The 57,671-nt window shown below is 72.8% G+C and carries 45 protein-coding genes and 2 pseudogenes (1 of these 47 running past the window's edge); 29 read left to right on the top strand and 18 right to left on the bottom strand.

Annotated features, from left to right (window positions below):
* The 4 genes and pseudogenes from IF61_RS0122640 to IF61_RS37600 form a co-directional block, all read left to right on the top strand.
* A protein-coding gene (locus IF61_RS0122640; RefSeq protein ID WP_030368338.1) for a glycerol-3-phosphate dehydrogenase/oxidase crosses the window boundary here: on the top strand, positions 1-202 show its end. 1,505 nt of this gene lie to the left of the window's left edge; the window shows 202 of its 1,707 coding nt (coding positions 1,506-1,707); the start codon falls outside the window, past its left edge; its stop codon occupies positions 200-202.
* A gap of 372 nt (positions 203-574) precedes the next feature.
* Entirely contained in the window at positions 575-2,500 is a 1,926-nt protein-coding gene (locus tag IF61_RS0122635; protein ID WP_030368337.1) for a serine/threonine-protein kinase, read from the top strand.
* Between the two features lie 137 nt (positions 2,501-2,637).
* Positions 2,638-3,309 (top strand): annotated as a pseudogene (locus tag IF61_RS37605) (hypothetical protein); the annotation flags it as partial.
* 1,278 nt (positions 3,310-4,587) lie between these two features.
* A complete protein-coding gene (locus IF61_RS37600; protein WP_078660415.1) occupies positions 4,588-6,018 on the top strand; it encodes a serine/threonine-protein kinase in 1,431 nt (476 codons plus the stop codon).
* Here IF61_RS37600 and IF61_RS0122625 read toward each other — a convergent pair.
* Entirely contained in the window at positions 6,000-7,613 is a 1,614-nt protein-coding gene (locus IF61_RS0122625; RefSeq protein WP_030368335.1) for a class I adenylate-forming enzyme family protein, read from the bottom strand. The two genes, IF61_RS37600 and IF61_RS0122625, sit on opposite strands and share 19 nt — an antisense overlap.
* Before the next feature lie 139 nt (positions 7,614-7,752).
* On the opposite strand from IF61_RS0122625, the gene IF61_RS0122620 reads away from it, so the two are divergent.
* From IF61_RS0122620 to IF61_RS0122605, 4 genes are all read left to right on the top strand, one after another.
* Positions 7,753-8,955, top strand: a complete 1,203-nt coding sequence (locus IF61_RS0122620) for an amidohydrolase family protein (protein ID WP_043190248.1) — start codon at positions 7,753-7,755, stop codon at positions 8,953-8,955.
* Between the two features lie 6 nt (positions 8,956-8,961).
* Positions 8,962-10,131: an acyl-CoA dehydrogenase gene (locus IF61_RS0122615; RefSeq protein ID WP_030368333.1), complete on the top strand. Its 1,170-nt coding sequence runs from the start codon at positions 8,962-8,964 to the stop codon at positions 10,129-10,131.
* Between the two features lie 2 nt (positions 10,132-10,133).
* Positions 10,134-11,192: an acyl-CoA dehydrogenase family protein gene (locus IF61_RS0122610; RefSeq protein ID WP_078660414.1), complete on the top strand. Its 1,059-nt coding sequence runs from the start codon at positions 10,134-10,136 to the stop codon at positions 11,190-11,192.
* Positions 11,193-11,605: 413 nt separating this feature from the next.
* Positions 11,606-12,076, top strand: a complete 471-nt coding sequence (locus IF61_RS0122605) for an ATP-binding protein (RefSeq protein ID WP_030368331.1) — start codon at positions 11,606-11,608, stop codon at positions 12,074-12,076.
* Positions 12,077-12,320: 244 nt separating this feature from the next.
* On the opposite strand, the gene IF61_RS0122600 is transcribed toward IF61_RS0122605, so the two are convergent.
* Entirely contained in the window at positions 12,321-13,247 is a 927-nt protein-coding gene (locus tag IF61_RS0122600) for a cyclase family protein (protein WP_030368330.1), read from the bottom strand.
* 102 nt (positions 13,248-13,349) lie between these two features.
* Here IF61_RS0122600 and IF61_RS0122595 point away from each other — a divergent pair, with 102 nt between their 5' ends.
* The 4 genes from IF61_RS0122595 to IF61_RS0122580 all read left to right on the top strand — a co-directional run bounded on the left by IF61_RS0122595 (position 13,350) and on the right by IF61_RS0122580 (position 18,100).
* Entirely contained in the window at positions 13,350-14,261 is a 912-nt protein-coding gene (locus IF61_RS0122595; RefSeq protein ID WP_030368329.1) for an SDR family oxidoreductase, read from the top strand.
* Between the two features lie 13 nt (positions 14,262-14,274).
* The gene (locus IF61_RS0122590; protein ID WP_030368328.1) at positions 14,275-15,438 is read left to right on the top strand and encodes an acyl-CoA dehydrogenase family protein; all 1,164 of its coding nucleotides are present in this window, start codon (positions 14,275-14,277) and stop codon (positions 15,436-15,438) included.
* A 41-nt stretch (positions 15,439-15,479) separates the two neighbouring features.
* Positions 15,480-16,958, top strand: a complete 1,479-nt coding sequence (locus tag IF61_RS0122585) for an aldehyde dehydrogenase family protein (protein WP_030368327.1) — start codon at positions 15,480-15,482, stop codon at positions 16,956-16,958.
* A gap of 71 nt (positions 16,959-17,029) precedes the next feature.
* The gene (locus IF61_RS0122580) at positions 17,030-18,100 is read left to right on the top strand and encodes a Zn-dependent alcohol dehydrogenase (protein ID WP_030368326.1); all 1,071 of its coding nucleotides are present in this window, start codon (positions 17,030-17,032) and stop codon (positions 18,098-18,100) included.
* A gap of 26 nt (positions 18,101-18,126) precedes the next feature.
* On the opposite strand, the gene IF61_RS0122575 is transcribed toward IF61_RS0122580, so the two are convergent.
* The gene (locus IF61_RS0122575; RefSeq protein WP_043190333.1) at positions 18,127-19,137 is read right to left on the bottom strand and encodes a GlxA family transcriptional regulator; all 1,011 of its coding nucleotides are present in this window, start codon (positions 19,135-19,137) and stop codon (positions 18,127-18,129) included.
* A gap of 266 nt (positions 19,138-19,403) precedes the next feature.
* Here IF61_RS0122575 and IF61_RS0122570 point away from each other — a divergent pair, with 266 nt between their 5' ends.
* Together IF61_RS0122570 and IF61_RS0122565 are read left to right on the top strand one after the other, a co-directional pair.
* Positions 19,404-20,747 carry an MFS transporter gene (locus tag IF61_RS0122570; protein WP_030368324.1) on the top strand — a complete coding sequence of 448 codons (1,344 nt, stop codon included), beginning with the start codon at positions 19,404-19,406 and terminating at the stop codon, positions 20,745-20,747.
* A 360-nt stretch (positions 20,748-21,107) separates the two neighbouring features.
* On the top strand, positions 21,108-22,025 hold the full coding sequence (locus tag IF61_RS0122565; RefSeq protein WP_030368323.1) for a hypothetical protein: 918 nt from the start codon (positions 21,108-21,110) through the stop codon (positions 22,023-22,025).
* Positions 22,026-22,095: 70 nt separating this feature from the next.
* Here IF61_RS0122565 and IF61_RS0122560 read toward each other — a convergent pair whose 3' ends face one another.
* From IF61_RS0122560 to IF61_RS0122550, 3 genes are all read right to left on the bottom strand, one after another.
* A complete protein-coding gene (locus IF61_RS0122560; RefSeq protein ID WP_397945818.1) occupies positions 22,096-22,764 on the bottom strand; it encodes a flavin reductase family protein in 669 nt (222 codons plus the stop codon).
* Between the two features lie 72 nt (positions 22,765-22,836).
* On the bottom strand, positions 22,837-23,727 hold the full coding sequence (locus IF61_RS0122555) for an enoyl-CoA hydratase/isomerase family protein (protein ID WP_052392938.1): 891 nt from the start codon (positions 23,725-23,727) through the stop codon (positions 22,837-22,839).
* Positions 23,728-23,764: 37 nt separating this feature from the next.
* Entirely contained in the window at positions 23,765-25,990 is a 2,226-nt protein-coding gene (locus tag IF61_RS0122550) for an acetate--CoA ligase family protein (protein ID WP_030368320.1), read from the bottom strand.
* A gap of 159 nt (positions 25,991-26,149) precedes the next feature.
* On the opposite strand from IF61_RS0122550, the gene IF61_RS0122545 reads away from it, so the two are divergent.
* Positions 26,150-26,674, top strand: coding sequence for a Zn-ribbon domain-containing OB-fold protein (locus IF61_RS0122545; RefSeq protein WP_078660413.1), 525 nt, complete (start codon positions 26,150-26,152; stop codon positions 26,672-26,674).
* On the opposite strand, the gene IF61_RS0122540 is transcribed toward IF61_RS0122545, so the two are convergent.
* Complete coding sequence (locus IF61_RS0122540) at positions 26,617-27,312, bottom strand: pyridoxine/pyridoxamine 5'-phosphate oxidase (RefSeq protein ID WP_030368318.1); 696 nt, start codon at positions 27,310-27,312, stop codon at positions 26,617-26,619. The genes IF61_RS0122545 and IF61_RS0122540 overlap by 58 nt on opposite strands.
* Positions 27,313-27,359: 47 nt before the next feature.
* Positions 27,360-28,550 (bottom strand): thiolase C-terminal domain-containing protein, encoded by a 1,191-nt coding sequence (locus tag IF61_RS0122535; RefSeq protein ID WP_030368317.1) that lies wholly within the window; start codon positions 28,548-28,550, stop codon positions 27,360-27,362.
* Positions 28,551-28,638: 88 nt separating this feature from the next.
* Here IF61_RS0122535 and IF61_RS0122530 point away from each other — a divergent pair, with 88 nt between their 5' ends.
* On the top strand, positions 28,639-29,907 hold the full coding sequence (locus IF61_RS0122530) for an acyl-CoA dehydrogenase family protein (RefSeq protein WP_030368316.1): 1,269 nt from the start codon (positions 28,639-28,641) through the stop codon (positions 29,905-29,907).
* A gap of 29 nt (positions 29,908-29,936) precedes the next feature.
* On the top strand, positions 29,937-30,401 hold the full coding sequence (locus tag IF61_RS0122525; RefSeq protein WP_030368315.1) for a nitroreductase family deazaflavin-dependent oxidoreductase: 465 nt from the start codon (positions 29,937-29,939) through the stop codon (positions 30,399-30,401).
* A gap of 161 nt (positions 30,402-30,562) precedes the next feature.
* On the opposite strand, the gene IF61_RS0122520 is transcribed toward IF61_RS0122525, so the two are convergent.
* On the bottom strand, positions 30,563-31,210 hold the full coding sequence (locus IF61_RS0122520) for a TetR family transcriptional regulator (RefSeq protein ID WP_030368314.1): 648 nt from the start codon (positions 31,208-31,210) through the stop codon (positions 30,563-30,565).
* 489 nt (positions 31,211-31,699) lie between these two features.
* Here IF61_RS0122520 and afsK point away from each other — a divergent pair, with 489 nt between their 5' ends.
* Positions 31,700-34,219, top strand: a complete 2,520-nt coding sequence (afsK, locus tag IF61_RS0122515) for a protein serine/threonine kinase AfsK (protein WP_030368313.1) — start codon at positions 31,700-31,702, stop codon at positions 34,217-34,219.
* Between the two features lie 168 nt (positions 34,220-34,387).
* On the opposite strand, the pseudogene IF61_RS0122510 reads toward afsK, so the two are convergent.
* From IF61_RS0122510 to IF61_RS0122500, 3 genes and pseudogenes are all read right to left on the bottom strand, one after another.
* Positions 34,388-35,065: pseudogene (locus IF61_RS0122510) on the bottom strand (enoyl-CoA hydratase/isomerase family protein); the annotation flags it as partial.
* 165 nt (positions 35,066-35,230) lie between these two features.
* The gene (locus IF61_RS0122505) at positions 35,231-35,698 is read right to left on the bottom strand and encodes a Zn-ribbon domain-containing OB-fold protein (RefSeq protein WP_107043100.1); all 468 of its coding nucleotides are present in this window, start codon (positions 35,696-35,698) and stop codon (positions 35,231-35,233) included.
* Positions 35,699-35,702: 4 nt separating this feature from the next.
* On the bottom strand, positions 35,703-36,899 hold the full coding sequence (locus IF61_RS0122500; RefSeq protein ID WP_052392937.1) for a lipid-transfer protein: 1,197 nt from the start codon (positions 36,897-36,899) through the stop codon (positions 35,703-35,705).
* 276 nt (positions 36,900-37,175) lie between these two features.
* Between IF61_RS0122500 and IF61_RS0122495 the strand changes: the two genes are divergently transcribed.
* Both IF61_RS0122495 and IF61_RS0122490 read left to right on the top strand, forming a co-directional pair.
* Positions 37,176-38,858: an AMP-binding protein gene (locus IF61_RS0122495; RefSeq protein ID WP_030368309.1), complete on the top strand. Its 1,683-nt coding sequence runs from the start codon at positions 37,176-37,178 to the stop codon at positions 38,856-38,858.
* 115 nt (positions 38,859-38,973) lie between these two features.
* On the top strand, positions 38,974-39,405 hold the full coding sequence (locus IF61_RS0122490; RefSeq protein ID WP_030368308.1) for a pyridoxamine 5'-phosphate oxidase family protein: 432 nt from the start codon (positions 38,974-38,976) through the stop codon (positions 39,403-39,405).
* Between the two features lie 27 nt (positions 39,406-39,432).
* On the opposite strand, the gene IF61_RS0122485 is transcribed toward IF61_RS0122490, so the two are convergent.
* From IF61_RS0122485 to afsR, 3 genes are all read right to left on the bottom strand, one after another.
* Positions 39,433-39,765 carry a hypothetical protein gene (locus IF61_RS0122485; protein WP_157848650.1) on the bottom strand — a complete coding sequence of 111 codons (333 nt, stop codon included), beginning with the start codon at positions 39,763-39,765 and terminating at the stop codon, positions 39,433-39,435.
* A gap of 699 nt (positions 39,766-40,464) precedes the next feature.
* Complete coding sequence (locus IF61_RS0122480; protein ID WP_030368306.1) at positions 40,465-40,707, bottom strand: hypothetical protein; 243 nt, start codon at positions 40,705-40,707, stop codon at positions 40,465-40,467.
* A 488-nt stretch (positions 40,708-41,195) separates the two neighbouring features.
* Positions 41,196-44,126 (bottom strand): SARP-family global regulator AfsR, encoded by a 2,931-nt coding sequence (afsR, locus tag IF61_RS0122475; RefSeq protein WP_030368305.1) that lies wholly within the window; start codon positions 44,124-44,126, stop codon positions 41,196-41,198.
* A gap of 164 nt (positions 44,127-44,290) precedes the next feature.
* On the opposite strand from afsR, the gene IF61_RS0122470 reads away from it, so the two are divergent.
* The 6 genes from IF61_RS0122470 (at position 44,291) to IF61_RS0122445 (ending at position 52,278) form a co-directional block, all read left to right on the top strand.
* Positions 44,291-45,517: an amidohydrolase family protein gene (locus tag IF61_RS0122470; RefSeq protein ID WP_030368304.1), complete on the top strand. Its 1,227-nt coding sequence runs from the start codon at positions 44,291-44,293 to the stop codon at positions 45,515-45,517.
* Positions 45,504-46,487: a TIGR03619 family F420-dependent LLM class oxidoreductase gene (locus tag IF61_RS0122465; protein ID WP_052392936.1), complete on the top strand. Its 984-nt coding sequence runs from the start codon at positions 45,504-45,506 to the stop codon at positions 46,485-46,487. The genes IF61_RS0122470 and IF61_RS0122465 overlap by 14 nt, the downstream gene beginning before the upstream one ends.
* A gap of 35 nt (positions 46,488-46,522) precedes the next feature.
* Positions 46,523-47,272 carry a glucose 1-dehydrogenase gene (locus IF61_RS0122460; protein WP_030368302.1) on the top strand — a complete coding sequence of 250 codons (750 nt, stop codon included), beginning with the start codon at positions 46,523-46,525 and terminating at the stop codon, positions 47,270-47,272.
* A 211-nt stretch (positions 47,273-47,483) separates the two neighbouring features.
* The gene (locus IF61_RS0122455; RefSeq protein WP_030368301.1) at positions 47,484-48,611 is read left to right on the top strand and encodes an LLM class flavin-dependent oxidoreductase; all 1,128 of its coding nucleotides are present in this window, start codon (positions 47,484-47,486) and stop codon (positions 48,609-48,611) included.
* A 139-nt stretch (positions 48,612-48,750) separates the two neighbouring features.
* A complete protein-coding gene (locus IF61_RS0122450) occupies positions 48,751-50,520 on the top strand; it encodes an N-acyl-D-amino-acid deacylase family protein (RefSeq protein ID WP_030368300.1) in 1,770 nt (589 codons plus the stop codon).
* A 195-nt stretch (positions 50,521-50,715) separates the two neighbouring features.
* Complete coding sequence (locus tag IF61_RS0122445; protein ID WP_030368299.1) at positions 50,716-52,278, top strand: APC family permease; 1,563 nt, start codon at positions 50,716-50,718, stop codon at positions 52,276-52,278.
* Between the two features lie 181 nt (positions 52,279-52,459).
* Here IF61_RS0122445 and IF61_RS0122440 read toward each other — a convergent pair whose 3' ends face one another.
* On the bottom strand, positions 52,460-53,365 hold the full coding sequence (locus IF61_RS0122440; protein WP_030368298.1) for a sigma-70 family RNA polymerase sigma factor: 906 nt from the start codon (positions 53,363-53,365) through the stop codon (positions 52,460-52,462).
* A gap of 111 nt (positions 53,366-53,476) precedes the next feature.
* Between IF61_RS0122440 and IF61_RS0122435 the strand changes: the two genes are divergently transcribed.
* Positions 53,477-53,938 carry a carboxymuconolactone decarboxylase family protein gene (locus IF61_RS0122435; RefSeq protein ID WP_030368297.1) on the top strand — a complete coding sequence of 154 codons (462 nt, stop codon included), beginning with the start codon at positions 53,477-53,479 and terminating at the stop codon, positions 53,936-53,938.
* Here the strand turns inward: IF61_RS0122435 and IF61_RS0122430 are convergent.
* On the bottom strand, positions 53,935-54,600 hold the full coding sequence (locus IF61_RS0122430) for a YceI family protein (RefSeq protein ID WP_078660411.1): 666 nt from the start codon (positions 54,598-54,600) through the stop codon (positions 53,935-53,937). The two genes, IF61_RS0122435 and IF61_RS0122430, sit on opposite strands and share 4 nt — an antisense overlap.
* Before the next feature lie 69 nt (positions 54,601-54,669).
* Here IF61_RS0122430 and IF61_RS0122425 point away from each other — a divergent pair, with 69 nt between their 5' ends.
* Positions 54,670-55,545, top strand: coding sequence for a serine hydrolase domain-containing protein (locus tag IF61_RS0122425; protein WP_030368295.1), 876 nt, complete (start codon positions 54,670-54,672; stop codon positions 55,543-55,545).
* A gap of 209 nt (positions 55,546-55,754) precedes the next feature.
* Here IF61_RS0122425 and IF61_RS0122420 read toward each other — a convergent pair whose 3' ends face one another.
* A complete protein-coding gene (locus tag IF61_RS0122420) occupies positions 55,755-56,531 on the bottom strand; it encodes an SDR family oxidoreductase (RefSeq protein WP_030368294.1) in 777 nt (258 codons plus the stop codon).
* A gap of 97 nt (positions 56,532-56,628) precedes the next feature.
* On the opposite strand from IF61_RS0122420, the gene IF61_RS0122415 reads away from it, so the two are divergent.
* On the top strand, positions 56,629-57,522 hold the full coding sequence (locus tag IF61_RS0122415) for a sigma-70 family RNA polymerase sigma factor (RefSeq protein WP_030368293.1): 894 nt from the start codon (positions 56,629-56,631) through the stop codon (positions 57,520-57,522).
* Positions 57,523-57,671: the final 149 nt, after the last annotated feature.

Raw genomic sequence — 57,671 nt, 5'->3', positions numbered from 1 at the left:
GACGTTCGACCGCGGCACGCGCAGCGCCCGGGAAGCCGCCGAGCTGATGGCGCCGGTGCTGGGCTGGGACCGCTCCCAGGTCGAGAAGGAGGTCGAGCGCTACGAGAAGCGGGTGGAGGCGGAGCGCGAATCGCAGCTGCAGCCCGACGACCTGACGGCCGATGCGGCACGTCTGGGGGCGCCGGACGTCCAGCCCATCTGATGCCCTGTCGGCGGTTTTCGGCGGGTACGTAACCTCTGGGACGGCAGCGTCTGATGAGCATCATGTGACAGCTCCGACGCGCCGGGAACCGCCCTGTCCGAAACCGGGTCCTGTAAAGGCAACGGACCCGTGTGACACCCGGTGCCGGTGCCGCGCCGGGCGCCGCTCGGCCGCCGCGGCGCAGGTCGGCCAGGTCAGCGCGGCGGCGGTGCGGCAACGGCCGCCGTGTGCCGGGCGGAGGGCGCCGGGTGGCGGGTTGCCCGTATTGTCCACAAGCCCGTGGACCCTGGCCTTCCGCCGGTCTGTGGATGAGAGACAATGGTGGCTCTGCCAGGGTCGGTTGGTCGCAGAGCTGATTGCCAGAGGGGACGCATGTCGGAGGCGGAGCAGACGCAGGGCACGGCAGGGCGCCTCCTGGCCGGGCGGTACCGCCTCGGGGACGTCCTCGGCCGCGGCGGCATGGGTACGGTCTGGCGGGCGAGCGACGAGACCCTCGGCCGCACGGTGGCCGTCAAGGAACTGCGGTTCCCGGCCAACATTGACGAGGACGAGAAGCGACGCCTCATCACGCGCACGCTGCGCGAGGCGAAGGCCATCGCCCGGATCCGCAGCGCGGGCGCCGTCACCGTCTACGACGTGGTGCACGAGGACGACCGCCCGTGGATCGTCATGGAGCTCATCGAGGGCCGCTCGCTCGCCGACGTCATCCGTGAGGACGGGCCGCTGAAGTGGCGGCGCGGCGCCGAGGTCGGCCTCGCCGTCCTCGACGTGCTCGGCGCGGCGCACCGCCAGGGCATCCTGCACCGTGACGTGAAGCCGTCCAACGTGCTCATCGCGGACGACGGCCGCGTCGTCCTCACCGACTTCGGCATCGCCCAGGTCGAGGGCGACCCGTCCGTCACCTCCACCGGCATGCTCGTCGGCGCCCCTTCGTACATCTCCCCCGAGCGCGCCCGCGGACACAAGCCCGGCCCGCCGGCGGACCTGTGGTCCCTGGGCGGCCTGCTCTACGCGGCCGTCGAGGGCGTCCCCCCGTACGACAAGGGGTCGGCCATAGCGACCCTCACCGCCGTGATGACCGAGCCGCTCGGCCCGCCGAAGAACGCCGGCCCGCTGGCCGAGGTCATGTACGGGCTGCTCGCCAAGGACCCCGAGAAGCGGCTCGACGAGGCCGGCGCCCGCGCGCTGCTCACCGACGCGGTCAACGCCCCCGACGAGCGCCTGCCTCCCAAGCGGCAGCCCTCGTCCCGTGACCTGGACGCGACGCAGGCCATCGCCGTTCCGCCGATACCGGAAGCGGCCGTGCCCGCCGCTCCCGCCAGGCCCGCGTCCAAGCCCCCGGCTTCCCCGGTTTCCTCGGCGAACCGGCCGGGCGCGTCCGCGGGCCGGCCTTCGGACGTCCCGCCGGCGCACGGCTCGCCCTCCGGCGCGATGCCCGGCGTCCCGCCGCGTGCCGCGGAGGCCACGAAGTCCACCACCCGTCAGTTCTCCGGCGGCGCGGCCGGCGGACCGGGTGCCACGGGCGGCAGCCTGCTCGGCACCCGGCAGGGCGGCGGCGTGCGAAGGCCGATCCTGGAGACCGTGCCGCGCCGGACGCTCGTCGTGGCCGCGGTCGTCGTGGTGCTGGCCGTGCTCGGCACGGTGCTCGCCTTCGCGCTGAGCGGGGACGACAGCAGCGGCAAGGAAGGCAAGAAGCAGGGCAAGTCCGTGTCGGGTCACGGAGCCCCCGGCAAGGCGGGCGGGGAGCCCCAGGTGATCAAGTCCCAGTCCGCCGCAGCCGTCTCCGGCGGCAAGGACAAGGACGAGGACGAGGGCGAGGACAAGAACGCGGATGCTGCCGGATACCGGCACCTCCAGAACGACGAATACCACTTCGGGATCTCCATCCCGCAGGGCTGGAAGCAGACCGGCACCGCCGGCGAGCACTCGGGCGCCATCTACAGCGCCTCCGGCGGTTTCCCGCGCGTCCAGGTCGACTTCGGCGCCGAGCCGAAGGGCGACGCGGCCAAGGCGTGGCGTGACGCCGAAGCCGGCGACAAGGGCAGCATGCCCGGCTACAAGGGGCTCTCGATCCAGGAGATCAGCGGCTGGGCGGGTCACGACTACCCGACCGTCGCGGACTGGTCGTTCGAGCGCGACCAGAACGGCAAGCGCGTCCAGGTCCTCAACCGGGGCTTTAAGGTGGACGACGAGCACGGCTACGCCATCATGATCACGTGCGAGAAGGGCAAGTGGGGCGACGCCGACTGCCGGTCGCTGCGTGACACGGCCTTCAGGACGTTCTCGCCCGAGGACTGAACTTCGCGAGTGCCGGCCCGGCGGGCCTGAAGCTCGCGGGGCTGAACCTCTTTTCGGCGATACGGGCATCCGATCGGCGATACGGGCATCCGAAACCCGAGTGACCCAGGGGAGCGGATTTCACTCGACGGACGGGTGTGACGGGGCGGACGCCACCCGGTCGATCCACTGAGCGACGTACTGAGCCGTACGCGCCCGAAGGGGTGGGTTCGGCACGTATCGTGAGGTGCCATGGACGGTGCGCAGCCGCAATAGGCGGCCGATTGACCGCTGTTGGCGGTTGTCCGGGCATTCGGGCGAGGTGTGGATCGCGCGCTTGGGGAGGCGTCGTGGACGACTACGCGGGTCGGATCCTGGCCGGCCGGTATCGCCTTCCGTTACCGCCCTCCGACGTGTTCGAGCTCGTCGAGACCCGCGCCTTCGACACCTTGAGCGGGCAGGAAGTCCTCGTCCGGCAGATCCCGCTGCCGGAAGTCGTGGACGCGGAGGTGGTGGACGCCTCCGGCGGCTGCCCGGGCCAGGGCCCCGGCCCGGCCGCCCACGGTGCACGGCGTACGGGGAGGGGGCCCGCTGACGATCCCGCGGTGAGCCGTGCGCTGGCCGCGGCCACGTCCGCCGCGCAGGTGCCCGACCACCCCCGGCTCGACCAGGTCTTCCACGTCTTCGCCGAGGGCGGCAGCCTGTGGGTCGTCAGCGAGCTCGTCCCGGCCCGCCCGCTCGCCGCGCTCCTCGCCGAGCGGCCCCTCTCGCCCCACCGCGCCGCCGAGGTCGCCGCCGACGTCCTCACCGCTCTGCGCGCCCTGCACGCCCACGGCTGGACCCATCGCAACATCACCACCCGCACGGTCCTCATCTGCGACGACGGCCGCGCTGTCCTCACGGGCCTGGCCGCGGGCGCGGCCGAGGAGGCCTTGTGCGGCTACAACCCCGTTCCGGAGGGCATTGACCCGCCCACGGGTGCGAATGGCGGGATGGGCGCGATCGGCGGGGCGGGTGTGAACGGCGGGACCGGCCCGAATGCCGGGGGCGGAATGCCGTCGCCGCGGCGGGCGGCTCGTGGGGCGGCGGGGCGACCGGGGACGCCGGGACAGCCGGGCGGCCTGGCTCCGGGTGGGGCGGCGGGCGACGGCCGGACGCCGGGCGGTGCCCCTCGGGGAGCCGGTGGGGGACGGCCCGGCGCCGGCTCGGGTCTTGGCCCGGGCGCGGGCTTTGGCAGCGGCCCTGGCTCCGGGTTCGGCGGGGGCTTCGCGCCGCGTGGGAACGTGCCGGGCGGGAGTGCGCCAGGAGGAAGCGCGCCTGGGCGAAGTGCGCCTGGTGGCCCGGCCGCGCCGCGGGCCGGCGGGCAAGGAGCGGCCAGGCCGTCGCCGTCGCCGTCCCCGTACCGGGATCAAGGGACCGCGGGAGGCTTCCTTCCGCCGGGCGGCCCCCGGGCATCGGGGGAGCCCTGGCCGCCGCTCAACTCCCGGCTGTCGGCGGGTGAGCAAGGCGCGGGACGCCCGGGCAGGGGACAACCGGGCGGGCAGGGAGCCGGCCCCGGAGCCGGGCAGCCGGGCTCACAGGCCGGGCCCCGGCGGGTGCGCTCTTCGGCGATCGCCGCCTATCGTGCGGGCGCCGCCCGGGCCGCCGCCGCCCGCGCGGCCGGGGACGACGGTCCGCCCGCCACCCCCACCGGCTCGTCCACCTGGGGCGGTGGCAGCGCCGCCAGCGGCGCGGCCCCCACTCCCGCCCCTTGGGCCGGCCCCGACTCCCCCCACGGCACCTCCTCCGGCCGGAACCGGCCGCCGGGCCCGCCCGGAGCGCGCAGCGGCCCCGCCGGACCGGGGAACGCCGCCCGGCCGGACGTCCCCGAAGTGAAGCTCCCCGGATCCACCGCCTCCTGGCCCGTCTTTCCCGGGCTGACCGCACCCCCTCGCTCCGCCGCCCCCGGCCCGGCCCCGGCCCCGCCACCGGGCACCCGCCCCGGAGCGGACAGCGGAGCTGTCCATGGCGCCGGCAACGCAGCCCCGCCCCCACCCTCATCCCCACGCGCGTCGCAGAGCCCGGCGAAGAGCCCTCAAGGCAGCCCTGAAAGCAGCCTCTCCTCGACTGTGCCCGTCCCCGGCAGCGAATCCGCCGGTAAGCCACCCGCCGCCTGGGGAGCCGCGGGGCAGCAGCCCGCCGGAGCCCTCGCTGTCGAGCGCGCCCGCCAGGCCCGGATGGTCGTCGTCGGCGCCGTCACCGAGCGGTGGGCCCCGGAGCAGGCCTGGCCCGTACAGGAGAGCTGGCAGCTCGCGCCCCCCGTCGGCCCCGCAGCCGACCTCTGGGCCCTCGGTGCCCTGCTCTTCCGCGTCGTGCAGGGGCACGCCCCGTACCCGGAGGACAGCACGGCCGAACTGGTCCGGCTCGTGTGCGTGGAGCCCCCCGCCTTCGCTGAGGAGTGCGGCGCCCTGCGCCCCGTGGTCGAATCCCTGATGCGCAAGGACCCGGCCGAGCGCCCCGAGTTCGAGGAACTCCGCGGCTGGCTGCGCTCCCTGATCCGCTCCGCGCCGGAACCGGAGCCCGGCGGCCGCACCCTCACCGTGCCCGACACCGCCCCGGACACCCCCGCTGACCAGCACCGGCTCCCGGTCGTCCGCCGCAAGGGCGAGCTGGTGCGGCGCAGGCGCGGCCGCCCCATCACCGCCGTGGACACCGCGCCGGCAGCGCACGGCCGCCACAAGAAGACGGCCAGGGACACGGCTAAGGACAACGCCCCCGCCCCCCGCTCCGCCACGCCCCGCACCGGGCACCTGCAGGAGCAGCGCGGCCGCCCGGCCCGCTCGGCGTTCGGCCTCGGCCGGCTGCTGCTCGGCCTGGTCCTGCTGCTCCTCATCGGGGCCGCGCTGTACGCGATGCTGTTCATGCCGCGCGCCGAGGACAGCGCGGGCCAGGCCCGCGCGGACCGCAAGGGGTCGGCCGGTGCGCGCAGTGCCGCACCCCGGGACCCGGGCACCGCCGGCACACCGGGCGGGCCCGAGGCGGCGGGCGGGTCCGGCGCCTCGGGCGGGGCGACGGCGGAGGAGCGGATCACCGAGTCCGACGGCGCTGCCAAGGGCTTCACCCTGCGCAAGGACCCCAAGGGGTTCACCGTTGCGGTCGCCAAGGACTGGCAGCGCCGCGGGGAGAACGACCGCGGGCAGGTCGTCTACGCGGGCGGCGAGTACCAGCTCGTGGCGGTCCCCGGCCGGGACAAGGTCGCGGAGTTCGGCAGCGACCCGATGGCCTACCAGCAGAGCAAGGAGCCCGAGCTGGAGGCCTACCGCTCCTCCTCGTGGTCCGGCGCCAGTGGGCTGCGCCGTATCGACGTCGGCGGGACGGCGTCGGCAGAGGGCACGTTCAACTGGAACGACAGCAGCGGACGGCAGGTCTATGTGCGTAACTCCGCCACCATCGTGAACGGCCGCTACCACCTGCTGCAGGTGATCGGGCCGATGAACGAGCAGCGCTCGGTGGACCGCTTCTTCGAGCAGGCGGCGGCCACCTACAGGGCGGGCGGCTGAGCGGACCGGGCGAAGCGCTCGCGCAGCTCGTACTTGAGCACCTTGTGCAGGGTGTCGTCGCGGGGGAGCCGTCCGACCAGCTCCAGCTGCTCGGGGATCTTGTGTACGGACAGCCCGGCGTCCGCCAGGTGGGAGGCCACTTCCCCGAGCGTGAGCCGCGGTGCTCCGGGGACCTGCTGGACGACGGCGCAGACCCGCTCTCCGCGCACGGGGTCGGGCAGCCCGATCACGGCGGCGTCGTCGATGAGCGGATGGCTCCGCAGGAGCTGTTCGACCTCTTGCGCGGAGATGTTCTCGCCTTTGCGGATGATGACGTCCTTGGCGCGGCCGGTGATGACGAGGTGGCCGTCGGCGGTGAGGCGTCCCAGGTCGCCGGTGAGGAGGAAACCATCGGTGTCGAAGGCGCCGGCGGTCTGGGCGGGGTCGAGGTAGCCCCGGCAGACGGCCTCGCCGCGCAGCCGGATCGCGCCCTCGGCGCCGGGTGGTACCGGTGCCCCGTCGGTGTCGGTCACCCGGATCTCCATGCCCGCGGGCGGCCGGCCCTCAGTGCCGGCCAGGTGCTCCGCCGTGTCCTCCGGATCCCCCATCGTGATCATCGGGGCTTCGGTCATGCCGTAGCCGTGCACCAGTGGGCATCCCAGCTCGCGGGCGACGTCGTGGTGCAGTTCCGGTGGCCTGGGCGCGCCGCCGCCCGCCAGGAGCCGGAGGGTGGGGAGCAGCCTGCGTCCGGGCTGCCGGCGCTGTTCGGCGAGGAACATCGCGTAGAAGGCGGTCGAGCCGCCCGCGACGGTGACTCCGTTGCGGCGGTAGGCGCCGAGCGAGCCGGGCAGGGAAAAGTGCTCCACGAGGAGGGCGGGGAAGCCCCGCAGGAGCAGCATGACGGTGTAGTCGGGCCCGGCGACGTGCGCGTAGGGGAAGGCCATCGACCCGACGTCGTCCGGGGTGAGGCGCAGGGCGGCGGCCAGGTGGCTGCCGGCGGCGATGAGCCCGCGGTCGGTGTGCAGGGCGCCCTTCGGCGCGGCGGTGGTGCCGGAGGTCCAGTAGATCCAGCGGACGCCGGTGCCGTCGGCGGGCGGGGGCGGGAGGTCCGCGGGGTCCCCCTCGGGCAGGGCGTCGTAGGCGGTGAGGACGAGGGGCGGCGCGGGGAGCGCGAGGGCGAGCCGGTACGCCATGAGGCTGTGGTCGAAGCCCCGCCACACGCCGGGGACGGCGAAGAACCCGGCCTCGGTGGCCCGCAGGGCGTGGCCGGCCTCGCGGTCGCGGTAGTAGGGGATGAGCGGCGTCTGGACGGCGCCGAGGCGGGCCAGTGCGAAGGCCAGGACGACGGTCTCGATGCGGGTGGGCAGCTGCCAGGCCACCCGGCTGCCGGGGCGCACCCCGAGCCCGTACAGCCCGGCGGCGGTGCGCTCGGCGCGCTCCCGCAGCTCGCCGAACGTCACCGTGCGGTCTGCGGTCCCGGCCGGGTCGGGTCCGGCCCCGGGGTCCGGCTCGTCGGCCTGGATGAGGGCGGGGGCGCCGGGGGTCAGGTCCGCGCGGCGGTCGAGCAGTTCCCACAGAGTGCGGGAGGCGGACAGGTCGTCGGCGGTACCGGGCATGGCAGGACCTCCGGCATGAACTGACGAGGCGTCAGGTAGTGCGGCGAAGCGTAGGCCGTCACTCCTTGCCGGTCCAGGGGGTGCGGGCTAGCCTCAAAACTGACAGACCGTCAGTTCGGCTGCCGGACCCGGGAAGGCCTTGATGGAACTGCCCCGCATCGTCAGCGTCGACGACCACGTCATCGAACCCGTCCACCTCTTCGAACGCTGGCTGCCCGCCCGCTACCGCGACCGCGGCCCCCGCCCCCTGACCACCGGCATCGGCCGGCTGGAGTACACCGGAGGCAGGTACACCGTCGCCATGGACCCCGACGGGCCGCCCGCGGACTGGTGGATCTACGAGGACCTCGCTTCCCCCTACAAGCGCGTCATCGCCGCCGTCGGCTTCGACCGCGACGAGATGACCCTGGAAGGCATCACCCGCGCCGAGATGCGCCCCGGCTGCTGGGACCCGGCGGAGCGCCTGAAGGACATGGATCTCAACCACGTCGAGGCGTCGCTGTGCTTCCCGACCTTCCCCCGCTTCTGCGGGCAGACCTTCGCCGAGGCGCACGACAAGGAGGTCGCCCTCGCGTGCGTGCGCGCCTACAACGACTGGATGGTCGAGGAATGGTGCGGCGACAGCGGCGGGCGCCTCATACCCCTGTGCCTCATCCCGCTGTGGGACGTGGACCTCGCCGTCGCGGAGATCCACCGCAACGCCGCCCGCGGCGTACGGGCCGTGACCTTCAGCGAGCTCCCCACCTGCCTCGGCCTGCCCAGCATCCACACCGGCTACTGGGACCCCTTCTTCGCGGCCTGCCAGGACACCGGCACCGTCGTCAACATGCACATCGGCTCCTCCTCGCAGATGCCCGCCGCGTCCCCCGACGCCCCGCCCGCCGTCCAGGCGACCCTGTCCTTCAACAACGCCATGGCATCGATGGCCGACTTCCTCTTCAGCGGCGTCCTCGTCCGCCACCCCCGGCTCACCCTCGCTTACAGCGAAGGCCAGATGGGCTGGATCCCCTACGCCCTGGAGCGTGCCGACGACGTCTGGCGGGAGCACCGCGCCTGGGGCGGCGTGCGTGACCTCGTCCCCGAGCCGCCGTCCACCTACTACTACCGCCAGGTCTTCTGCTGCTTCTTCCGCGACAAGCACGGCATCGACGCACTCGACGCGGTCGGCCGCGACAACGCCACCTTCGAGACCGACTACCCCCACGTCGACTCGACCTTCCCCCGCACCAAGCAGGTCGCCCTGGAACACGTGCGGGGCTTGGACGACGAGACCGTCCGCAAACTGATGCGCGGCAACGCCATCCGGATGCTCGGCCTGGACCTCGACCCCATGGGCGGGTGAGCCGCAATGGACCTCACCCTCACCAAGGAAGAGGAGGACTTCCGCGACCGGCTCCGCGCCTGGCTGCACGACACCCTGCCCCGGCTTCCCCCCGAACCCCCCGCCGAGGACTGGCCCGCGCGCCGCGCCCACGACTGCGCCTGGCAGCGCGCCCTCCACGACGCCGGATACGCCGGCCTGCACTGGCCCGCCCACGCCGGCGGTCAAGGCGCCACCCCCACCGAGTACTTGATCTTCATCGAGGAGACCGAACGCGCCGGAGCACCCTACGTCGGCGCCAACTTCGTCGGCCTCCTCCACGCCGGCCCCACCATCGCCGCCGAAGGGACCGCCGCCCAGCGCGCCCGCTGGCTGCCGCCGATCCTGCGCGGCGACGAGATCTGGTGCCAGGGCTTCTCCGAACCCGACGCCGGCTCCGACCTGGCCTCGCTGCGCACCCGGGCCGTCCGCGACGGCGACTCCTACGTCGTTACCGGCAGCAAGATCTGGACCTCCCACGCCGAGGTCGCCGACTGGTGCGAACTCCTCGTCCGCACCGACCCCGCGGCACCCCGGCACCGCGGCATCTCCTGGCTCGCCCTGCCCATGAACGCCCCCGGCGTCACCGTGCGCCCGTTGCGCACCCTCGCCGGCACCACCGAGTTCGCCGAGGTGTTCCTCGACGAGGTGCGCGTGCCCGTCACTCACCGCGTCGGCCCGGAGAACGACGGCTGGCGCGTCACCATGGTCACCCTCTCCTATGAGCGCGGCACCGCCTTCGCAGGCGAGGTCGTCGCCTGCCGCCGCACCCTCGCCCGCCTCGCCCGCACCGCCCGCGCCAACGGCCGCTGGGACGACCCCGTCCTGCGCCGCCGCCTCGGCCGCCTCCACGCCGAGTTCACCGCCCTGTGGCGGCTCGTCCAGTGGAACACCAGCGAGGCCGCCCACGCCGCCCGCACCGGGGGCCACGGGAACCCGGGACCCGGGGCGTCCGTCTTCAAACTCCGCTACTCCCAGGCCCGCCAGAAGCTCTACGAAGCGGCCGCCGAGGTACTCGGACCGGAGTCCCTGGACACCCGCCACGAGTGGACGGCGCAGCGCCTCTCCTCGCTCTCCTACACGATCGCCGCAGGGACCTCCCAGATCCAGCGGAACATCATTGCCGAGCGCATCCTCGGCCTCCCCAGGGGGCGATGACCATGGACTTCCGCCTCACCGACGACCAGCGCGCCCTACGGGCCGGGATGCGGGGCCTCCTCGCCGCCCGGTACCCCCGCGAGCGGTTGCGCTCCCTGGCCGACTGCCCGGGCGGCCCGCCGGCACCGGACCGGGACCTCTGGCAGGCCCTCGGGGAAGCGGGTTTCTTCGCCCTGCGCCTCGCGGAGCAGGACGGCGGCGCGGGGCTGGGGCTCCCCGAGGCAGTGCTCCTCTTCGAGGAGGCCGGACGGGCCCTGTTGCCCGGGCCGCTGGTCGCCACCCAGCTCGCCGCCGGGCTCGTGCCGGGAGCGGCCGAGGGGGCCTGTCCCGTCACCGCCCTGGACCGGCCGGGAACGGCCGAGCACCTCGCCTCGGCGGAAGCCGTCCTGCTCCTCGACGGCCGGGCCGCCCGGGTCCTTCGCGCACGCCCCGGCGGCGCCCCGCGGGCCCTGCGGGCACGGCCCGCGCGGTCCGTGGACCCCACGACGCCCCTGCACCTCGTCCGGCAACTGCCCCGGCCGCCGGACGGGACCGCCGCCACCGTGCCTGCCGATGCTCCCCGGCTGTGCCGGGAAGCGGCGCTGCTGACCGCCGCCCAGCAGCTCGGGAGCGCCTTCCGGACGGTCGAACTGGCGGTCTCCCATGCCCGGCGCCGCTCCCAGTTCGGACGCCCGGTCGGTGCGTTCCAGGCCGTGCAGCACTTGTGTGCGGAGATGCTCGTCCGGGCCGAGCTCGCGCGCGCCGCGGTCTATGCCGCGTCGCTCGCGGCCGAACCGGAGGGAACCGCTGAAATCGCCGCCGCCAAACTGCTCGCTGACAGTGCAGCCGTACGCAACGCTCGTGACTGTCTGCAAGTGCACGGTGGCCTAGGGTTCACCTGGGAGGCAGACATTCATCTGCACCTGAAACGTGCCTGGCTGAGGGCCAGTCAATGGCAGTCGGCAGCCGATTCCGAGGAATTGCTTGCGAATACCCTTCTTCGCGAGGCTTCACACCTACCGGAGGGGCCTCACGCGAGTGATGCAACGGATGTTCTGGACGCAGAGAATGTCACGGCGTAATCGTCATGGATGAAATTCCGGGTATGTCATGCCGAACCGCTCACAGCATGTCGATATCAGGCTGTGTCCCGGACGTTATTCGTCACAGGCCGGAGTCGGGTCCCGGCTCGGGTACTCTCCCTTGGATGCGAGAGGTTCAGAAGCGCGGCGAGGCGTCTGTGGCCCATGTGGCGGCGCCGGGCGTGCACATGTCTGATGCTCGTCCCGGAACGGGTCGCAAAGACCCTCGGTGTTCGAGTCTCCTCAGCACGCGTCGCACAGTATGCAGCAGCCCTACTCCTTTGCGCCGGAATATGCCCGAAGCGCTTGTTGGGGTGACTGTGCGTCAACCATGCTGTCTCGGAAGGCGATCACGTTCCGTGGTCCCTCGGAGACGCGAGGCGTTGTGTCCGCCGGTACGGATGGTGTGAGCGGTGCAGGTGCTTCAGATGCAGATGGAGGTCCGGGCCGACCCCGCGGAAGTGGGACGGGCCCGCAAGTGGGCGAGGTCGCGACTGGCCGGTTCGGGGATAGGCGTCGATGAGCCGCTGGCCGAGACGCTGATCCTGCTGATCTCCGAGCTGGTCACCAACGCCGTCGTCCACACCGGCTGCCCGGCCGTGCTGCGCATGCTCTTCCCGGGTGCCGGCGCGGGAGTGCCCGGCGCAAGCGGGGGCACCGTCCGTGTCGAGGTCGCCGACATCAGTGCTCGCCCGCCCCGCCGCAGGTGCGCGGGCGGCGAGGACACCGGCGGGCGCGGCCTGGAGCTGGTCGACGGTCTCGCGGACCGCTGGGGCTGGCAGGCAGAAGGCAGCGGCAAGCGCATCTGGTGCGAGGTCGACCGCGGTGGCTCCACATGGGCCGGCGCTTTCGACGCGCCGCGCGCCGTCATAAATCGGGCTTAATCGACAACGTCCAGACCAGGTGTTGACGTGAAGTGTCCACGTGATCACCCTTGGACGCAGCGATTCGTTGCGAGGGGACGTCGAGAGGCCCGAGTTCACCGGGCTGCTCGGCGAGTACGGGTCGCGATCCGGCGCAAGAACAGGGCTCCAGCGCCGGAGCCGGCGGCGACGCGCGGTGCCTTGCTCGGGTGCGTATCTGCACGTCGCCGCCCGCCCACGTCTGCCTCGCCCGCGTATGCCTCGCTCACAGCACGGCGACCGGCGCTACGGGCGCGCCCACCGCCCCCTCGAAGGGCTCGGGTGTTGCCGTCAGCAGGAAGGCGTAGCGCCGCTCCTCCGCGCAGGCCGTGGAGAGCTCCTCCAGGTTCCAGTTCTGGCCCTGCATCATCCCCATCTCGACCAGGTGGAGCGCGTGCACCGGCAGCCAGAGCCCGTCGATCTCCGGCGGGAAGACCTCGAAGCAGAGCGTGTCATTGGCGACGGCCGCTACGTCGCGCACATGGAACCACTCGGGCGTCCGGACCGACAGCCCGGGCGACGCACTGCCGTACGCACGGCGGTCGCCCGCAAGGTAGCGCTGCATGTGCCCGGTGCGGACCACCACGACGTCCCCCGGTCCCACGGAGACCGCCCCCATGTCCTCCGCCGCCTCCAGATCCTCCGGGGTGACGGCATGCCCGGGGGCCATGCGGTCCACGCCCCGGGCGCGGGCCACGTCGAGCAGCACCCCGCGCGAGACGATGTGCCGGGCCTTCTCGATGCCGCTGAAGGATGCGTGCGCATGGGCGGTGATCGAGTCCGCCGGCCGGCCGTTGTAGATCCTGCCGCCGTGGGAGACGTGCGGCAGCGCATCCCAGTGGGTCCCCGCCTGGAGGCCCATGGTGACGGTGTCATCACTCGTGGCCACTGATCCCGGAGCGAACTCCTCCCGGTTGACCGAGGTCATGGTGTGCAAGGGGTTGATCCTGCCGGGGATCAGACCGGTCTGGATCCCGCGCTGCCGCAGGGGCACGGCCAGGGCCACCCTCCGGCCGGTGAGTACGGTCGCCGCCGCTTCGCGCACAACGGCGTCGGTGATGAGGTTCAGGGTGCCGATCTCATCCCTCTCGCCCCAGCGGCCCCAGTTGTTGACCCGCTTGGCGATCTCGTGGAACTCCGCCGGCAGTGGCATGGACGTCCTCCCCGGATCGGTCCCTGTGCGGGGCTTGTGCCTTCGCCTGCCCTGTCCAAAAATCTAACGGACCGTCAGATAGAGCGGGAAGGGGCGTGCGCCGTGGAGAGCTTCTTGGCGGGAAAGGTGATCGCCGTCACCGGGGCGGGGCGCGGCATCGGCCGCGCGGTCGCCCTCGCCTGTGCGGCCGAGGGCGCAAAGGTCGTGGTCAACGACTACGGCGTCGCCATCGACGGTGCCGCGCCCACGAGCGAGGTGGCCGCCGGCGTCGTCAAGGAGATCGAGGCGGCGGGCGGCGAGGCCGCCGCCGTCGCGGACGACGTGTCGGTCATGGCCGGCGGGCAGCGGATCGTCGACACGGCCCTCGCCCGCTACGGGCGGCTCGACGGCGCCGTGTGCGCCGCGGGCATCCTGCGCGAGCGGATGCTCTTCAACATGACGGAAGAAGAGTGGGACCCCGTCATCGCCACGCACCTCAAAGGCACCTTCACCGTCTTCCGCGCCGCCTCCGCCGTCATGCGCCGCCAGGGGCACGGCACCCTCATCGGCTTCACCAGCGGCAACCACCAGGGCAGCGTCGCCCAGGCCAACTACTCCGCCGCCAAGGGTGGCATCATCTCCCTCGTCCGCAGTGCTGCCCTCGGCCTGCACAAGTACGGGATCACCGCCAACTGCGTCGCCCCCGTGGCCCGTACCCGCATGTCCGCCAACGTGCCGGTGGACCTCAAGGAGATCGGCGACCCCGAGGACGTCGCGGCTCTCGTCGTCTACCTGCTCGGCGAACAGGCCCGCGACGAAGGCATCACCGGACAGGTCTACACCGTGGCCGGTCCCCGGATCGCCGTGTGGGCCCAGCCCCGCGAACTGCGCGCCGTCTGCACCGAAGGCCCCTGGACACCGGACAGGATCGCCGACCTGCTGCCCCGCACGATCGGCACCGATCCCATGCCGATGCTCGCCCACCTGGAGGCGATGGCCGAGGCTGCCGCCACCAAAGCCCGCCCCAACGCATGACGGGGAGCCACTCATGGACTTCTCCTTCGGGCCGGACGACGAAGCCCTCCGGCAGGAAGCGCGGGCCTGGCTCGCCGGCCACCTCGCCGTGGATCCGTCACCCACCGCAGGCCGCGCCTGGGAGCGGGAACTGGGCGCCGACGGCTGGATCGGCCTCGGCTGGGACTGCCCGTCCGGCACCTACGGCAATCGCACCGCACCCCTGACCGGGCAGGTCGTCTGGGCCGAGGAGTACTCCCGCGCCCGTGCCCCGGCCCGCCTCGGCCACATGGGCGAGCACCTCCTCGCCCCCACCCTCATCGCCCACGGAGACCCCGCCCAGCGCTCCCGCTTCCTCCCCGCCATCGCCCGCGGCGAGGAGATCTGGTGCCAGGGCTACAGCGAACCCGGCGCGGGGTCCGACCTCGCCGCCGTACGCACCGCCGCCGTCAGGGACCCCGGCAGCCGCACCTACCGCATCACCGGCCAGAAACTGTGGACCTCCTTCGCCCACGAAGCCGACTGGTGCTTCCTGCTCGCCCGCACCACCGAGGGCTCCCGCCGGCACCACGGCCTCTCCCTCGTGCTCGTGCCGATGGACCAGCCCGGCCGGATCGAGGTCCGGCCGATCCGGCAGCTCACCGGCGGCGCCGACTTCAACGAGGTCTTCTTCGACGGAGCCGAGGCCCGCACCGACCATGTGCTCGGCGGCGAGGGAAACGGCTGGCGGGTCGCCATGGACCTCCTCGGCCGGGAGCGGGGGCCGGCCACTCTCGCCCAGCAGATCGGCTTCGCCGAAGAACTCGCCCGCATCGTCCGCCTCGCCCTGGAGACCGGAGCCGCAGCGGAACCGGCGGTGCGCGACCGGCTCGTACGGCAGTGGGCAGAGCTGCGGACCATGCGCTGGACCGCCCTGCGGGCCCTGGGCGGCACGGACCTCCCCGGCGCACCCAGCGTCGCCAAACTGCTCTGGGGTAGCTGGCACCAGCGCCTCGGCGAACTGGCCGTGCAGGTACAGGGCCCGCCCGCCGCCGTCGGGCCGCACCGCTGGAGCGACGAACGCCCGTACGAACTCGACGCCCTGCAGCGCCTGTTCCTCTTCTCGCGGGCCGACACGATCTACGGCGGGTCGGCCGAGACGCAGCGCACCATCATCGCCGAGCGCGTGCTCGGCCTGCCGAAGGAGCCTCGTCCATGACCGCGGATGACATGACGGCGGACGACATGACCGCGGGGGACATGACGGCGTACGGCACGAAGAAGTACGGGAACTGGATCGGCGGGTCGTGGCGCACGCCGGAAAAGGGTCACTATCCAGTTGTCAATCCGGCGACCGAGCAGGTCGTCGGGGCGGCGCCGGAGGCGACCCCCGCCGAGGTCGCCGCCGCCGTGACCGCCGCGCAAGCCGCGCAGGACGGCTGGTCCCGTACGGACCCGCGCGAGCGCGCGGCCGTACTGGACCGGACAGCGGAACTGATCGGTGAACACGAAGCGGAGCTCCTGCCCCTGCTCCAGGCCGAGACGGGCGCGACGGCGCGCGTCACCTCGACCCTGCAACTGCCCGTGGCGGTGGACCGCTTCCGCCGCTACGCCCGGGGAGCGGTCGAGCCGGCGGTCCTCCCGCTCGCGCCGCACCCCGTCCAGGGCAGCCCGCTCGCACCCGGCGGCCTGATGGGCGCCGCCGCGGTCCGACGCCCCGTGGGCGTCGTCGCCTGCATCACCTCCTACAACTTTCCGCTCGTCAACCTCGTGGGCAAGCTCGCGCCCGCCCTGGCCATGGGAAACGCCGTCGTCGCCAAACCGGCGCCGCAGGACCCCCTGTGCTGCCTGTCGCTGGGCCCGATCCTCCGGGAGGCCGGCCTCCCGGACGGCGTCTTCAACATCGTCACGGGCTCGGGTCCGGGCACGGGGCAGGCGCTGGTGTCCCACCCCGGCATCGACATGATCAGCTTCACCGGATCCACCGCCGTCGGAAAACAGATCGCCGAAGCCGCGGGGAGGTCGATGAAGCGCACCCTTCTCGAGCTCGGCGGCAAGGGCGCGGCCATCGTCCTGGGGGATGCCGACCGTGACGTGCTCAAGTCGGCTATACGGGCGGTCGGTTCGGTCTGGTCCTTCCACAGCGGACAGATCTGCACGGCGCCGACCCGGGTGCTCGTACAGCGCGCGCTGTACGAGGAGGTCGTCGCCGGTCTTCAACGTTACGCGCGAACGCTGACCGTCGGGGACCCTGTGGATAACTCGACGGTGGTGGGCCCGCTGATCTCCGCCGCCCAGCGCGACCGGGTGGAGGCGTACATCGCGCGGGCCCGGTCGGAAGGCGCGCGCATCGTCGCCGGCGGCACCCGCCCGGACATCAAGCCCGGCTTCTACGTCGCCCCCACCCTGATCGCCGACGTCGACCCGCAAAGCGCCGTCGCCCGCGAGGAGTTGTTCGGTCCCGTCGTCGTCGCCCTCCCCTTCGAGGACGACGAGGACGCTGTACGCATTGCCAACAGCACGTCCTACGGCCTCCACGACTACGTGTTCAGCGCCGACGCCGCCCGCGCCTGGGCCGTCGCCGCCCGCCTCCGCAGCGGCAACGTCGGCATCAACACCGTGCAGCGGCACCCCGAGACGCCCTTCGGCGGCTTCAAGGAGAGCGGCGTCGGCCGGGACGGCGGTTCGTTCGGACTGCACGCCTACAGCGAACTCCAGTCGGTCGTCTGGGCCTCCTGAGCCCGCGAACCCATCCACAGACCCGGTCCGGCCCGCCCCTGTTCCTTCCGACTCGCGAGAGGACCCCAGCCGTGCGAGGCGTCATCTTCGACGGTAAACAGCCCCTGGTCGCCGACGATCTGGAGGTCCGGGAGCCCGGCCCCGACGAGGTCCTGGTCTCCGTTGCGGCCGCCGGGCTCTGCCACAGCGACCTCTCGGTCGTCGACGGCACGATCCCGTACCCCGTCCCCGTGGTCCTCGGGCACGAGGGCGCGGGCGTGGTCCAGGCGACCGGCCCCGGCGTCGCGCACGTCGCGCCCGGCGATCACGTGGCGCTGTCGACGCTCGCCGCCTGCGGTGTCTGCAGCGAGTGCGGCAGGGGCCGCCCGACGATGTGCCGCGAATCGATCGGCAAGCCCACCCGGCCCTTCACCCGGAGGGGTGAGCGGCTTTTCCACTTCGCCGCAAGCTCCGTCTTCGCCGAACGCACCGTCGTCAAAGCCGTCCAGGCGGTGAGGATTCCCGAGAGCATGCCGCTGACCTCGGCGGCGTTGATCGGCTGCAGCGTCCTGACCGGCGTCGGCGCCGTACTCAACCGTGCCCGCGTCCGCCCCGGCGAATCCGTCGTCGTCATCGGCGCCGGCGGCATCGGGCTCAACGTCCTGCAGGGCGCCCGCATCGCCGGGGCGTCGGTCGCCGTGGCCGTCGACACCGACCCGCGCAAGGAAGCGGCAGCCCGGCAGTTCGGCGCCACCCACTTCGTCGACGCCTCCACGTCCCCCGGCAGCCCGGCGGCCGTGCGCGAGATCCTCCCGGACGGCGCCGACCACGCCTTCGAATGCGTCGGCCACACCGGGCTCGTCCGGCAGGCGGTCGACCTCCTCGGCAGGCACGGGCAGGCGGTGCTGCTCGGCGTACCGCCCGCCGGGGCCGAGGCGTCCTTCCGCGTGGACTCCCTCTTCCTCGACAAAGCGATCCTGGGCTGCCGCTACGGCTCCTCGAGTCCCCAGTGCGACATCCCCCGCTATGCCGGGCTCTACCGGGAAGGACGCCTTCTCCTGGACGAACTCGTCACCAGGACCTACCCAGTCGAGGACTTCGCCCGCGCCGCGGACGACACCCTCCACGGACGCGTCTCCCGCGCCGTCCTCACGTTCCGCTGACCGGCCGCTGCCGAGGCCACCGCTGGTCAGCGTCGGGAGGCGACTGTCACCGCACGGAACGTGCGCCGGTAGGCAGTGGGGGACACGCCGAGCGCCGCCTGCAGGTGCTGCCGCATCGAGGCGGCCGTGCCGAACCCGGCGCTCCGCGCCACCTGGTCCACGGACAGGTCGCTGTCCTCCAGCAAGTGCCGCGCTCGCTCGACCCGCTGCTGGGTCAGCCACTGGCCCGGGCTGATGCCGACTTCCTCACGGAAGCGGCGCGTGAACGTCCGGACGCTCATGGCTTCCTGCTCCGCCATGTCGCGCAGCTGGATCGGCTGCTCCAGCCGCCCCAGGGCCCAGGCGCGCGCCCCCGTGGTCGTCGCGAGCTGAGGCTCGGGCACCGGCCGCTGGATGTACTGCGCCTGGCCGCCGTCGCGGTGCGGCGGGACGACGCTGCGCCGGGCAACCTCGTTCGCAACGGCGGTGCCGTGGTCGCGCCGCACGATGTGCAGGCAGAGATCGATGCCGGAGGCCACCCCGGCCGAGGTCAGCACGTCGCCGTCGTCCACGAAGAGCACGTCGGCGTCCACGCGCACGGAGGGGAACATCCGCTGGAAGCGCTGCGTGCTGGACCAGTGCGTGGTGGCGGGCCGCCCGTCGAGAAGGCCTGCGGCCGCGAGGACGTACGAGCCGGTGCAGATCGACACCATGCGCGTGCCGGGACGTATGCGGGCCAGCGCACCGGCCAGTTCGTCGCCGAGCCGCCCTTCGTCGTACGGCGGACCGAACTCGTACGAGGCGGGGACGACGATCGTGTCGGCCTCGGCCAGAGCCTCAGGGCCCAGGTCGACGTTGATGGAGAAGTCGGCGTCGGTGGGGACCGGCCCGGCGGCCAGCGCGCAGGTCACCACCTCGTACAGCGGATCTCCGGACGAGGTCGTGGCCTTGCCGAAGATCCGGTACGGGATGGAGAGCTCGAAGGGGATCACTCCGGCCAGGGCGAGGATGGCGACCCGGTGCGGAGGGGCGTCGGGATGCTGGTCGGAGCGGGTGATCCTGCTGGTCCGCGTGGTCTGCTGCGTCAATTCCCGTTCACCCCCGAAGCGTTCCGTTTGCCCGCCCACGACATTCCCCCCGTCTCTCCGGCGCGTGCAAGAGCCGTTTTCGTCACCTTACGGCCTGCCACTGACAAGCCCGCCCGGACCACGGGGCCCGCCGGGACCCGGGTACCTGTCGGCAGACAACCCGCGTGGCCCGATCCTTGCGGATGCTGTCCCTTCGGCCACTCGTCCGGTGGGAAGCCGCTCCCGATGCTGAGGGCGTGACCCAGACAACCGGACGTCCCACCCACCCGGAGAGCACCTCCGCAGGCCCCGGCCCCGCCGTCACGGGCCCCGGGCGGCGCCGCATCCACCGCGCGTGGTCGGTGGCCGCCGTCACCTTCGTGACGATCATCGGTGCGGCGGGGTTCGCCTCGTTGCCCGGCCTGCTGATCGAGCCGCTCCACGGGGAGTTCGGCTGGTCGCGCGGCACGATCGGGTTCGCCGTCTCCGTCAACCTCGCCCTGTACGGGCTCACGGCGCCGTTCGCCGCCGCCCTGATGGACCGCTTCGGCATCCGCAAGGTCGTCGCCTGTGCCCTGACCGTGATCGCGGCAGGAGCCGGGCTGACGGTCTTCATGACAGCCGCCTGGCAGCTCGTGCTGTGCTGGGGCGTGCTCGTCGGGCTCGGCAGCGGCTCGATGGCCCTGGCCTTCGCGGCGACCGTGACCAACCGGTGGTTCAGCGCCCGCCGCGGTCTCGTCACCGGCATCCTTACGGCGGCCGGAGCCTCCGGGCAGCTGGTCTTCCTCCCCCTGCTCTCCTGGATCGTCGAACACCACGACTGGCGACCGGCCGCCGTGACGGTGTCCGTCGCCGCCCTCGTCGTCGTCCCGTTCGTGTGGCTGCTGCTGCGCGACCACCCTGCGGACGTGGGCCTCGCCCCCTACGGCAGCGACACCCCCGTACCGAAGCCGGCCCCCATGCCCGGTGCCGCGCGGCGTGCGGTCAGGGCACTGCTCGACGCCGTCCGCACCGGCCCCTTCTGGCTCCTCGCGGGGACCTTCGCGATCTGCGGCGCGACCACGAACGGCCTGGTGAAGACCCACTTCGTGCCGGCCGCGCACGATCACGGCATGCCGATGACGGCGGCCGCGGGCCTGCTCGCCGTGATCGGCGTCCTCGACGTCGTCGGGACCATCGCCTCCGGCTGGTTCACCGACCGGTTCGAGGCGCGCAGGCTGCTCGCCGTCTACTACGGACTGCGCGGCATCTCCCTGATGTTCCTGCCGATGCTGCTGGCGCCCTCCGTGCACCCTCCGATGGTCTTCTTCATCGTCTTCTACGGGCTCGACTGGGTCGCCACCGTGCCGCCCACCATCGCCCTGTGCCGCGAGCACTACGGCGAGGACAGTGCGATCGTCTTCGGCTGGGTGCTCGCCTCCCACCAGGTCGGTGCCGCTGTGGTGGCGTTCCTCGGCGGGCTGGCCCGTGACGCCTTCGGTTCGTACGACGTCGTCTGGTACGCCTCGGGCGCGCTGTGCGCCGTGGCGGCGCTCATGGCCCTGGTCATCCGCAGGCGCCCACGGGCAGCGGCCGGGCTGCCGGCCGCAGCGGAGGTGTGATCCCGGCTGCGATCGGCACCGGAGGTCTTGCGCCGCCCTGCGCCCGGATGTGTTGTTTGTTCATGCCACGCCCTGATGCTTCCGGCACCCGGGTCCGGCCCGTCTGCATCAGGGCAAGTCGGAGCAAGGCGGATCATTCGGCCGGCGAAAGCAACCTCTCAGCCGCTGGGGGAATCCTTCTTGGAGAGAGGGGCAGCGATGACACAGCAGGCTGGGCCGGGCGCGGTACCGAAAGCGGCGCCGGCCGACGCGAAGGCGGAGTCCGGGGACGGGGCCGAAGCCGTGTCCCGGACCGGGGCGGGGACAGGGTCCGGCTCCGGCTCTGGATCCGAGGAGACGCCTCGGGCGCAGGGGCATGTGATGCACCCGGACGGCTTCGGCGCGGCGTTCTGCGCGTCGATGGCCGGGCTGTGCGCGGAGGTCGCGGTCGCGGGGACCCTCGGCGTCCTCGTGATGCTCTCGCGTGAGCACGAAGGCCTGCCCCACGGCCTCATGATGATCGCCGCCGTCGTGTTCGTCGTCGCTCTGCTCAGTGTCCTCGTCAGCGGCTTCGTCACGGCTGTGGCCGTCATGCCGGCCCTGGCGCTCGCCCGGCGCGTCACTCGGCGCCCCGGGCGCCGCGAGGGCCCGCTGTGGAACGCAGCTGCGGTGCCCGTCGTGTCGGCCGTTGCGGTGGCCGTGTTCGGCGGGGTGTCGGCGCTCGGCAGCCTCTCTCCCGCGTCCCCCGTGAAGTACCTCCTGTGGTGGGCTTCCCTCACGGCTGCCCTGCTGCCCGCCACCCTGATCGCCGGAGCCGCCGGCCGACGCGTACGCGAGGGGCGGGCCACGCGCATGGCGCGGAGGGTGTCGCGCGACGGAGCCCTCGCCTGGCTCGCCGTCGGTGCGGTGGGCGCTGCGGTCTACGGCACCGGCCTGGTCAGCGTCTACCAGCCGCCCCGGTTCGACACAGAGCAGCTGGCGGGCACCTGGACCGACGGCCGCGGCGGGACGGTCAGGCTGGCCGAGGACGGCGCGGCGGTGGCCGACGGGCTCGACAACTACGTGTGGGACGGCACCGGCAAGGACAGGCCGACGGACTGCGACGGCGCGGGCACATGGAAGCCGGTCAAGGGCGGCGGGAAGATCGAGGGCATGTCCCTGCGCATCGGCTCGTGCGAGCTCAAGCGCAACTGGAGCGTCAGCGGCACCGCCAAGGAGCCGCGGCTGTACCACGAGATCGGCAAGCCGGGCTCGGGCAAGCGGTACGTACTGACGAAGATCGTCAAGCACAAGAAGTAGCGAGGGAGCCAAGAAGCGGCGAGTAAGCCAAGAAGTGGCGAGGACGTAAGGAGCGGGCAGGAGGCGGGCGTCACGCGTCGAAGGCGGTGAACCTCCCGAACGTGCTCCTGTGAAAGATCAGCGGCCCGTTCTCGTCCGTGCTCTCGTCCCCGTCTCCTCCCTCGTCCTCCTCCGCGCCCAGGGCCTCGACGCGCCCCACGACGATGAGATGGTCCCCGCCGGTGTGCACGGCGTGGATCTCACAGTCGACCCATGCGGGCACGCCCGCGAGCAGGGGTGAGCCCGTCACGGGCGCAGGGCTGTGCCGCACGCCCGCGAACTTGTCGGCAGCCTCTGCGCCGCTGACCGCGAAGGCCCGGCAGAGTGCGCCCTGCCCGGCGCCCAGGATGTTGACGCAGAAGACTCCGGCACGTGCGATGCGCGGCCATGTCGTCGACGTACGGCCCACCATGAAGACCACGAGCGGCGGGTCGAGGGAGAGCGAGGCGAAGGACTGGCACGCGAAGCCGGCGGGGGGCTCGCCGCCGGCTCCGGGTGCGGTGATCACGGTGACGCCGCTGGCGAACCGGCCGAGGACGCGGCGCAGTTCCCGCGGCGCGGGCGGAGGCTGTTCGTCCGCTCGGACGGCCCGCAGTGCCGGGCGGGGCATCGGGTCGGGCGGCCGCGTCTCGGGTGCCGGTGGGCCGGCGGGCCGCAGATAGCGGACGGCGAGGGCGGCCATGCCTGCGTGTCCCATCATGGACCCATTGAAGTTGATGGAGCGTCAGCTTTGAAGGGTTTCGTGCGACGCCGCGCGAGGGCCTTCGGCGTTCTAGTGTCCGCGGTAGACGGGGCTGCGGTGTTCGAGGAAGCTGTTGACGCCCTCCTGCGCGTCCTCCGTCGTCATGTTGATCTCCTGGGCGGCGGCCTCGGCCGCGAACGCCGCCGTACGGTCACTGTCCAGCGAGGCGTTGACCAGTTGCTTGGTGAGGGCGAGTGCCCGCGTCGGGCCGGTGGCCAGGCGCTCGGCCCACGAGCTGGCCGTCGCGGCCAGCCCCGCCCCGGCCACGACACGGTTGACCAGCCCCATCCGCTCCGCCTCGGCGGCGGTGAGGGCGTCACCGAAGAACATCAGCTCCTTCGCCCGCTGCGGCCCCACCAGCCGCGGCAGGAGGTACGCGCCGCCGCCGTCGGGAACCAGGCCGCGGCGGACGAACACCTCCACGAAGGTGGCGGATTCGGCGGCCAGGACGAGATCGCAGGCCAGCGCGAGGTGGGCGCCCAGGCCGGCGGCGGTGCCGTTCACGGCGGCGATCACGGGTTTCTCGCAGTCCAGCACCGCGGCGATCAGCCGCTGCGCGCCCCGGCGGATCGTACGGGCCACGTCGCCGGGCAGCCGGCCCGAGGCGACGGAGGCTGCTGATACTCCAGGGACGGCCGGGTCCATTGCGCTCGAAGGGGTGGCACGCAGGTCAGCCCCGGCGCAGAACGCGGCGCCCGTGGCGGTGATGACGACGGCTCTGACGGACGGGTCGGCGGAGGCCCGGAGCAACTCGGAAATCAGGCATTCGCGCTGCTCAGGGGCGATGGCATTCATGACTTCGGGCCGGTTCAGCGTGATCCACGAGACCCCGTTGTCAGTGGTGTGGAGTATCACTGAGTCATCGGGACCGCTGTGTTCGAGCGGGTTGTCCCGCGGTTTGTCACGGGGGGAGAGGGACATGGGGGTTCTCCTGCTTCTACGCGCTGCCGCGCGCTGTTCAGTGGCAGAAGGCGAGCGCGTCCAGGGCCACGGCGCCCTGACCGCGCTCCAGCACCACCAGAGGGTTGATGTCGAGCTCGGCAAGTGCCCCGCCCAGCTCCAGGGACATGCGCTGGACGCGCAGGACGGTCTCCACGAGCGCGTCCACGTCGGCCGGGGGCGCCCCCCGGACGCCGTTGAGCAGGGCACGCCCGCGCAGTTCTCCGAGCATCGCGCGTGCGTGGTCCTCTCCGAAAGGCGGCACGGCGACGGTCGTGTCGTGCAGGACCTCCACCAGCGCCCCGCCCAGGCCGACGGTCACCGTCGGGCCGAACAGGCTGTCGGGGGAGATGCCGACGACCATCTCCACCCCGCGCCCCACGAGCTGGCAGACGAGGATGCCGTCCAGCGGCAGCCCCTCGTAGCGGGCGATGTCGGTGAGCTCGCGGTAGGCGTCGCGGACCTGGCTGGCCGAGGTCAGGCCGATCTTGACCAGGCCCAGTTCGGTCTTGTGGGCGAGCTGCGGGCCCGACGCCTTCATCACCACGGGATAGCCCACGAGCCCGGCGGCCCGCACGGCGGCGGCCGCGCTGGTCACCAGCTGCTCGCGCGGTACGCGTATGCCGTACGCGCGCAGCAGCTGCTTGGCCGCGTGCTCGCTGAGCTGTTCGCCCGGGCGCATGAGCTCCTGCGCCTTGCGGGCCGAGGGGGACGGGGTGCGGGGCGCGGTGTCGAAGGGGGAGTGGTACGCGTCGGTGAAGCGGTGGTGGGCGAGGTAGGCGCTTACGGCGGTGATGCAGTTGGAGAAGGTGCGGAAGGTGGCCACGCGCGAGGAACCGAGCAGGGTGGTGCGATAGGCGTCCTCGGTGCCGACCGGGGAGCCCCAGACGACGCAGACCAGCTTGTCCGTCCGCTCCGCCGCGGCGACGAGGTCCCGGACGAGCCGGTCGCTCATGGGAGGGAAGGGGCCGGGGACAGGGCAGATGAGGACGCCCACGGAGGGGTCGTCCAGCAGTGCGTCGATGATCTTGCGTCCGCGCTCGTCGCCGACGGGGTGGCCGCCGCAGTCGACGGGGTTGGCGACGCTCAGGTACTCCGGTATCCACTGGTGGAGCTCGTCCTGCTTCGCGGCGGAGAGGGCCGGGAGCGCGAGGCCGGCGGCCGTGGCCAGGTCGGCGAAGTGGGCGCCGGTGCCGCCCGAGATCGAATAGACGGCGACGCCGGGGGCCTTGGGCGGCCGGGCGCGGGCGAGCAGGGCCGCGGTGTCCTGCAGCTCGTCCAGGCTGTCGACGCGGATCACGCCGAACTGCCGCATGGCGGCGTCCACCACGTCGTCCGCGCCCGTCAGCTTGCCGGTGTGGGAGGCGGCGGTGCGGGCGCCGGCTTCGGTGCGGCCGACCTTGACGGCGACGACGGGCACCTTGTGCCGGGCGGCCCGGTCCGCGGCGAGCAGGAACGAGCGGCCGTCCTTGAGCCCTTCCACATACGCGGCGATCGCTCCGACCTCGGGCCGGGCGGCGAAGTAGGAGATGAAGTCCGCGCACTCCAGGTCGGCTTCGTTGCCGGTCGGTGCCCAGTGGGAGAGCCGGATGCCGAGCTCCTGGAGGGCGAAGACCGGGCGGCCCTGGTGGCCTGACTGGGTGATCAGCGCGATGGCGGGGCCGTCGAGGTCCTCGCGGAAGTGCTCGAAGGCGTTGAGGTTGGTGTTCGGTCCGAGGAGGCGGACGCCGGAGCGCCGGGCGGCGTCCGCGAGGACGGCCTGGGCGGCGGCGCCCGCCGGTCCGGTCTCGGCGAATCCGCCCGCGAAGGCCACGGCGAAGGCGGCCTTGGCGCCGTCGAGCTCCTCCAGGACGGGGAGCGGGTCGCCCACGAGGAGGACGGCGAGATCGACGCGTTCGGGCAGGTCGCGGACGGAGGGGTGGCAGGGGAGGCCGAAGACGGAGGTACGGGTGGGGTGTACGGGGTGCAAGCGTGCGCCGACGCGTTCGGACCAGGCGAGGAGCTGCCGTGTGATGCCGGTGTTGGGGCGGCCCTCGGCGTCCGAGGCGCCGACGACCGCGACGGTCTCGGGGCGGAAGAGCCGGTCCAGGTCGGGGATATCCGAGCGCAGCGGCCTGCCGCTGACGTCGACGTCCTCGGCGCCGTCGGCCTGGCCGTGGACGGCGGGGCCAGGACGCTCGCCGCAGGCCACCACGCGGGCCGGTCGGGAGGTGGTGGTGAGGGTGCCGTGAGTCGATCCAAGCATCGTGTCTCGTCCACTCCTGCTAAATGGCCGACAAGCTGACGTATAGTCAGGCTACAGATCTGACGTTCTGTCAGGAATGGCGCTGCGGGCAAACAAACGGAGGGCCGGGGCAGGGCTGATGCCCGGAAAGGGGCCCGGAAATGCAAGGGGGTTGAGGCATTGCATGCGAATCGGCCGCCTGCGCCGACCGTGCCGCGATTCGACGTTCCGGAAGCCGACGCCTTCACCCGTCCCTACTGGGAGGCGGCGGGCCGGGGCCGGCTGCTCGTGCGCCGGTGCCGCGCGGCCGGCTGCGGGCAGGCGCACCACTATCCCCGGGAGTTCTGCCCGCGCTGCTGGAGCGAGGACGTCGTCTGGGAGGCGGCGAGCGGCCGTGCCGTGCTCTACACCTGGTCAGTGGTCCATGTGAACGACCTGCCGCCCTTCGGCGGACGGCTGCCCTACACGGCGGCCGTGGTGGACCTCGCCGAAGGCCCGCGGATGATGACCGAAATAGTCGGCTGCGAGGAGGGCGAACTGCGCATCGGTATGCCGCTCACCGTCACCTTCCGGATACTGGAAGGGGCGCTGCCGGCAGGGCGGCCACCCCTTTCCGTGCCGGTCTTCACACTCGTCCCGGCCCCCGCTCAGGGCCAGAGCAGCTCGGTGGCCCAGCCGCTCTCCGCGGACGGGCTGCGGCGGTAGTTCAGGCGCACGTGGCGGCGCCGGGCGTCACCCTGGAAGAACTCGACCTCCTGCGCCTGCAGGACGTAGAGCGTCCAGCTGCCGACCGGAGCGTCCGGCTCGCGGCTGGCCCGCTCCCAGGCCGCGTCCGAAGCCCGCTCCAGCTCCTCGTACGAGGAGAGCACCTCGCTCTGCCTGCCCACGAGCGCTGCCGCCAGCGCGCCCGTGGACCGCTTCGCCAGGTCCGCCCGGCTTTCCTCGGCGCCCGCGGCCGTCACCGTGCCCTGGACGCGGACCTGACGGCCGACCGCCGGCCAGTAGAAGCCCAGCGCCGCCTCCGGCCGTGCGGCCAGCTCGCGGCCCTTGCGGCTCGTGCGGTGGGTGGCGAAGTGCCAGCCGTGTTCGTCGGCGTCGTGGAGCATCAGGGTCCGCACGGAGGGGCGGCCGGTGGCGTCCGCGGTGGCGAGCGTCATCGTGTGCGGCTCCGGGGACCCGGCGGCGGCCGCCTCGGACAGCCACTGCTGGAAGAGGGGCAGCGGGTCGGCGGGGGCGGTGGCGGGGTCGAAGTGCGGCAGCTCCGTGTCCCACACGGGGAGGGAGCGCAGGAGGGTGCGGAAGTCCTGCTGACGGGTGTCGTCCGATGCGTCGGCGTCGCTCATGGGGCCATCCAACCGGGTGAGGTGAGGGGCCCGCGCGACGGGCGCGCTCAGTCGCGCGCCAGGATCAGTGTCCCAGCGGAGCAGAACCAGCCGCCCGTGCCCGAGGCCACGGCGACTCTCGGGAGCTCTCCGTCCCGCCTGCGGACCTGGCGGCCCGCCTCGGCCTCGCCCCGTAGCTGCCGTACGGCCTCGACCAGGAGGAACAGGCCCCGCATCCCGGGGTGGCAGGCGGAGAGGCCGCCGCCGTCGGTGTTGACCGGCAGCCCGCCGCCGACGGTGAGCCTGCCGTGCTCCACGAAGGCGCCGCCCTCGCCCTTGGCGCAGAAGCCGAGGTCCTCCAGGGTCACCAGCGTCATATAGGTGAACGCGTCGTACAGCTCGGCCACGTCCACCTCAGCGGGGGTGACCCCCGCGCGCTCGAAGGCCAGGCGTCCTGAGCGCGCGGCGGGGGAGACGGTGAAGTCCTCCCACTCCGACATCGACGTGTGGGACACGGCCGTACCGGCGCCCAGCACCCACACCGGCGGGCGGGCGGCGTCCGCGGTGTAGTCCTCGCCCGCGAGCAGGACGGCGCACCCGCCGTCGGACCGGATGCAGCACTGGAGCTTGGTGAACGGGTCGGCGATCACCGGGCCGTCCAGGACGTCGTCGATGGTGATCGGGTCGCGGTACATGGCGTGCGGATTATGAAAGGCGTTGGCGCGGGTTTGAACGGCGATGTCGGCAAACTGTTGAAGGGTGGTGCCGTACTCGTGCATGTGGCGGCGTGCGGCCATGGCGTACTTGGCGATGAGCGTGTGCCCGTACGGCGCCTCGAACTGCAGCGGGCCGCGCGTGCCCAGGGAGAGTCCGGCGGTGCGGCGGCCCGCTTTGAGGTCGGCGCGGGCGGTGGAGCCGTAGACCAGAAGGACGACGTTCGCGTGGCCTGCGGCGATGGCGTCGGCGGCGTGGGCCGCCATGACCTCCCAGGTCGCGCCGCCGACCGAGGTCGAGTCGGCCCATGCGGGACGCAGCCCCAGGTGGTCGGCGATCTCCATGGGGGCCAGGGTGCCCAGCCCGGCGGAGGCGAGGCCGTCGACGGAGGCCTTGGCGAGCCCGGAGTCGGCGAGGGCGCGCCGGGCCGCCTGCGCGTGCAGGTCGTAGGGCGTGGCGGAGTCGACCCGCCCGCAGTCCGAGAGCGCGACGCCGACGACGGCGACCCTGCGGGTGCGGCGGACAGCCGTGCGGACAGCAGCCATGAACTGACGCTACATCAGATAAGGGCTGGGAAAGTCGGGTTGCCGGACTTAAGATGACGGCCCGTCAGATCCCGGGAGGGTGTTGTCCATGGACGCCGCGTTCACCCAGGAGCAGGGCGAGATCCGGCGCACCCTGCGCGAGCTGCTGCTCAAGCGCTGCGGGCCGGAGGAGCTCCGGGCCGCCGTCCGCACCCGGGCCGGCCACGACGCGACGCTGTGGCGGCAGCTGGCCGAACAGCTGGGGCTGCCCGGGCTGGCCGTCGAGCGGCACTACGGAGGCGTGGGCTGCGGCCCCACGGAGCTCGCACTCGCCTGCGAGGAGACGGGCCGGGCGCTGCTGCCGTCCCCGCTGTTCGCCACGGCGGGTCTCGTGGCCCCTCTGATCGCCGCGCTGGGCACGCGCGCCCAGCGCACCGAACTGCTGCCCCGTATCGCCTCCGGCGAGCTGACAGGGGCCCTCGCGCTGCCCTGCGCCTCGCTCCCCGCGGCGCTCGGCCTCACCGGGCCCCCGGACGGCGCGTGGGCCGGGGGCAGCAGGACCGGCGGCATACAGGCGCGGCAGGCGGGGGAGGGGCAGGGCTGGCGGCTGTACGGGGAGGCCGCGCAGGTCCTCGACGGGCACAGCGCGGGGCTGCTGCTGGTGGCTGCGCGGGCGGGCGGGTACGTGCGCGGCCGCACGCTGCTGTTTGTCCTGCGGCCCGGCGTGGCCCGAGGGGTGCGCCGTACGCGCCTGACCGCCCTGGATGAGACGCGGCCGCAGGCCTGTGTCGAGTTACGGGACGCGGAGGCCGACCTTCTCGGCGGCGCGGACGGCGGGGTGCCGGAGGCGCTGGCCCGGCTGGGCACGAGCGTCGCGGCGATGCTGGCCGCGGAGGCCGTTGGCGCGGCGGACCGGGCGCTGGAGCGAACAATCGAACACGTGCGGACGCGTGAGCAGTTCGGGCGGCCGATCGGGTCCTTCCAGGCCGTCAAGCACCGTCTGGCCGACCTGTACGTGTCCGTGCAGGCCGCGCGTTCTGCCGCCTACTACGCGGCATGGGCGGCTGGGGAGGCGGCGCCCGCCGCGCCGGGCGACGGCTCGGGCGGCTCGCGCGCCTCGGGCGGATCCGGCGGGGACGCGGGAGACGCAGGGGTCGCCCTCGCGCAGGCCCTGGAGACGTTGCAGTCGGTGGCCGCGGAGGCCGTCCAGCTTCATGGAGGTATCGGGGTGACGTGGGAGCACGACGTCCAGCTGTACTTCAAACGGGCTGCTTCGGACGGCCTGCTCTTCGGGCCCCCGGACCGGCTGCGGGCCCGGGCCGCGGATCTCGCAGGCCTGTTTGCCGGGCGGACGGACCGGGAAGCGGTGGCCCCGTGAAGGCCGCCGCGGCGGAGCGCGTGGAGCGCATGGTGCAGCGGGTCTCGTCGACCCGCACGTTCGCGAGGATCGCGCCGCACTGCGTCCCGGCCCTGGACCGCGCGGTGCACCGGCTGACGGGCGGCAGGACGCTGCTCAGCAATCGCCTGCTGCCCGGCCTGGTGCTCACGTCGACGGGTGCCCGTACCGGACTGCCGCGGCGCACGCCGCTCGCCTGCATGCCGGAGGGCCCGAGGGGCGCGCCGGTCGCATGGGTGCTCGTGGGGAGCAACTTCGGGCGCCCGGGTCACCCTGCGTGGTCGGCGAACCTGCTGGCGCACCCGGAGGCGGAGATCAGCTGGAAGGGGAGTGACGTGCCGGTGCGGGCGAGGCTGCTGCGCGGCGCCGAGCGGGAGGCCGCGTGGGCGGGCGTGGTGGCGTTCTGGCCGCCGTACGCGCGCTACCAGGCGCGCGTGGAACGGGAGATCCGGCTGTTCCGGCTGGAGCGGCGGTGACCGGCCGGTAGCCGGTGAAAATGACGTAGCCGTTGAAAATCACGGCGGCGGGCCCCCTCCGGGCCCGGCCGGTGGGGGCCCGCCGCTGCGATGACAGGACGTGCAGGGGTACGGACGCGCAGACGTACGAGGTGCCGGAGTGCGCTGGAAGCCGCCGGACGCTACTTCGTCGGCTTCTTGCCCGTGATGCCCAGGTGGACGAGGAGGGCCAGGTTCGGCTTGAGCTCGGCCTGCTTGACGCCCCAGCTCTGGAAGCCCTTCTGGTGCGAGGCCACCGCGGCGAGCATGGCGACGAGCGACCCGGCGATCGCCGCGGGGTTCACGTCCTTGTCCAGCTTGCCCTTGGACTGGAGCTCCTTGACGGAGTCCGTGAGGGAGCTGGTGACGGCGTTGAGGATCTTCATGCGGATCTTGTAGAACCGCTTGTCGCCCTCGGCCGCCCCGAGGTCGACCACCCGGAGGATGGCGTCGTGCTTGCGCCAGAACCCGAGGAAGCCGTCCACGAGCTCCTCGGCGGCCTGCCAGCCGGACTTGCCGACCCAGGACCGCCCGGCGACGAGCCCGGTCAGGCCCGCGCCCTCCTTCGCCATCTCCTCGGCGATCTCGAGGACGGCGCCCTCGACGTCCGGGAAGTACTGGTAGAAGGTCGCGGGCGAGGTGCCGGCCTTGCGGGCGACGTCGATGACCTTGACGTCGCGGTAGGGAGAGGAGCTGAGCATTTCGCTGAGGCAGTCGAGCAGCTTCTGCCGCGTCGCCTGGCCGCGCCGACCGGCCACGCGGCCGTCGACGGTGCGTACTTGTCCTGTCATGCCGTCAGCTTACCGAGGGGTGATCGGAGCGCGATCCGGCCGCATGCAAATGGGGGCAGGGGTCTGAAGTGGGGTGTAAGGCCAGCTCAGAGGGGTTGCGGGGGACTCTTGGAAGATCGCCGGGGATTGGCCCGTACCGGTGAATCCTCTTATCAACAGCCTGTGGACAATGCTCACCGGAGACCCTTCGCACGGTTGTCCACAGGCCCGCCGGAAGACCCCCTCCGCCCGCTACGGTGGCAGTCGTGACACACCCCGCGGGGCATGGCGGAAGTTCCCGGGGACGGCGGCGGGTCACGCACGGGAAGCGGGGGTAGGAGGCGCGGGACGAGTCGTTCCGCATGTGGTGGAGAGAAGGTGAAGCGCGACCCGGTTTCGCCACCGCGTCGTTCGCCAGGAAGAATCAGCATGCGTACCCCGGGATAATTCGCGGTGAGACGCTGCACGGGGCTGAAACCCTTCAAGCCCCGACGGGGAGGTGGCAGGTCAGTGGTGGAGCAGCTTACGCAGCACGACCCGAGACGGATCGGCCCGTTCGAGGTGCTCGGCCGACTCGGTGCCGGTGGCATGGGGCTGGTCTATCTCGCCCGCTCGGCGTCCGGCCGGCGGGTGGCGATCAAGACGGTGCGCACGGAGCTCGCCGAGGATCAGCTCTTCAGGGTGCGCTTCACCCGCGAGGTGGAGGCGGCCCGCGCGGTCAGCGGCTTCTACACCGCGGCCGTCGTCGACGCCGACCCGCGCGCCGCCGTGCCGTGGCTCGCCACCGCGTACGTGCCCGCGCCCTCCCTCGAGGAGATCGTCAACGAGTGCGGGCCCCTGCCCGCCCAGGCCGTGCGCTGGCTCGCGGCCGGCATCGCCGAGGCCCTGCAGTCCATCCACGGCGCCGGCCTCGTCCACCGCGACCTGAAGCCGTCGAACGTGCTGGTCGTGGAGGACGGCCCGCGCGTCATCGACTTCGGCATCGCCTCCGGCGTCTCCAACACCCGGCTGACGATGACCAACGTCGCCGTCGGCACGCCCGCCTACATGTCGCCCGAGCAGGCGCGGGACTCCCGCAGCGTCACCGGCTCCAGCGACATCTTCTCCCTCGGCTCCACCCTCGTCTTCGCGGCCACCGGCCACGCCCCCTTCCACGGCGCGAACCCCGTGGAGACCGTCTTCATGCTGCTCCGCGAGGGCCCCGACCTGAGCGGCCTGCCCGACGAGCTGCGGCCCCTGATCGACTCGTGCATGCAGATGGCCGCCGAGCACCGGCCCAGCCCCGCCGATCTGCAGGCCGAGCTGGCCCCGCACCTCTTCGCCTCAGGCGGGGGCGACGACAGCGGCACGGCCTCCGCCTGGCTGCCGGACAACGCCGTCTCGCTCATCGAGCAGCGCCGTGCCGGGCAGCGGCCCGCGGCGGCCGCCACGGGCCGCGCCGGAGGCCGTGGCCGGGCCGCCGCCCCACCGCGCCCCGCGCAGCAGCCCACCCCCGCGCCCCCCTACGACCCGTCGGGCCCTGGTGCCCACAGCGGTCCCGCCTGGGGCGACGGGCGCGGCACGGGCCGCTCCCCGATGCCCGTCGGCCACGACCCGCGCGGCGGCCTGAGCGCCCCTCTCGACTCCCGCGCCGGCGCCGGTACGGCTCCGCTCGCCCCTCCGGCCCGCTATCCGGCGCCGCCCGCGCACGGCGCGTCCGTCCGGCTGGCGGGCTCGCAGGTCCCCATCGGCCCGGGTCCCCGGGTCGCCGACGGCCGGGACTCGCACTCCTCGGGGGGCACCGGTCCGGCGACCGGCTGGGTGCGCCCGCCGGCAGGAGTGCCCGCTCCCGCCCCCGCCGTCCCCGCCCAGGCGACGGGTCCCGCGGCCGACGCGGCCACCAACGCGCCCGGTGACCAGGGGCGTTGGCGGCCCTGGCGGTTCCGCATGTCCAACGACGTCTGGGGCACGCCCACGGTCGCCGGCGAGCTGCTGTACGTCACGTCGTTCGAGGTGCACGCCCTCGACGTGGCCACCGGGCGGCGCCAGTTCAAGACCCGCGACGTGGCCTGGGCGATGGCAGTCACCGACGGTCGCATCCACGCTTCCGACGGCCCCACGCTCTACGCCCTGGACGCGACCGACGGCGCCGAGCGCTGGCGCCTCGCCACCGACGGCTGGGTCTACTCCCTGCGGGCCGACCGCGGCACCGTCGTCACGGGCACCCGCGGCGGCGGCGTCCAGGCATGGGAGGCCGCCAATGGCGAGCTGCTGTGGGAGATGGGCGGCGCCCAGACCGACTTCGAGACGCCGGACTGCGGGCCACTCGTCCACGACGGCGTGGTCTACGTCTGGGCCGACGCCCGGCTGCGGGCCCTGGAAGCCCGTACCGGCGCCGAGCGCTGGTCGTACCCGGTGGGCGACACCGCCTCCTGCGGCGGCGTGCCCGTACGGCTCCTGGCCGGTCCCGACGGTGTCGTGTACGTCGCCGCGGGCACGCGCGTGCTGGCCATTGACGTGGCGCGCGGCGACGTGCGCTGGCGCTTCGAGGCGCCCGCCGTGTTCCTCAGCCCGCCGGCCTTCGCCCCCGGCCCCGCCGTCACCGGAGGCGGCGTCTACATCGCCGACTACCTGGGCACCGTCTACGCCCTGGACGCCGCCACGGGCCGCGACCGCTGGCGCATCGCCACCGAGGCCCGGCAGTCCACGGAGCCGGTGCTGGTGACGGCGGGCTCTGTCCACCTGGGCAGTGGCGGCGCGCTCTACACGCTCGACGCGGTCACCGGCACGCCGAAGTGGCGGTTCGCCGCCGGCGGCGACGTGGTGGGCTCCCCGGTCATCGCCGACGGCCGCATCCACTTCGGCTCCGCCGACCACTGTCTCTACACGGTGGACGCGGCGGGCGGCCAGCTGCGGTGGAAGCTCGCCACGGGCGGGGAGATCACCGGCTCGCCGGTTGCGGCGGGCGGCGTGGTGTACGCGTGCAGCAAGGACCGCTGCGTGTACGCCCTGGATGCGGCCAAGGGCACGGGGATGGCGTCGCGCCGCTGACGGTACGCGGCGCGGAATTGCGGGGATGCGGTCGCGGCAGCCGGCCCCGCGGCGCCGCGGAATGCGGTTGACCGGCTGCAGGTCGTGCGTCACTGGTCGCGCAGTTCCCCGCGGCCCCCAGGGCGGGATGCAGCCCGCTCGGCGCTGCGAGTGCCCGGCAGGGCCTTCTCAGCGCAGCCGGTGCCCCCGCTCCCTGGAGGCGAACAGCCGTGCCTGCTCCTCCGCGGGCAGGTTCCCCAGGGAGATCAGGTGCGGCGCGAGGGAGAGGGCTCGTTCCCGCGTCGCCTCCTTCGCCGCCCACAGCGCCCGCACCGTGCCCTGGACCGCCTCCGTCGGGCACGCCGCGATGACGGCGGCCGCACGCAGGGCCGCGGCGACGGCCTCCCCGGGCGCGGTCAGCTCGGAGACGAGGCCGATCTCGTACGCGCGCCGCGCGGAGAGCCGCTCCGCGGTGCCCATCAGGGCCAGGCGGGCGGCCTCGCCGAAGGGCATGCGCTGCGCCATGTGGATCGTCTCGTACGCGCTGACCATGCCGTACGTCGTGTGCGGGTCGAAGAAGGTGGCGTTCTCGGCGGCCACGATGAACTCCGCCTCGCCGAGCAGGTAGAACGCCCCTCCGCACGCCATTCCGCCGACCGCTGCGACGACCGGCTTCCACAGGTCGGCCGACTTGGGGCCGACGGTGCGCAAGGGGTCGTCCAGCGAGTAGGGCGAGCCCGGCTGGGGGACGACGGCGGAACGGTCGATGCCGGTGCAGAAGGCCCGGTCGCCGGCGCCGGTCAGCACGACGGCTCGGACAGTGTCGTCGAAGCGGAACCGGCGCCATAGGACAGAGAGTTCGGCGGCGGCCGCTGCCGCTGCCGCTGCCGCTGCCGCTGCCGCTGCCGCTGCCGCTGCCGCTGCCGCTGCCGCTGCCGCTGCCGCTGCCGCTCGCAGCCGCCTCCGGCTGCGTCCCGGGACTGTGGTCGCTCGCAGCTGCCTCCGTACGGCGGGTGTCTCGTTCGTTGCCGCTCATGACGTCGCCCCCAGCAGCCATCGCGGCACGGTGAAGCCGCCGGGGAGCCGGGCGAAGGTGACGCGCACGGGAGCGCCGATGTAGAGCTGCTCGGGGTCCACGGAGTCGATGTCCGCGCCCGGCGCCGCCACGAGGTTGCCGACGAGGCGGATGCGCGGGGCCTCGGCCAGCTCCACGACCACGACGTTGTAAGGGGACCGCGCGGCGTAGGCGGGCAGGAGCGGCGGGTGGGGCAGAACGTACGACCAGATCCGGCCGCGGCCGCTCATCCGCTGCCACTCGTTGTCGAAGGACTGGCAGCGAGGACAGCACGGGCGCGGCGGGAACCGCAGCTCGCGGCAGAGGCCGCAGGCCTGGACGCGGAGTTCGCCGCGGGCCGCGAACTCCCAGAAGGGCGCGCCGTCCTCGTCGGGCTCCGGCAGCAGCGGCCCATTGTCAGTGGTGCCCCTCATCATGGAGGACATGAGCTCAACTCCTCAGCAGGAGAGCCGATGTGGGGACGCCCTCGCCCGCCGTGACCAGGCAGGTCGAGGCGCCGGGCACCTGCGCGGTGGAGGTGCCGCGCAGTTGCCGGACGCCTTCGGTGATGAGGTTGAAGCCGTGCACGTAGGCCTCGCTGAGCCCGCCGCCGCCGGTGTTCAGCGGGAGCCGGCCGCCGCGTTCGAGGGCGCCGTCCTCGGTGAAGGCCGCGCCCTCGCCGCGCCCGCAGAAGCCGTAGCCCTCCAGGGAGAGCGGGATGAGGGGGGTGAAGGCGTCGTAGATCTGGGCGACGTCGATGTCGGCGGGGCCGAAGTCGGCCGTCTTCCACAGCTGCCGGGCGGCGGTCCAGGAGGGGCCGGTGAGCGGGTCGCCGTTCCAGTAGTTGACCATGCCGTGGTGCTGGGCGGGCAGGCCCTGCGCGGCGGAGTGCACGTAGACGGGGGAGCGGCGGCAGTCGCGGGCCCGGTCGGCGGAGACGAGGACGCAGGCCAGGGCGCCGTCCGTCTCCAGGCAGTTGTCGTAGAGGCAGAGCGGTTCGCTGATCCATCGCGAGGTCATGTAGGTCTCGCGGGTGAGCGGGCGCCCGTGCATGACGGCGGCCGGGTTCCGGGCGGCGTGGCGGCGGCAGGCGCGGGCGACGTTGAAGAAGTGGTCGCGGGTGGCCCCGTACTCGTGCATGTAGCGGCGGGCCAGCATGGCGATCTCGTCGACCGGGCGGATCAGCCCGTACGGGCGGCTCCACTGCGCGGGGGTGGGGAGCTGCGTCCGGGTGTTGCGCCAGGGGCGGGGGCCGGAGCCGCGCTTGCGGGAGCGCCAGGCGACGCCTACGGACGCCTGCCCGGTGGCGATCGCCGTGGCCAGGTGGGCGACGGTCGCGCAGGAGGCGCCGCCGCCGAAGCCGGTCCTGGCGAAGAAGGTCACGTCGCCCGCGCCGATGGACTTGGCGATCTCGACCTCGTCGGTCTCTTCCATGGTGTAGGAGGCGAAGGCGTCGACCTGGGAAGGGGGGATGCCCGCGTCGTCGAGCGCGGCGAGGATCGCACGGCAGGCCAGGGACTTCTCCGAGTCTTCGAGCCGGCGGGCGAAGGGGGTCTGACCTATGCCGACGATCGCGGTGGCGTCCTTGAGCGCCGGTGAGCCCCTGCGTGCCGGGGGAGGTGCGGGTGTCGTGCTTCTCGTCGCCATCGTCGCCTCCGCGCTCCGGTCGATCCCCTTGCCGCCTCCGGCGCCGGCCCTGCCGCTGTTGCCGCCACCGCTGCTGTCGGCACTGCTGCGGCCGTCGTTGCTGCTGTCGCTCTCAGCACCGTCGTTGCTGCCGCTCTTGTCGCCCCTGCTGCTCCTGCTGCGCTTGCTGCTCCTGCCGCTGCTACCGCTGCTTCCCCAGCTGACAGCGCGGAAGGGTATCGCTAATCTGACGAACAGTCAGCATTGGGCCGGCCGGGGTGGCGGGGAGGGCACGCGATGCGCGGAGACCTGGAGTTCATGTCCATACCCCGGCTGGTCCGCACGGCTGCCGCGCGCCACGGCGACCGCGAGGCCGTGGTCGAGGGCCGGACCAGGATCGGATACGAGCAGCTCGCCGCCCGCATCGAGCGGGCCGCCGCCGGGTGCCTGGCGGCGGGCGTCGAGGCCGGTGACCGCGTGGCCGTCTGGGCGCCGAATACGCTCGACTGGATCGTCTCCGCCCTGGGGGCCGTCACGGCCGGCGCGGTCCTCGTTCCGGTCAACACCCGGCTCAAGGGCGCCGAGGCCGCCCATGTGCTCGGGCGCACCCGGGCGAAGCTGCTCTTCGTCACCGGCACCTTCCTGGGCACGTCCTACGTCGCTGCACTGCGGCGGGCCGCGGGCGGCGCACCCACGGCATACGGCCGCGGCCGGGACCGCCGGCGGAGCCGTACGGAGGCGGGGGAGGGGACGGAGATCCCCCTGTCCGGGCTGCCGCACCTGGAGCAGGTCGTCGTGCTGGCCGAGGACGCGCCGTCGGCCCCGGGCTTCCGGACGTGGAAGGAGTTCATCGCCGCGGGGGACGCGGTGCCGGCCCGGGTCGTACGGGTGCGGGCGGACGCCGTCAGCCCCGACGCCCCCTCGGACATCATCTTCACCTCCGGCACCACGGGCGAGCCCAAGGGCGTGGTCGTCACCCACGCGCAGACCCTGCGTACCTTCGGTGTCTGGTGCGATCTCGCGGGGCTGCGGAGAGGAGACCGCTATCTGATCGTCAATCCGTTCTCGCACACCTTCGGCTACAAGGCCGGGGTGCTCGCCTGCCTCATGCGCGGTGCGGTGATGGTGCCGCAGGCCGTCTTCGCGGTGGACACGGTGCTGGCCGGCATTGCGGCGGAGCGCATCACCGTGCTGCCCGGCCCGCCCACGCTCCACCAGGCGCTGCTCGACCACCCGGCCCGGCCGGCGTGCGCGCTGTCGTCGCTGCGGCTGGTGGTGACGGGAGCGGCGGCCGTGGATCCGCGGCTGGTCGAGCGACTGCGGGCGGAGGCCGGCATTCCCACGGTGCTGACGGCCTACGGGATGAGCGAGGCCACCGGTGTCGTCACCATGTGCCGGCGCAACGACCCCGCCGAGGTCGTCTCGGGCACCGCGGGCCGGGCGCTGCCGGACACCGAGGTCAAGGTGGTCGGGGCCGGGGGGAAGACGCTGCCGCCGGGCAGCCCGGGGGAGATCCTCGTGCGCGGCTACCAGGTCATGGCCGGCTACTTCGAGGATCCGCGGGCCACGGAGGAGGCGGTCGACGTGGATGGCTGGCTGCACACCGGCGACATCGGAGTGCTGGACGACGAGGGCAATCTGCGGATCACCGACCGGGTCAGGGACATGTTCGTGGTCGGGGGCTTCAACGTGTACCCCGCGGAGGTGGAGCGGCTGCTCGCCCGGCATCCCGGCATAGCCGAGGCCGCCGTCGTGGGCGTGCCGGACCAGCGGTTGGGCGAGGTCGGCATGGCCTACGTGGTGCGCAGGGACGACGGTCCCGTCCCTTCCGCGGACGAGCTGATCGCCTGGGCACGGCGCGAGATGGCCGCGTACAAGGTGCCGCGCGAGGTGGAGTTCGTCCCGGGGCTCCCGCGGAACGCCTCCGGCAAGGTGGTCAAGGGCGGGCTGCGGCCGCCCGGCGGAACGAAGGCCCGGTGAGACAGATGAGACCGATGAGACCGATGAGGGGAACAGCGGCGCGGCCCTCGGCGCTGTAAAGGGGCGGGGAGTGAAGATGGCCTTCGGAGCCCCGAGCGTGAACGAGGTGGATGCGATGCCGCTGTCCGTCGAAGAGCGTGAGAAATTCCTGGCCGGGCCGCACGTGGCGGCGATCGCCGTCGATGCGGGCGGGGGACGCGGACCGGTGAACGTGCCCGTCTGGTATCTCTACCGTCCGGGCGGTGAGGTCGTGCTCGTCACCGGCCGCGCCTCCCGCAAAGCGCAGCTCATTGCCGATGCCGGGCGATTCACGCTCTTGGTGGACCAGACGTCTCCGACGTACCGGTACGTCTCCGTCGAGGGGGAGCTCGTGTCGCTCGAAACGGCGACGGAGGAGCTGGCGAGGGAGATCGCCGTCCGTTACCTGCCGACGGAAGCGGCAGTGGACGCGCACGTGGAAAGGATCATGGCCGACCCGGAGGCGGTCGTGGCGATCAGGATGCGGCCGCGGCACTGGCACTCGGCCGACCTGGGTGGCGCGAGCTGACCGGCAGGGCCGGCGCAGCTGCCGAGCCTAGCGGGCCGCTGCGGCAGCGCCGAGGCCGGACCAGATGGTGCCGTGGTCGTCGCGGCCACCCGTGCCGTGGTCGTCGCCACCGCCCGTGCCGTGGTCGTCCCGGACGAATGTGCCGTGATCGTCCCGGCCGCCGGTGCCGTGGTCGTCCCCCGGAGCGCCCGCGTTGTCGCCGATCGGGTGCGCGATCCGCACCAGGCCGGCCGACGTTGCCATGGTCAGGTGGTCGTCGGCGGCTGCGGGGCCCGCCGCGGCCAAGGCTCCGGCGGCCGCCATGGCGGTCATCGCCGCTATGACGAGGGCTTTCTTCATGCGCGTACTTGTGCCGTTCATTTCCAGCTCCTCTGATTCGGGGGGTGATGCGGTGGTGGTGCACGTGCCGGCGAAGTTAGCGGGTGAGGACGACTGCGTCCGCCGTTCGGACCGAAGTGCAGGTGCGAACTCCGGTCCTCATGTGTGCAGTTCGGCGCCGCTGGGCGCATGACTGCAGGGGTCGGCGTCGACGGCTTCCCCTCCGCGCTGCCGACGCCGGCCCCTGACAGTCCCCCGTTGGGACATCCCTGTTCAGTTGTTGTGCGTTCAGTTGTTGTGCACGTTCCCCCGTTGCTTCCCCCGTGAATTTCCCCCGTTGTTCTTTTGTCTCTTCAGTTGTTGTGCGACTTGCGTTCCCCCGTGCATTCCCCCGTGCGGTGGCGCCTTTCTCCCCGTCCGACGCCCCCCGTGCTGCTCATGCGTCGGACGACCCCCGTTGGAAATCCCCCGTTGGATCTCCCCCGTCGTGCGTTCCCCCGTGCGTTCCTTCGTGCGGTTCCCCCGTCGTGCATGTCCCCCGTACGGAACCCCCGTCGTACGTTCCCCCGTCGTACGTTCCCCCGTACGTTTCCCCCGTCGTACGTCTTCCCCGGGCGCGTTCCCTGCGGATCTTCCTCCCCCGGAACGCCTCCGTGTCGCGCTCTCCCCCCGAACTCCCCGGCCGGGGAATTCCTGCCCGCCGATGTTTCCGGTCAGAAATCCCCCGCCCCGGGAGCCCGATCAGATCAGCCCGGTTTTGGGCTTGTCCCCCGTGGTGTGGTCGTCCATGACGACCATGTCATCACTCGGTAGGGGTTTTTTCTTCTTCAGGACGTTCTTGTCCTTGAGAACGACGGGCTCACCGATGGTGGCGTGGTCGTCCGGCGGCGGCGCGAACTGCTGCCCCGCTGCGAACGTCCCCCCGGTGGCGTGGTCGTCCTGCGGTGTGGCCACGCCTGGCGTGAGCTTGCGCTCGTCGCTCATAGCGATCAACTCCGATGTGTCGGTGCGAGTCGTTTGGCGTGAGGGGTTGGTGCTGGGATGCAGAACCCGCCCGGCGACTCCCCCGATGGCCGCCGGACGGGGACTGGGGCTGATCACCCCTGAGGTGAGGCCTCACCTACGACCCGTCTGCCCCCCGACGCGACGGATCGACAGGACTCAGACTGCCCTGTCGCGATAAACGATCGATGAACGGGCACGTGACAGCGTTTTCCGGGCCGTTCCGTGGCCGTCCTGTGGCCGTCCCGTGGCCGTTCCGGACCTGCTCCGCGTCTGTTCGGAGTGGCGCATGCCACCCCGAAGCCCGCCGAGTCCGCCCGGCCCGCTCCTTGCTCGCTACCCCGGACCGCCGAGTTCCACCCACCGCCCGGCAGCCCGCCCCGATTCGGGCCCAATCCGGGCCCAATCCGGGCCAGATCCGGGCCCCGATCCGAGCCCGAGTCAGGCCAGATCCGAGCCCGATCCGCGCCCTACGCCGCCGGCACCAGCGACAGCAGCCTTTGCACCTCTGCCGCCTCCGGCGCCCCCAACTGCTCGTAGACCGCCAGCGCCTCCGTCCAGCACGCGCGCGCCCGGCCCGGCTGTCCCAGTGCTTCGAGCGAGCGCCCCAGTACGGTCAGGATGTTGCTGCGCCGCCACTCCCCGCCGATGCCACGCAGCTTCAGCGCCTGCTCGGCGTGGTGGGCCGCGGCCGTCGGCCGCCCGGCCGCGAGGTGGACCTCCGCCAGCCGGTAGTGGGTCATGGCCTCCCAGAGCCGCTGCCGGTTGTCGACGAAGATCGGCATGGCGTTGTTGAGCTGCCGCAGCGCTTCGTCGAACCGCCGTGCGTGGGTGAGGGCCAGGCCGTAGGTGTACAGGCCGTTCGCCAGCCGCCAGCTGACCTTGTTCTCGCGGTAGATGGCGATGGCCCGCTTGGCCAGCTCGATGGCCGAGCTGATGCGCCCGGTGTCGAGGTGGACCCGGGCCAGATTGCTGAGGGCGCTCGCCTCGCACGGCCGGTTGCCGTCCTCGCGGAAGCACTCCAGCGCCTGCTCGAGGTAGGCCTCGGCGTCCTCGTAACGCTGCTGGTACGTGGCGATGATGCCGCGGTTGTTGGAGGCGTATCCGCACGGGATGGGGTCCTCCGTGGCGCGGCCGAGGAGGACGGCGTGCAGGGCGTGCTCGTCGGCCTGGTTGAACCGTCCCGCGATGCTGTGGACGTGTGTGAGGACGGTTCGGGCACGACCCTCGGCCCGGGTGTCCCCCGTCGCCTGAGCGGCGGCCAGCAGCGCTGCCGCAGCCTGCTCGTAGAGGCGGGAGTCGGCGCCGGACTCGGCGAGGTCCTTGGCCGCCAGCAGCAGGTCCACGGCCCGGCGCAGGGTATCGCCGGTGGTGGACGCGTGCTGCCGGACACAGGCCAGCAGGCACCCGGCCTCGGCGAAGAGCCAGTCGGCCGCCGCACTTTGGTCGGTGAAGACGAGCCCCGGGTGGGACGTGGGTGTCAGGTGGGCGAGGAGCTGGTCGCCGGGGCGTTCCAGTACGTACACACCGGCGGCCGTCGCCAGGTAGAAGTCGAGCAGCCGGGAGAGGGCGGCCGCCCCTTCCCCGGGCGGGTATTCGTCCCGCTCGGCGCATGCACGCGCGTAGAGGCGCACGAGGTCGTGGTAGCGGTACCGGCCGGGTGCGGCGGACTCCAGCAGGGACGTGTCGACGAGCGATTCCAGGAGCTCTTCGGTCGCGTCCAGGTCCAGGTCCAGGACGGCCGCGGCGGCGGCCAGCGAGATGTCCGGGCCGTCCGCCAGGCCCAGCAGCCGGAAGGCGCGGGCCTGGCCCGGCTCCAGCTGCCCGTACCCCAGCTCGAAGGTGGCTTTGACGGCGAGGTCGCCGGCGCGCAGCTCGTCGAGGCGGCGCCGCTCGTCGCCGAGCTTGCGGGCCAGCACGGACACGGTCCACGTCCGGCGGGCGGCGAGGCGGGAGGCGGCGATGCGGATGGCGAGCGGCAGGAAGCCGCACGCCGCGACGACGTCCATCGCCGCATCGCGCTCGGTCTCCACGCGCTCGGCGCCGACGATGCGGGTGAACAGCACCAGCGCCTCGTCCGGGCTCATCACGTCCAGGTCGACGAGGTGGGCCCCCGCGAGGCCCACCATGCGCGTCCGGCTCGTGACGAGGGCGGCGCAGCCCTCCGTGCCGGGCAGCAGCGGGCGGACCTGAGCGGCGTCGCGGGCGTTGTCGAGCAGGGCGAGGACGCGGCGGCCGTCGAGGGTGGAGCGGAAGAGCGCGGACCGTTCCTGCACCCCCTCCGGAATGGCGGCATCCAGAATTCCGAGGGCCCGCAGGAACGATCCGAGCACTGCTTCCGGCTCGGCGGGCAGCGGACCCGCACCCTGCAGGTCCACGTACAGCTGCCCGTCCGGGAAGTGGTGCCGCGCGGCGTGCGCGACGTGCACCGCCAGCGTCGTCTTACCGACGCCGCCGATGCCGGCGACCGCCGACACGGCCATCACCTGGCCGTCGCACGTCGCGAGCTGGTCGCCGAGCTCGTCCACGAAGGCGGCGCGCCCGGTGAAGTCGGAGACCGTCGCGGGCAGCTGCGCGGGCCGGATGAACGCGGGCCCGGCGCAGGGCCGGTCGTCCGGGACGAAGGGCAGGGCGAGGTCGGCGTCGGCGTTGAGGATGCGCTGCTGGAGCTCGGAGAGCTCGGGACACGGATCGACGCCCAGCTCGTCGGCGAGGAGCCGGCGCGTGTCGGCGTAGACGGCGAGGGCCTCGGCCTGCCGGCCGCTGCGGTAGAGGGCGAGCATCAGCAGCTCGCGCAGCCGCTCGCGCAGCGGGTGGGCGGCGGTCAGGGCCGTCAGCTCCGAGACCGCCTCGGCGTGGCTGCCCACCTCAAGGTCCAGGTCCAGCCGGGTCTCGATGAGCGACAGCCGCCACTCCTCCAGGCGCGTGCGCTGCGTCTCCGCGTACGGGCCGGGCAGGCCGGCCAGCGGCTCGCCGTCCCACACGCCGAGGGCTTCGTTGATGAGGTCGCGGGCGCGGTGGCGGTCGCCGGAGGCGCGCGTCTTCTCCGCCTCGGTCACGAGGTGCTCGGCCCGGTCGATGTCCAGGCAGCCGAGGCCGACCCGGACGGCGTAGCCCCCGGACTCGCTGACCAGGACGTCGGCGTCCCGGCCGAAGGCCTTGCGCAGCCGCGAGGCGTACGTGCGCAGCGCGGCGAGGGCGGCGTGCGGCGGTTCGTCGCCCCACAGCGCGTCCACCAGCTCGGGCGCGGTGGCGGTCCGGCCGCCGCGCAGCAGCAGGGCCGCGAGGAGCGCCCGCTGCTGCGGCGAGCCGGTGTTCAGCAGTTCCCTGCCGCGGCGGGCCCGGACGGGCCCGAGCACGGTGAATCGGAGCTGCTGCCCGTGCCCTGTGTCGCCGGCCATGGTGACCCCCTGCTTGTCCCGCTCGGTCGCACGGCCAGTCTGCCTTGTTCAGGGGCTCTGCGTCAGCAGGGGTCCGGCCTCTCCACAAGGCCTGCAGAAGACCGCCCCACCCCTGCGGAGGACGCCTACTGACGAAGTGTCAGATCGTCGCTAACGTGTCAGCCATGGAGAGCATCCCCCGCATCATCTCGGTGGACGATCACACGGTCGAGCCTCCTCACGTCTGGTCGGACCGGCTACCGGCGAAGTTCCGCGACGTCGGGCCGCGGATCGTGCGCGCGCCGGTGAAGGAGATGACCTTCGTCGGCGGAAGGTTCACTCCCGTCATGGGCGCCCCCGGCGACGACGGCCCGGAGGCGGACTGGTGGATCTATGAGGATTTGCACCGTCCGCTCACGCGGCTGGATACCGCCGTCGGATACTCCAGGGATGACGTCAGGCTGGAGGGCATCACGTACGAACAGATGCGGCCCGGCTCCTTCAGCGTCCCGGAACGTCTGGCCGATATGGACCGCAACCATGTCCAGTCCGCGCTGTGCTTCCCCACCTTCCCGCGCTTCTGCGGGCAGACCTTCACCGAGGCGTCGGACCGCGAACTCGCCCTCCTCGGCGTCCGCGCGTACAACGACTGGATGGTGGAGGAGTGGTGCGGACCTGAGGCGCACGGCCGCCTCATCCCCCTCTGCATCGTCCCCCTGTGGGACGCCGGTCCGGCCGCCGCCGAGGTCCGCCGCAACGCCGCGCGCGGCGTGCGCGCCGTCTGCTTCTCCGAGATCCCCCCGCACCTCGGCCTCCCTTCCATCCACACCGACGCCTGGGATCCCTTCCTGCGCGCCTGCGCCGAGACCCGCACCGTCATCGCCATGCACATCGGCTCCTCCTCGCGCATGCCGTCCACCTCGGCCGACGCGCCGCCCGCCGTCGGTTCCGTCATCACCTTCGCCAACTGCTGCTTCTCGCTCGCCGACTGGCTGATGTCCGGCGCCTTCGAGCGCTTCCCGGAGCTGCGGATCATGTACGCCGAGGGGCAGATCGGCTGGATCCCGTACGTCCTGGAGCGCGCGGACGTCACCTGGGAGCAGAACCGCGCCTGGGGCGGCGTCGCGGACAAGGTCCGGCGGCCGCCCTCCGAACTGTTCGCCGAGCACGTCCACGGCTGCTTCTTCGACGACGCCTTCGGCTTGCGCAGCCTCGACGCGATCGGCGCCGGCAACGTCCTCTACGAGACCGACTACCCGCACTCCGACTCCACCTGGCCGCGCTCGAAGGAGGTCGCGGAGCGGCAGATGGGACACCTGCCGCCGGACGTCGTCGAGCGCATCGTCCGCGGCAACGCGATCGAGCTGCTGGGGCTCACGGAGGAAGGGCTGTGGGCGCATGCCGGGAGGTGAGGAACCGCCGCCGGCCACCGGACTGCAGGTGCTGCCCCCGGGCCGCCTCTCCTACGGCATGCAGCTCCCCGTCACCTCCCTCAGCACCCTCTACGCCGAGCCCTGGGAGGTCGAGGCGGGCCCCGCCGAGCTGCGGCGGATCGCCCGCGCGGCCGACCGGCTCGGCTTCGCCTACGTCGCCACCTGCGACCACGTCGCCGTCCCCGTACGCCTGGCCGCCGCCATGGGCACCGTCTGGTACGACCCGGTGGCCACCCTCGCCCACCTCGCCGCCGTCACCGAGCGCGTCCTGCTGCTCAGCCACGTCGTCGTGGCCGCGCTGCGGCACCCGCTCGCGCTCGCCAAGCAGTACGCGACCGTCGACCGGCTCGCGGAGGGGCGGCTCGTGCTCGGGGTCGGGGCCGGGCACGTGCGGGAGGAGTTCGCGGCGCTCGGCGTCGACTACGAGCGGCGGGGCGCGATCCTGGACGAGACGGTCGACGCGCTCAAGGCGGCGCTCGGGCCTTACGAGTTCCCGCAGTTCAGCGGCCGCCGCTTCGCCTTCCGCGGCCTCGGCCAGGCGCCCCGGCCCGTCCGCACGCCGCGCCCGCCGCTGTGGGTCGGCGGTTCCTCGCCCGCCGCCCTGCGCCGGGCGGCGCTCCGGGGCGACGGCTGGCTGTCCCAGGGCGACCGGCGCGAGGAACTGCCGCAGCGCATCGCCGCACTGCGGCGGCTGCGCGAGGAGGCGGGCAGGGACGGGCCCTTCGCAGTCGGGGCGATCTCCGAGGCGCTGTACGTCGGGAGCCCGGCCTGGGACACCGGCGGCCGGACGCTGACCGGCGGACCGGAGGCGCTCGCGGAGTCGCTGCGGGCGTACCGGGCGATGGGTGCGGACCAGATACAGGTGCGGTTCCGCTCGCGTGACGCGTCCGAACTCCTCGATCAGATGGAGGCGTTCGCGGAGGCGGTGGCTCCGCTCCTTAACGGGTAGGCAGACCGGCAAGAGGGGCGACGAAGAGGGGCATCATGGGCAAACTCGACGGCCGCGTCGTGCTCGTCACGGGCGCGGCGCGCGGACAGGGCGAGCAGGAGGCGCGGCTGTTCGCCGCGGAGGGCGCGAAGGTCGTCCTGGCGGACGTCCTGGACGAGCAGGGCGGCGCGGTGGCGAAGGAGCTGGGCGCCGATGCTGCGCGCTACGTCCACCTCGACGTCGGCGAGGAGGCCGACTGGTCAGCGGCGATCACGGCCGCCAAGGAGGCGTTCGGCTCGCTCGACGGCCTCGTCAACAACGCCGGGATCCTGCGCCGGAACCGCTTGGTGGACACGCCCCTGCAGGAATTCGTGGAGGTGTGCCGGGTCAACCAGCTGGGCACGTTCCTCGGCATGCGCGCGGCCGCGCCCGAGCTGGCCGCGGCGGGCGGCGGCACCATCGTCAACATCTCGTCGTACGCCGGGCTCGCGGGCATCGCCCGCCTCACCTCCTACGCGGCCTCGAAGGCGGCCGTCCTCGCCATGACCCGCGTGGCCGCCCTGGAGCTGGCGGCGCAGGGCGTACGGGTCAACGCCGTCTGCCCGGGCGCGATCGACACCCCGATGATCGACGTGGAGAAGGCCGCCCTTCTGTTCCGGACGCTGGTGCCCTTGGGGCGGGCCGGGCGCCCGGACGAGGTGGCGCGGGCGGTGCTGTACCTGACGGCGGACGACTCGTCGTACGTGACGGGGCAGCATTTCGTGGTGGACGGGGGGTGGCTGGCGGGGGTCCCCGTAGTCGACTGACGCCCGGTGCCCGGCGGCCGGGCGCCCTGGCGGGGACCGGCGTCCGGCGTTGTCCCGACGTCATCGGGGACCGGCGTGGGTCCGGCGTCCGCCGTCGTCTTGACGTTGCCGGAGGCCGGTGCCAGAGTCTCAGCAGCCAGCGATCTGACGAGGCGTCAGAAGGCGTCGCGTCAGGACTCGGAAAACCTGAACGGACGGACGGTGAACCGCCGTGGAATTCGGGATCTTCGTGCAGGGATACGTTCCGGCGAGCCGGCGGCGGGACGATCCCCGGGCCGAGCACCACGCGCTGATGGAGGAGACCGAGTACGTCATCCAGGCCGACAAGTCCGGCTTCAAGTACGCCTGGGCCTCCGAGCACCACTTCCTGGACGAGTACTCGCACCTCTCCGCCAACGACGTCTTCCTCGGCTACCTCGCGCACGCGACCGACCGCATCCACCTCGGCTCCGGCATCTTCAACCCGCTGCCGCAGGTCAACCACCCGGTCAAGGTCGCCGAGAAGGCCGCCATGCTCGACCACCTCTCCCGCGGGCGCTTTGAGTTCGGCACCGGGCGGGGCGCGGGCAGCCACGAGATCCTCGGGTTCCTGCCGGGCATCACCGACATGGACCGCACCAAGGAGATCTGGGAGGAGACGATCGCGGAGTTCCCCCGGATGTGGCTGCAGGAGGAGTACCCCGGCTTCGAGGGGAAGCATTGGTCCCTGCCGCCGCGCAAGGTGCTCCCGAAGCCGTACGGGCCCGCACACCCCGCCATGTGGTACGCGGCCGGGTCGCCCTCCTCGTACGCGATGGCCGCGCGCAAGGGGCTCGGCGTCCTGGGCTTCAGCGTGCAGAAGGTCGCCGACATGGAGTGGGTCGTCGACTCGTACAAGACGGCGATCGCGGGGGCCGAGCCCGTCGGCGCGTACGTCAACGACAACGTCATGGTCACCTCCACGGCCGTCTGCGCCGAGACGCACGCGAAGGCGGTGGAGATCGCGGCCGCGGGCGGGCTGCACTACCTCCAGTCGCTGCTCTTCCGCTACCACGACACGTTCCCCCGCCCCGAGGGCATCCCGCGCTGGCCGGAGCTCCTGCCCGAGTACACCGAGGAGGTCATCGAGCTGCTCATCGCCGAGGAGCTGATGATCTGCGGCGACCCGGACGAGGTGTTCCAGCAGTGCAAGCGGTGGGAGCAGGCGGGCGCGGACCAGCTGTCGTTCGGGTTGCCGGTCGGCGTGCCGTACGAGGACACGATGCGCACCATCCGGCTGATCGGGGAGCACGTCATTCCGAAGATCGACACGGATCCGGTGCACCGCACGACGCGCATGCGCCAGGCGGCGGGGCGCTGAGGGTCCTCCCGTACACCGGGGCGGCGTCTTCCCGGATCCGCCGCCCCGGTCTCCGACGGTCCGCAGTCCGTCCTCGTAGGCAATTCCTCGTAGGCAATTCCGCGTAGGTAATGGTGACCGACAGCAAAGGTGACCTGCCATGCTCGACCACCTCATCAGACGCGCCACCGTCATCGACGGCACCGGAGCCCCCTCCTACGCCGCCGACATCGGCATCCGGGACGGGCGCATCGCCCTGATCCGCCGCCGCTCGCCGTCCCCCGTGCAGGCCGGCGGCCGGGTGGGGGAGCGGGCCCGGACCGAGGAGGACGCCTCCGGCCTCGTCCTCGCACCCGGCTTCGTCGACCCGCACACCCACTACGACGCCCAGCTCTTCTGGGACCCGTACGCGACCCCGTCCCTGAGCCACGGCGTCACCACGGTCGTCGGCGGCAACTGCGGCTTCAGCCTCGCGCCCCTGAACCCCGCGCGGCCCGCCGACGCCGACTACACGCGGCGCATGCTCAGCAAGGTCGAGGGCATGTCGCTCGCCGCCCTGGAGGAGGGCGCGCCCTGGAACTGGTCGTCCTTCGGGGAGTACCTGGGCGCGCTGGACGGGCGGATAGCCGTCAACGCCGGGTTCATGGCCGGGCACTGCGCCCTGCGCCGCTGCGCGATGGGCCCGGACGCCGTCGGCGGGCAGCCCGACGCGCGGCAGCAGCGGCACATGACCGCCCTCCTGCACGAGGCCATGGAGGCGGGCGCCTGGGGCCTGTCCACCACGCAGTCGGCCACCCACTCCGACGGCGACGGCCGCCCCGTGGCCTCCCGGCACGCGCGGCCCGCCGAACTGCTCGCCCTCGCGGCGGCCGTCGGCGAGCACGAGGGCACCCAGATCGAGGCGATCGTCCCGGGCTGCCTCGACCGCTTCCACGACGACGAGATCGACCTGCTGACGGACATGAGCGCGGCCGCCGGCCGCCCCCTCAACTGGAACGTCCTCACCATCGACGCCGCCGAGCCCGGCCGCGTGCCCCGCCAGCTCGCCGCGAGCGAGCGGGCCCGCGCCGCCGGCGGCCGCATCGTCGCCCTGACGATGCCCATCCTCACGCCCATGAACATGTCCCTGGGCACCTTCTGCGCGCTCAACCTCATCCCCGGCTGGGGCGAGATCCTCTCCCTGCCCGTCCCGCACCGCATCACCGCCCTGCGCGACGCGTCCGTCCAGGCGGACATGCTGCGCCGCGCCCGCAGCCCCGAGGCGGGCGTCTTCCTCCGCCTGACCGACTTCGAGCGGTACGTGATCGGCGACACGTACGCGAAGGAGAACGACGGCCTGACCGGGCGGGTGGTCGCCGACGTCGCCGCCGAGCGCGGCCTGGACCCCTTCGCGTGCCTGGTGGAGATCTGCGCGGCCGACGAACTGCGCACCGTCCTGTGGCCGACGCCCACGGACGACGACCCCGCCAGCTGGGAACTGCGCCGGAGTACGTGGGAACACCCCGACGTGCTGCTGGGCGGCTCCGACGCGGGGGCGCACCTGGACCGGATGTGCGGCGCCCCGTACACGACGCGCTTCCTCGGCGACTGCCTGCGGGGCCGCAAGCTGGTGCCGGTCGAGCGCGCCGTGCAGATGCTGACGGACGACCCGGCGCGCCTGTTCGGCCTGCGCGGCCGCGGCCGCATCGCCGAGGGGTACGCGGCCGACCTCGTCCTCTTCGACCCCGGCCGCGTCGACGCCGGCCCGGCCACGCTCGTCCACGACCTGCCGGGCGACGGTCCGCGGCTGGACTCGCGGGCGGTGGGCGTGGTGAGCGTGCGGGTCAACGGGGTGGAGACGGTGCGGCACGACGTGATGACGGGGGCGCTGCCGGGGACGGTGCTGCGGTCGGGGAGGGATACGGAGACGGTGGGGACGGGAAAATTTTGAATCGGGACAAAAGGGGTGGGGGTGCGGTTCCCGCACTCAGGGGAACTGGCCGTACGGCCTTAAAGTTACCGGCCGTAACCTAGGGAAGGCCTTCGTTTGCCAGGTCAACTGACCGCGATGGGTGGGAAGTTCGTGGTCCGGTTCCTGGACCGTAAACCTCCGATTGCGGAAACAGCACCCCCTACCGTCCTGCCCATGGTTCAGGTACACCCGCGGCCGGGGGCCGGAGACACGGTAACGAGCGTCACCGATGCGGGGCAGCGGCCCGGCAAGGGCCTCAGCGGCAACTCCGTCGGCCTGCTGGGCAGCGCCGTCATCGGCATCTCCACCGTCGCCCCCGTCTACTGCCTGACCTCCACCCTCGGCCCCACCGCGGGCCAGGTCGGCGTCCAGATGCCCGCCGTCTTCCTGGCCGGGTTCCTGCCGATGCTGCTGGTCGCCTTCGCCTACCGGGAGCTGAACAAGGCCGTCCCCGACTGCGGCACGTCCTTCACCTGGACGGTGCAGGCGTTCGGACCGCGCGTCGGCTGGATGTGCGGCTGGGGGCTCGTGATCGCCACGATCATCGTCCTGTCGAACCTCGCGGGCGTGGCGACGTCGTTCTTCTACCTCCTCCTCGGGCAGCTCACCGGCAGCGACGCCGTGGCCGCCCTCGACGGGAACCGCCCCGTGCACGTGGCGACGTGCCTCGCCTTCATCGCCGTGGCGACGGCCATCAGCTACCGGGGCATGACCGCGACGAAGGGCGTGCAGTACGCGCTGGTCGCCCTGCAACTCGCCGTCCTGGCCGTCTTCGTGGCGATGGCCCTGACCAAGGCCCGCTCGGGCGACCTGCCCGCCTCCATCGGCTTCTCCTGGACCTGGCTGAACCCGTTCGCCGTCCAGTCCTTCGCGGCCTTCACGGCGGGGCTCTCGCTGTCCATCTTCATGTTCTGGGGCTGGGACGCGTGCCTGACCGTCAATGAGGAGACACAGGGCAGCGCGAAGACCCCCGGCCGCGCCGCGCTCCTCGCCATGGTCGTCCTCGTCGCCTCGTACCTGCTGACCGCAGTCGCCGCCCAGATGTTCGCCGGCACCGGCGACGAGGGCACCGGCCTCGGCAACCCCGACACCGCCGGCAACGTCTTCGCCGCGCTCGCCGACCCGGTCATGGGCACGGCCCTGGGCGTGCTGCTGTTCGTGGCCGTCCTGGCCTCGGCCGCCGCCAGCCTCCAGACGACGTTCCTGCCCGTCGCCCGCACGGTGCTTGCCATGAGCGCCTACGAGGCCCTGCCGCCGTCCTTCGCCCGCATCCACCCGCGCTTCAGGTCCCCCGGCCGGGCCACGGTCGCCGCCGGCGTCGCCACCGGCGTCTTCTACGCGGCCATGAGCTTCCTCAGCGAGAACGTCCTCATCGACACGATCTACGCCCTCGGGCTGATGATCTGCTTCTACTACTCGATCACGGCGTTCGCGTGCGCGTGGTACTTCCGTGGAGAGCTCGGCCGCTCCGTGCGGGACGCCCTCTTCAAGGGCGCGTTCCCGGTGCTGGGCGGCGTCCTGCTGGCGGCCGTGTTCGGCAAGACGCTGTACGACATGTGGGATCCGTCGTACGGGAGCGGCAGTTCGGTGCTGGGCGTCGGCTCGGTGTTCGTGATCGGCGTGGGGCTGTTGCTGCTGGGTGTCGTGCTGATGCTGGCGATGCGGCGCCGCAGCCCGGCGTTCTTCCGCGGCGAGGTGCTGACGCGGTCGACGCCGGCGCTGGTGGTGGAGGAGTAGTGGTGGAGGAGTAGGTGTAGGCCTGGGCGTAGGCGTAGGAACGGCCGGGGGCGCAGGGCTGGTGCGTAGGCCTGCGCCCCCCACGGCCGGTCTGTGCCGCGGCCGTTCCGCCGCGGCGGTTCTGTGCCGTGGTCGGTCTGTGCCGTGGTCGGTCCGTGCCGTGGTCGGGTCTGTGCGGTGGTCAGTCCGTCAGGGCGCTCAGATCGAGGTTCGCGAGGCGCTCGGGGTCCGTGAGGATGTCCAGGGCGGTGACCCGGCCGCCCCGGATGGTGAAGGCCATGACCGACATCGCCCGGCCGTCCGCGACGGCGACCACGCCGGGCGTGCCGTTGACCAGCGCCGGAAGCGCCGCCTCGGCGAAGCGGGCGAACATGATCGCCTGGGAGGCGACCTCGGCCGCGCCGCGGCGCAGCGCGCTCGGGAGCAGCGTGCCGCCGTCGGAGCGGGCCACGATGTCCGGGTCGAGGACGGCGACGAGGGCGTCGAAGTCGCCGCCGCGTGCGGCGGCCAGGAAGGCGTCGACGACGCGGCGGCGGGCGGCCACGTCGCTGTCGGGCGCCGGGGCCTGGCCCTGCACGCGGCGGCGGGCGCGGCTGGCGAGCTGCCGGGTCGCGGCGGGGGTGCGGTCGATGACTTCGGCGATGTCGTCGAAGGGCACGTGGAACATGTCGTGCAGGACGAAGGCGAGCCGCTCCGCCGGGGCGAGGGTCTGCAGGACGACCATGAGGGCGATGCCGACCGAGTCGGCGAGGAGGATCTCCTGCTCCGGGTCGACGCGGTCCGCCGCGCTGATGACCGGGTCGGGGAGGCTGACCACCCGGCCTTCCCCGTCGTGGAGCGGCTCCTCGTGCCGCGTGGCGCGCGAGCGCAGCATGTCCAGGCACACGCGGCCGGTCACGGTGGTCAGCCAGCCGCCGAGGTTCCCGACCTCGCTGGTGTCGGAGCGGCTCAGCTTGAACCACGTCTCCTGGACGGCGTCCTCGGCCTCGGCGAGCGATCCGAGTATCCGGTAGGCCACCGCCCTCAGGTGCGGCCGGTGCTCCTCGAACCGCTGTGCCTGCTCCGCCAGAAAATTTTTCTCGCTCACGTGTCACATCCCCCTGATCCGATCCGTCATGGAAGTGACGGACAACGACGGCGGCCACGCGCCGACACGGAGGATTTGATCATGACTGCTCAGACCATGACTGCTCAGACCATGACTGCTCGGATGAAGAACCCCGCGATGGTCCTGCCGGATGCCATGAAGGGCATCCAGCATCTCCTCGGGGCCGCGGGCCAGGGCGGCGTCTCCCAGGAGATCCTGGAGCTGGTCCACCTGCGGGCCAGCCAGATCAACGGCTGCAGCGCCTGCGTGTACGGGGGCGTGGCGAGCGCCAAGAAGGCCGGGCTGAGCGAGGACAAGCTGCACACCGTCGCGGCCTGGCACGAGTCCCCCTTCTTCACGGACGGCGAGCGCGCCGCACTGGCCCTGACCGAGTCCGCCACGCGGCTCGCCGACCACACGGGCAAGGCCGTGCCGGACGACATATGGGACGCGGCCGCCGACCACTTCGACGAGAAGCAGCTCGCCGCGATCATCCTCATGATCGCCACGACCAACTTCTTCAACCGCCTCAACGCGACGGTCGAGGAGCCGGCGGGGGCCACCTGGGGCTAGACCGCCTGAGGCCAGGCTTCCTCGGGCCGGCCCTCCTCGGGCTGACCCGCTTCGGGCTGGTCCTCCTCGGGCTGGTCTTCCTCGGGCTGATCTATTTCGGGCTGAGCCTTATCCAGGACGGCCTCGACGTCAACCGTGACGTCGACCATGTCGCTGACGACCACCCCGCCCCGGTCCACCACATCGTTCCAGCTCACCCCGAAGTCGTGGCGGTTGAGGCGGGTCGTGGCGGTAAAACCGGCCCTGCGCCTGGGGCCGGCGTCGCGGCCGTCCTCCCACCAGGGCGTGTCCCACTGCCCCAGGTAGGTGACCTGGAACGTCACGGGGCGGGTCGTTCCCCGGATGGTGAGATCCCCCGTGACCTCGAACTCGGTCGCGCTCGCCTGATGGACGCCCGTCCCCGTGAAGGTCCATTCCGGGTGGGTCTCGCAGTCGAAGAAGTCCGCGCTGCGGAGGTGGGCGTCCCGCTGCTCCTGGCCCGTGTACACCTGGGTCGCGTCGACCACCGCCTCCACGCGGGCATTCTCCGGATCGCCGGGATCGACCTCCAGCGAGCCGCGCACGTTCTTCAGCTGCCCGCGCACGTAGGTGACCATCATGTGCCTGGCGCGGAATTCGGCGCCCGTGTGGCCGGGTTCGAAGAACCATCTGGTGACGCCCATGGCACTTGGCACCTCCCGGGCAGGGGCTCCGCCCCTTCGGACCTGCCCCTTCCGTCAGGATAGGTCGCCATGGACTTCTCTGCGCCTTCGTGCGTCCTGGGCAGCGACGGCCTCTGCGCGCCCCACACCGGCCGCGGCCATGACCCTGATGCCTTCGTCGAGATCGGCTCCCTGACGAAGGTGCTGACCGGGACGCTGCTGATGCGGCTAGCCGCGCGGGGTGTCGTTTCCGTCGACGATCCCGTGGAGCGGTGGATCAGGACACCTGCGGGTACGGGCATCACCTTGCGGCACCTGCAGGAGCACACGTCGGGCCTGCCCCGCCTGCCGCCTCTGCTGCCGGGGGCGAAGCGCTCGGACCCGTACCTCTCGTTCACCGGCCAGGCGCTACGGGATCACCTGGTCGCGGGCCTGGACACCTTCGCGGTCGCGCCTCCTGGGGAGAAGGAGGAGTATTCCAATTTCGGCTATGCGGTGCTGGGCGCGGCGCTGTCAGCCGCGGCGGGTGCCTCGTACATGGACCTGCTGGCGGAGCACGTCCTGGACCCGCTGGGCATACGGAGCGAGGTCACTCATCAGCCCCCGCAGGGTCGCAGCCTGGTCCCGACCGGGATCTTCGGCCGCCGGCTCCGGCCGTGGACGATGACCGGTGCGATCCTCCCCGCCGGCGGCCTGTGGGCGACCCCGCGGGCGGCGGCCCGCATCCTCACCGGCCTGGTGGTGGAGCGAGTGCTGGGAGAACCGGCCCCGGCCTGGCAGCGGGCGGGCGAACTCGTCTGGCACAACGGCGCCACCCGCAACGCCTCGGTCTTCGCCGGCGCCTTCCCCGACGGCCGCTGGATCCTCGTCCACCGCCTCGGCGGCCCGGCGGACACGACGGACCGCATGGGCATCGACCACTTGCGGGGGGAGCGGTGCGCTGGCGGCAACGGCGCGGCGCGCTGACGCCGACCGCGCCTACCAGGCCGGCCGCGGTGGCCGGGCCGATCGCGGTGGCCGCGGTGGCGGGCTGAAGTCCGGGTGTGGTCCGGGCTCCGGTCTGGGTGTCGGTCCCGCCTCCGGTCTGGGCGTTGGTCCGGGTTCTGGCCTGGGTGTTGCTCCGGGCGGCGGCCCGTGCGCTGGTCCGGGCTTCGGTCTGGGCACCGGCCCGGGTGTCAGGCCGCCGCCACTCGCTCCGCCAGGAAGTCCTCCCAGGTCCGCTGCCCGACCGAGGCGCCCTCCAGGGTCAGGTTGTCGCCCGCGCGGTACGCGCGGCCGACCTTTCCCGGCATCCGGACGGGCAGCAGCATCCGGTGCTTGCCGCGCGCCTGCAGATAGTCGCGGCTCAGGTCGCCCAGGCCGTACACCTTCGGGCCGGTGAGGTCGGGCACCAGGCCTGCCGGGCGGCCGAGGACAAGTTCCACGAGGCGCGCGGCGACGTCGCGCGCGTCGACCGGCTGCCAGCGGAGGCCGCCCGGGGCGGGCACCACCGGCAGCTTCGCCATCTTCTCCACGACCGTCAGGGCCAGGTCGTGGAACTGGGCGGCCCGCAGCGTCGTCCACGGAATACCAGATTCCGATATGGCCTGCTCCGCGCCCAGCTTGGCCCTGAAGTAGCCCAGCGGCAGCTTGTCCGCCCCGATGACCGAGATGTACACCAGGTGCTCCACGCCGGCCCGCTGCGCGGCCGCCACCAGGTGTCGCGTGGCCTCGTCGTCACCCTTCGGGCCGCCCGCGAGGTGAAGGACGGTCTCCACGCCCTCCAGCGCGGCGTCCAGGCCCTCGCCCTTGAGCAGGTCGGCGGCCACGTGCTCGATGCCGTCGGCGGGCTCGCCGCCGCGCCGGCTGAGCACCCGCACGGTGCGGCCGGCCTCCCGCAGGAGCGGCACGACGAGGCGGCCGAGCGTGCCCGTGCCACCGGTGACCAGAACGGGGGCGGTCTTCGCGGTCATCTCCACCATCTCCAAAGTGCGCGCCCGGGAGATGATCTCCCAGGTCTGTGCATCTACCTCTGCCTCTATGACCCGCCGCGAAGAAGGAATGTGACAGGTGGACGAGAAAACTTCTGTGACAGCGCGATTCGAGGAACACCGGCCCCGTCTCCGGGCGGTCGCCTACCGGATGCTCGGCTCCCTCGCCGAGGCCGACGACGCCGTCCAGGAGGCCTGGCTGCGCCTGGACCGTACGGACGCCTCCGAGATCGACAACCTCGGCGGCTGGCTGACCACGGTCGTCGGACGCATCTGCCTCAACCTGCTGCGGTCGAGGGAACAGCGGCGCGAGGACCCCCTGGAGATACGGATCCCCGACCCGGTCATCAGCCGCGAGGAAGGCGCCGCCGGCGCCGACCCCGAGCAGGAGGCGCTGCTCGTCGACTCGGTCGGCCTGGCCATGCTGGTCGTCCTGCAGTCGCTCGCCCCCGCCGAACGGCTCGCGTTCGTCCTGCACGACATGTTCCACGTGCCCTTCGACGACATCGCCCCGCTGATCGAGAAGACCACGGCCGCGACCCGCCAGCTCGCCAGCCGCGCCCGCCGCCGTGTCCAGGGCGCCGCCCCCGCACCCGATCCTGACCTCGCCCGCCAGCGCGCCGCGGTCGACGCGTTCTTCGCCGCCGCGCGCGACGGCGACTTCGAGGCCCTCGTCTCCGTCCTCGACCCCGACGTCGTCCTGCGCTCCGACGGCGGCACGGCCCGCACCGGCCTCTCGGTCCTCATCCGGGGCGCGCGGACGGTGGCCGCCCAGGCAACCTCCTGGGGCAAGCTGTCCCCGTTCGCCCGCCCGGCGCTCATCAACGGCATGGCGGGGGTCGTGGTCGTTCCCCAGAAGCGGCCGGTGTCTGTCATGGCCTTCACCGTGGTGGAGGGAAGGATCACCACGATCGAGGTCCTGGCCGACCCGCAGCGTCTGGGGCAGTTGGACTTGTCGGTCCTGGAGGTTTGACCCCGAGTGGGCGGGGTGGGGTGGGGGGCTTGTGCCTGTCGGGTGTCCGGCGCTTGGTGGGTGGTGGGCCGCCGTGCTCCTGCCGTCGCGAGTGCGGGTGCGTGAGGAGACCTTGCGCATGGGTCTGGGCTGGTGGGGAGCGGGCTGCT

This window comes from Streptomyces roseoverticillatus, assembly GCF_000719265.1.
GTDB classification, from domain to species: domain Bacteria; phylum Actinomycetota; class Actinomycetes; order Streptomycetales; family Streptomycetaceae; genus Streptomyces; species Streptomyces roseoverticillatus.
The sequence above is the reverse complement of the archived record's forward strand: the minus strand, read 5'-3'. Positions and strand labels throughout refer to the sequence as shown.

Coding starts and splice junctions, on each gene's coding strand:
- IF61_RS0122615 (WP_030368333.1), top strand. CDS start 8,962: ATGGACCTCACCCTCACCAAGGAAGAGGAGGACTTCCGCGACCGGCTC.
- IF61_RS0122535 (WP_030368317.1), bottom strand. CDS start 28,550: ATGGCTGCTGTCCGCACGGCTGTCCGCCGCACCCGCAGGGTCGCCGTC.
- IF61_RS0122610 (WP_078660414.1), top strand. CDS start 10,134: ATGGACTTCCGCCTCACCGACGACCAGCGCGCCCTACGGGCCGGGATG.
- IF61_RS0122540 (WP_030368318.1), bottom strand. CDS start 27,312: ATGAGCGACGCCGACGCATCGGACGACACCCGTCAGCAGGACTTCCGC.
- IF61_RS0122470 (WP_030368304.1), top strand. CDS start 44,291: ATGGAGAGCATCCCCCGCATCATCTCGGTGGACGATCACACGGTCGAG.
- IF61_RS0122585 (WP_030368327.1), top strand. CDS start 15,480: ATGACGGCGTACGGCACGAAGAAGTACGGGAACTGGATCGGCGGGTCG.
- IF61_RS0122445 (WP_030368299.1), top strand. CDS start 50,716: ATGGTTCAGGTACACCCGCGGCCGGGGGCCGGAGACACGGTAACGAGC.
- IF61_RS0122465 (WP_052392936.1), top strand. CDS start 45,504: ATGCCGGGAGGTGAGGAACCGCCGCCGGCCACCGGACTGCAGGTGCTG.
- IF61_RS0122490 (WP_030368308.1), top strand. CDS start 38,974: ATGCCGCTGTCCGTCGAAGAGCGTGAGAAATTCCTGGCCGGGCCGCAC.
- afsR (WP_030368305.1), bottom strand. CDS start 44,126: ATGGCCGGCGACACAGGGCACGGGCAGCAGCTCCGATTCACCGTGCTC.
- IF61_RS0122520 (WP_030368314.1), bottom strand. CDS start 31,210: ATGACAGGACAAGTACGCACCGTCGACGGCCGCGTGGCCGGTCGGCGC.
- IF61_RS0122460 (WP_030368302.1), top strand. CDS start 46,523: ATGGGCAAACTCGACGGCCGCGTCGTGCTCGTCACGGGCGCGGCGCGC.
- IF61_RS0122550 (WP_030368320.1), bottom strand. CDS start 25,990: ATGCTTGGATCGACTCACGGCACCCTCACCACCACCTCCCGACCGGCC.
- IF61_RS0122435 (WP_030368297.1), top strand. CDS start 53,477: ATGACTGCTCGGATGAAGAACCCCGCGATGGTCCTGCCGGATGCCATG.
- IF61_RS0122600 (WP_030368330.1), bottom strand. CDS start 13,247: ATGCCACTGCCGGCGGAGTTCCACGAGATCGCCAAGCGGGTCAACAAC.
- IF61_RS0122625 (WP_030368335.1), bottom strand. CDS start 7,613: ATGCCCGGTACCGCCGACGACCTGTCCGCCTCCCGCACTCTGTGGGAA.
- IF61_RS0122555 (WP_052392938.1), bottom strand. CDS start 23,727: ATGTCCCTCTCCCCCCGTGACAAACCGCGGGACAACCCGCTCGAACAC.
- IF61_RS0122505 (WP_107043100.1), bottom strand. CDS start 35,698: ATGTCCTCCATGATGAGGGGCACCACTGACAATGGGCCGCTGCTGCCG.
- IF61_RS0122565 (WP_030368323.1), top strand. CDS start 21,108: ATGCACCCGGACGGCTTCGGCGCGGCGTTCTGCGCGTCGATGGCCGGG.
- IF61_RS0122425 (WP_030368295.1), top strand. CDS start 54,670: ATGGACTTCTCTGCGCCTTCGTGCGTCCTGGGCAGCGACGGCCTCTGC.
- IF61_RS0122485 (WP_157848650.1), bottom strand. CDS start 39,765: ATGAACGGCACAAGTACGCGCATGAAGAAAGCCCTCGTCATAGCGGCG.
- IF61_RS0122500 (WP_052392937.1), bottom strand. CDS start 36,899: ATGGCGACGAGAAGCACGACACCCGCACCTCCCCCGGCACGCAGGGGC.
- IF61_RS0122450 (WP_030368300.1), top strand. CDS start 48,751: ATGCTCGACCACCTCATCAGACGCGCCACCGTCATCGACGGCACCGGA.
- IF61_RS0122560 (WP_397945818.1), bottom strand. CDS start 22,764: ATGATGGGACACGCAGGCATGGCCGCCCTCGCCGTCCGCTATCTGCGG.
- IF61_RS0122635 (WP_030368337.1), top strand. CDS start 575: ATGTCGGAGGCGGAGCAGACGCAGGGCACGGCAGGGCGCCTCCTGGCC.
- IF61_RS0122530 (WP_030368316.1), top strand. CDS start 28,639: ATGGACGCCGCGTTCACCCAGGAGCAGGGCGAGATCCGGCGCACCCTG.
- IF61_RS0122590 (WP_030368328.1), top strand. CDS start 14,275: ATGGACTTCTCCTTCGGGCCGGACGACGAAGCCCTCCGGCAGGAAGCG.
- IF61_RS0122480 (WP_030368306.1), bottom strand. CDS start 40,707: ATGAGCGACGAGCGCAAGCTCACGCCAGGCGTGGCCACACCGCAGGAC.
- IF61_RS0122420 (WP_030368294.1), bottom strand. CDS start 56,531: ATGACCGCGAAGACCGCCCCCGTTCTGGTCACCGGTGGCACGGGCACG.
- IF61_RS0122495 (WP_030368309.1), top strand. CDS start 37,176: ATGCGCGGAGACCTGGAGTTCATGTCCATACCCCGGCTGGTCCGCACG.
- IF61_RS0122430 (WP_078660411.1), bottom strand. CDS start 54,600: ATGGGCGTCACCAGATGGTTCTTCGAACCCGGCCACACGGGCGCCGAA.
- IF61_RS0122525 (WP_030368315.1), top strand. CDS start 29,937: ATGGTGCAGCGGGTCTCGTCGACCCGCACGTTCGCGAGGATCGCGCCG.